Source organism: Dokdonella sp. (assembly GCF_044227025.1).
Lineage (GTDB): Bacteria > Pseudomonadota > Gammaproteobacteria > Xanthomonadales > Rhodanobacteraceae > Dokdonella_A.
In genome coordinates this window covers 1-56,602 of the sequence record NZ_JBGAFX010000005.1, presented here as the reverse complement: position 1 = coordinate 56,602, position 56,602 = coordinate 1, and the positions used below count along the sequence as shown (strand labels likewise).

Below are 56,602 nucleotides of genomic sequence, written 5' to 3'. Positions count from 1 at the left end.
GTGGTGCGCGGTCGCGCGACCTATCTCGAACGCATCCTGCTCGCGCCGGGTGCCACGCTTGACGTGCAGCTCATCGACGACGCCAGCGCCGATGCGTCCGGCGCGGCGACTGCGACGATCGCGAGCGCGCGCTGGAACGACCTGCAGGGACCGCCCTATGACTTCGCCCTGCCCTACGATGCGACGCATGTGGATGCAAAAAACCGCTACAGCCTGCGCGCGACCCTGCGCGATGCCGGCGGGCATCTGGAGTTCGCGACCGATCGGCGCGTCGAGGTCGTGCCCGGCGCAAGCAAGGTGGTCGAATTCCGGCTCGTCAAGGTGACGGACTGATCGATCCTTGTGACCAGTGTCGGATTCCCGCGGCTGCGGGAACCGCACAATCTGCAAATCCAGCCCCGAGTCGACACCATGACCACGCGCCATGCCATTGCATTCCTCGCGTTCGCCACGCTGCCGCTGCACGCGGCGACATATCAAGTCGGCCCGACGCGCGCGTACCACAGCCTTGACGCGCTCTTCGCCGCGGTCGACCTTGGCCCCGACGATCTCGTCGAGGTCGACGGCAACGCGACCTATACGGGGGGGCGTGGTGGTGCCGGAGCAAGCCTCCGGCAGCGCGGGGCATCCGGTAGTGATCCGCGGAATGCGCGTCGGCGGACATCGTCCGGTGATTTCGGGCAGCACGAACACGGTCGAGTTCCGCCAATCCGACCATCTCGTTTTCGAGGGCTTTGAAGTAACCGGCGGAACTTCACGCTGCATCCTGCAGGGCGCACATGACGTGACCGTGCGCGATTCGGTGATCCATGGCTGCACTGGGCATGGCATCCTCGGCACCGACCAGTTGTCCGGCTCGTTCACGCTCGAATACAGCGAGATCTACGACGCGGGCAACGGCACCTCGCAGCACCCGCTGTACATCCAGAGTGACGAGATCGCGCATCCGGGTTCGCTGTTCCGCATGCAGTACTGCTACGTGCACGATGGCAACGGCGGCAACCTGCTCAAGGATCGCCACGAGCGCAGCCAGATCTACTACAACTGGTTCGAGGGCGCGGCCTACCACGAGCTCGAGCTGATCGGCCCCGACGAGGCGACCCAGCAGAACGGCTGGAGCGTCGACCTCGTGCGCGAGGACCAGGACGTGGTCGGCAACGTGATCGTGCATTCCAACCCGGCGTTCGGCTCGGTGATCCGCGTCGGCGGCGACGGCTCCGGCCAGAGCAAGGGCCGCGCGCGCTTCGTCAACAACACGATCCTTGTCACGTCCGGACAGGACGCGACGGTGTTCCGCATCTTCGACGGGATCCAGGCAGTCGAAGCGCACAACAACGTGTTGTACGCGAGCGCGGGCGGATCGATCCGCGTCGAACGCACGGTCGAGGCGGTATGGGCGAGTGGCCGCCAGGTCGGCGGCAGCAACAACTGGATCCCGACCGGTGCGACGTTCGTCCCGGCGGAATGGACCGGTACACTGGTTGGAACGACGCCCGGATTCGCGAACGTCGCGGCGCTGGACCTCGCGCCCACGCTCGCGGGTGCCTTGCACGACGCCGGCGACGACGCTCCGCAGCCGATCCCCGGCTATGCGGTCGCCGGCGCGCTGTTCCAGCCGCAGTTCCAGCCCAGGCGTGCATTGTTGCCGGTCGGCGGCGCGATCGGCCGCGCGGCCGACGGATCGATCGACATCGGTGCGATCGAGCTTTCGGGCGACCTGATCTTCGCCGACGGGTTCGAGGGCTGAGCGCGTCCGGCCATCCATGAAAGGCCCCCGCTTGCGCGGGGGCCGGGACTCGCTGGGCGCATGCCGTCCGTGGCTGCCGTCCGTGGCCGGTTCCCTGGCCCCGCTTCCTGCGGGGCGATGTCCGGGACCTGATTGGAAAGGTCCGGTGCGTGGCGCTCACGCGCGACGCTCATTCGGGGCATTGTTTCGGCCCTGCCGACACACTCACGTGCGCCGGGCAGGTGATGCACATGTTCACGAATACTGATTCGGGGTTCCGTGCCACGGATTACGCACGCGGGGTCGATCGGTGCACACGCGCAATGTGAACCGGCGCACAGTCGACCCATCCGACCCACCCCGCCCGGGAAAGAAGATCCGTTCGCCCTGTGCGCAGCGCCGCAGGCGCGCGTCGAAGGGTCGCCGGGTAGGCACGCTCTTGCGCTGGCGGCCTCAGAAGCGGGCGAACGTGACCCGTTCGTGCCCGGCAAGATCGCGCGCGCTGGCAGCATCGCGCCCACCGTTGCGCACGAAGAGTTCGCGCACCTGCGGCGCCTGTTCCCAGCCGTGTTCGAGCAGCAGCCAGCCGCCGGGCAGCAGGTGCGATGGCGCGGTCGCAACGATCGTGCGGATCGCATCGAGTCCGTCCTCGCCCGAAGCAAGCGCGGACAGGGGTTCGTGGCGCAGGTCGCCGCGGGACAGATGCGGATCTTCGCTCGCGATGTAGGGCGGATTGGAAACGATCACCTCGAAGCGCATGCCGCCAAGCGCCTCGCACCAGTCGCCGCACGCAAACTCCACGTTGGCGAGGCCGAGGCGCTGCGCGTTCGCCTGTGCGACGGCGATCGCATCGGCACTGCGATCAGTCGCGCGCACCCGCGCGAGCGGGCGCTCGTGCGCCAGCGCGAGCGCGATCGCGCCTGAGCCGGTGCCGAGATCGGCAACCGTGCACGCGACATCGCGCGGCAGGCGTTCAAGCGCGAGTCCGACCAGCAACTCGGTCTCCGGGCGCGGGATCAGCACGGCCGGCGTCAGCGCGAGGTCGAACGACCAGAACGCGCGCCGACCGAGCAGGTAGGCGATCGGCTTGCCGCCCGCGCGCGCTTCCACGAGTCGCTCGAATGCTGCGGCCTGCGCCGCGTTCGGGACATGCTCCGGCCACGCGAACAGCCATGCACGCGTGCGCTCGAGCACGTGCGCGAGCAAAATTTCCGCCTCGCTGCGCGCGTCCTCGCCTGCGAGGCGCGCGCTTGCGACGGCAATCAGGGTGCGCAGGTCGTTCAGGGCGACACCGCCGGCGGTTCGTCACGCGGAACGTCCACGACCGGCTTGACCGGCTTGCGCCAGTAGCCACCTTGGGTCCACGCCGCGAACCCCTTGCGCAGCCAGCCAACCAGCGCGCTCGCGAGCCACAAGGCCCACGCGAGCATCGCGACCTTGTGCACCGACAGCGGCAGGCTGATCGCGCGTGCGATCGGCAACGCGTCGGCACTGCGGTCGGCGAACCAGCGCAACGCATGCGCATCGAAACCGTTGCCGGCGACGGCCATGTCCGGCGTTCCGAGCAGGCCTTCCTGCACGGCCGCGAGCAGGCACAGCAGGGCGAACAAGCTCAGCAGCGGCAGGCCGACCTGCACGAGGTTGAACGCAGTAACGCCCTGCGGCGCCTGCCGCGCGCGCGCGTCGAGCGCGAACAGCCACGCGACCACCACCAGCAGCGCGATCCACGAGAAGGTCGAGAAACCGAACACGAGCAACCACCATTGCCACGTCTTCAATGGCGAACGCCGGCTGCGACCGAGCGCGATCGCGAGCAGCAGCGCGAGCGCGAGTTCGCTCCAGTACAGCACCGCCGGACCCGCGGTCGGACCGGTGGTTGCGAGCAGCCAGCGATCCGCCGGCAGGTCGATGCCGAGGTCGATGTTCGCGGCGGGCAAGCCGAGCGCGAGCGCCGGCGTGCCGACGACGACGCCGGCGGCCTCGCCGTCGCGCCAGCGCAATTCGAACGCGTGCGCGCCCGGAATCAGCGGAAGGCTCAGCTTGCCGTCCTGCAGGCGCAGGTTGAGTGGTTGTCCGTCGCGCGTGCTGCCGACCAGTTCGGCGCCCTTCGGCAAGGTGATCGCCTGCTCGCCGCCCTGACTCGCACGCACCGTCAGCGACAGCGTCGTTTCCGACGCGCGTTGCCCCGGACTGCGCACGACGCCGACATGGTCGATCGCGCGCGATGCACCCTGCGCCGGCTCGGGCCGGGTCACGCGCAGCACGAGTTGCTCGCCGGGCAACGGATGGAATTCGAACCAGTGCTCGCCTTGCGCGTTCTCGGGCGCGACCGCGATCGCCGGCACGCCGGATGACTCCAGATGCCAGCTTGAGCCGACCCGCACGATCCAGACTTCAGCGCGCTCGCCGAGCGGCGGCGCGCTGAGCGTCAGGGTTTCCGCCTTGTCGAGCTTGCTGTCCCAACCGGCCTGCAGCATGCCGCCGCCGAGCGCGACCATCACGCGACCATTGTCGACCTTGAGTCCCGGCGTCGTGACATGTTCGCCCTCGATCAGCGGCAACGCGAGCGCGATGCCGCCCTCGCGCGGCGCGAGTCGCGACACCTGCGCGGCGATCGACCAGTCGAGGCCGAGGCGCAGCGTGCGCTCGACGACCACGTAAGGAGCAAACTGCTGCGTCGAACCGGTCGCCGCCTCGCCGCTTGCGCGTGCGCGCACCAGCGCCAGCGACTGCGTCAGCAGATGCGCGTCGTCGTCGAGTCCGCTCGCTTCCCAACCGCTGCCATCGAACGTTACGCGAGGCGGCGCCAGTGCGAAGCCCAGCGCGACCTTGTCCGACGCGGCGGTGAATGCGAGTTCGATCCGGTGCACGCCCGCCGGCACGTCGAGCCACAAGGTGTCCATGTCGCGCGCGATGCCTTCCTGCACGGCACCGTCGAGGCTGATCCGTCGCAAGTCGAGATTGCGCGGATCGGACGGCAGTGGCAGCGCAACCCGCTCGAGTGCGTGCGCTTCGAGCGTCACGCCGATTTCATCACCACGCGCGACGACGTGCGCATTGGAGAAGCCCGCGCAGGTCGGCGCGCATTTCGGCGCTTCGAGCAGACGCGCCTGCAGTTGCTCCAGCAAATCCTCGGGCGGATAGGCCTGTGCCTGCGCGGCGTGGCTGCCGACGCCGGCGGATGCCGCGAGCAGGCCGAACAAAGCCGTCGCGGAGGCGCGTGGCACGCGCCAGCCTTGCCAGACCGGCCGCAGCAGGCGCACGGCGAGCCACGCCAGCAGGCCGACCAACAGCACGCGCAGCAGCCGCACCAGCCACGGTGGCGCGATCAGCAGCCGCACGGTCTGCTCCGGCACCACGCGTCCGCTCCAGCCGAGCTGGTAACGCTGGCCGCGATCCCAGCTCGCCTCGCCCGCGCCCGTCTGCAACACTGTTGATTGCGCATAGCGTTCGATCTTGCTGTCGACGTCGACGCGACGGACGTTGGAGCCGCTGACGGTGATCTTATCGAGCGTGCCCGCAGGCGCGGCCTTCGACGCGCGCTGGCGGTACTTCGCTTCCTCGCGCGGTGGCGGCGGCGGTGCCGCCGGCGCGGGCGCCGCGGATGGCGTCGACATCTCGGCGACTACCTGCCCTTCGTCGGCGGCTGCGTCCTGCTGCACCGGCGCGGGCGCATTCATCGTATTGCTGGGAAAACGGAACGCATCGGCGAGCCCACGCCCGCCGCCCGCATGTTCGAGCTGCGGATGCAGCGCATTGCGCAATTGCAGCGCGGCAAACGGCAACGCGAACAGTACGAACAGGACGAGCGCGGCACGCCGCAGCCATTCGAACACGCTCGATAGTCTTCCTGATGGAAGCGCACGCAGCGCAAGCGCGAGGCCAAGTACCGCCAGCAGCGTCCAGCGTGGCGCGCCGGGTTCCTGGTAGCCGAGCACGAGATACGCGCAGGCCACCAGCACGCCGGGCACGCCGAGCAGGCGCCACGCGAGCAGCGCGAGCAACGCCGCGATGAAGACGTCGTACAGCGTCCACGCGGAAACCCAGCTGCCGTGCGCATAGTCGGCACCCGGTGCGCCGAGCAGACGGTAACCGTCGGGCAAATGCACGATCGCGGTCGCGCCATCGAAGTTCGTGTTCCAGCCGGCGACCGGCAACTCGGCGGACTTCGGCGTGATGCGCACGCCGGCCGTCAGGTTGACCTGCGGGTCGCGCCATTCCACGCCGCTGCTGCCGGCGCTCGCGCCGCGCGTGACCAGCAGCGCCTCGTTGCCGGCATCGGCACGTTCGAGCACGTAGGGCGTGGCGACATCGAAGCGCCAGTCGCGCAGCATGCGGCCGTTGATGTGGTCGCGCGCGAACCAGCCGCCGCCGTCGAAGTCGAGCCACATCTCGCGGCTGAGGTTGAGCTGGTTCTGCGCATCGGGATCGTGGCCACGCGAACGCTCCTCGATCGTCAGCGTGGCCGCATCGGCGAGCGCGAACGTCGGCAGTTGCGCCCACTCGCCCGGCACCTGCGCCTGTGCCGGATCGACCGGCAACGCACCGCTGGCGACAGTGACCCGCAGCGCCGGTGCCGCCGCATAACTCCAGATTTCCTGCTGCGGCCACGGTGCTGCCGCAACCCGCGCGGTCACGGCGGCGAGCGGCGCGGTCGCGCGCGAGTCGAGCACGAGACTGTTGCCGCCCGGCTGCACGCGCACGCGCAGTCGACCGTCGACGTCGAGGCGCGCCGGCCACGCGCTGTCGAGCGCAAGCGGGGCGAACCCGTCCGGCAAGGCGGGGCCGATGACCTCCTCGCGCGCCTGCCCCGACGCTGCGATCTCGATCCGCGTGGTCAGCACCGCCGGCACGCCGTCGGAAAGGCGGCGATACACGCGCACCTGCAGGCTGTCTGCCTCCGGGGCCGCGACGCCCTGACGGCCGAGCGTGAGTTCGTCGCCGTCACGCTGCACCGGCGCGACCGCCTTGTCGTCGACCCGCAGCGCAATCAGGCCGACCGTCGCCGGCACATGCAGGGTTTCCGGTCGTTCGCGCCAGGGGATGCGCGCGCGGATCTCGTGCGTGCCTGGCGCGAGCCGCAGGCTCGGCCCGCCATGCTCGACCACCGCGACCGGACGGCCATCTACCGTCACCTGCTGCGGCCAGTGCTGCGCATCGCCCGGCAGCGGCACCCAGCTTTCCGCATCGACCTGCCAGCGCTGCGCCAGGCTGGCGCCCGCGTCGTCGGCCGACAGCGCGAGCACGCCCGGCCATGCGCACAGGAAATCGGAGGCCTCCGCACCGGCCCGCCCGGCGATCAATGGGCAGGCGCGAAATTCCTGATCGTGCAGGACCCACGCGCGCCATGGTTCAAGCGGCGCGGGCACCTGCGGCGCAGCGTGCGCGACGACGGTGAAGGCGAGTCCGGCGAACAGGCGGGCGAGCAGATGCATCGGGGATTTCCTCGTTGGCGGTCGCGCATCCAACGCGCGCGTGGTCGATGCGGGGTTGGGCACGACCGCTCGCGTCCCCACGCCGCGAGCATCGGAAAACACCAAGGAACCTCTGCGTGCGCGTCATCCCGGCGAAAGCGAAAGCCGGGACCGAGTGCCCTTGTTCGAAAGGTTTGCAGTCGCCGGATCCCGGCTTTGGCCGTGATGACGGAAATCCCCTAATGCGTCAGCAGCTGCCAGCCCTGCAACACGCACGACAACACGAAACCGGTCAGGAACAGCAGGTAGCTGTAACGCAGGTAGCGGTACTTGTAGCGGCGCAGGTAGGTGCCGACCGAATAGATGTCGTTCGACCAGGTGTAGTACGGCGAGCCGTCCGGGGTCAGCGCGCGCGCCATCTCGGTCAGGTAGCGCTCGCGCGAAAGCTCGGAGAAGTGGCCGAAGAACAACAGGTTGAACCCGCTCGGCAGCTGCTCGCCGGTGACCTTGATCGACCGGTATTTCGGCAGCACGGCGAGGATCGCGAGCAGCAGCGCGGCGAGCGTGAAGCAGGCCAGCACCAGCATCGAGACGCGCAGCTGCGGATCGTTGAGGCGGCCGATCGAGATCGTCAGCACGATCGAGGAAACCGTGATGATGATGTTCGCCTTGGTGTCGGCCATGCTCGACAACGCGACATGATGCTGCTGCGCGGTGCGCAACAGGTTGTCGCCGGTGTTGCGTTCCGGGATGCGCGCGAACGCCGCCACCGCCGGTGTAGCCTGCTCGTCCATCGTCGCCTCGCTGCGGCAAACCGAGCGCATCTTAGCAACCTTGCCGGTCGCGGTTGCTGGCGCGTATGGTGGCCCCTCCCCTCCGCGACAGCCCGCCATGGATTTCACCCAGAGCGCGCCCGAACTCGGCAACCAGTACCGCGAGGATGCGCTGCTGCGGGACTACCTCGCGCGCACGCTGCCGCCAGCCGTGCAGGCTGCGATCGAGCCGGACCTCGACGCACTCGGCGAACATGCGGCGACGGCCTGGCGCGACGCGCGTTCGCACACGCCGGCGCAACCGTCACTGACCCAGTGGGATGCGTGGGGCCGGCGCATCGATCGCATCGAAACGACGCCGGCGTGGCGACTCGGCGCCGGCATCGCGACGCGCTACGGCCTCGTCGCGGCCGGCCATGCGGCGACGCACGCACCGCATGCGCGCGTCGACCAGTTCGCGCGCGTGTACCTCTACCACGTGGCGAGCGCGTTCTACACCTGCCCGCTGGCGATGAGCGACGGCGCCGCGACCGTGCTGAAGGCGTCCGGCGAACAAGCGCTGGTCGATCGCGCCGTACCACGCCTGCTCGCGCGCGATCCCGCGCAAATGTGGCTGTCCGGGCAGTGGATGACCGAAACCGCCGGTGGCTCGGATGTCGGCAACACGCACACCATCGCCCGCCTCGATGCCGACGGCCGCTGGCGCCTGCATGGGCGCAAGTGGTTCACCTCCGCAGTCGTCGGCGAGATGGCGTTGACGCTGGCGCGACCGGAAGGCGCCGGTGGCGGCGCCGACGCGCTCGCGCTGTTCCTGCTCGAAACGCGTGACGCGCAAGGCGCATGGAACGGCATCCGCATCGATCGGCTGAAGGACAAGCTCGGCACGCGCGAGCTGCCGACCGCGGAGATCCATCTCGATGGCGCGCTGGCGACGCCGGTCGGCGAACTTGCGCATGGCGTGCGCCGGATCGCGCCGATGCTCAACGTCACGCGCAGCTGGAACGCGGTCTGCGCGCTCGCGACGATGCGACGCTGCCTCGTGCTCGCGAATGACTACGCGACGCGGCGCACGGTGTTCGCGCGCGCGCTGGTCGAACAACCGCTGCATCGCGCGACGCTGGCCGGCCTGCAGGCGGAGTTCGAGGCGGCATTCCAGCTGGTGTTCTTCGTCGCCGAACACCTCGGACATGCCGAAGCATCCGACGCGAACACGCCGGAGCGCGCGCTGCTGCGCCTGCTGACGCCGCTGGCGAAGTTGTGGACCGGCAAGCTCGTGGTACGGATCGCCTCGGAAACCTGCGAAGCGTTCGGCGGCGCCGGCTACATCGAGGACAGCGGCATCCCGCAGCTGCTGCGCGACGCGCAGGTGTTCCCGATCTGGGAAGGCACCACCAACGTGCTCGCGCTGGACCTGCTGCGCGCGCTCGGTGCGGATGGCATGACCGTCGTGCAGCACGCCGTCGAGGCGTTGCTCGCCGAAGCCGGCGACGATCGCCACGGCATTGCCGCCATGCTGAGGCGCGCGCGCGACTGGCATGCGGCACGGCAGGCCGATCGCGATGCGCTCGAAGCCGGTGCACGCGGCTTCGCGCTCACGCTCGCGCGCGTGGTCGCCGCCGCCCTGCTCGCGCGACACGCGGCGTGGATGCGCCGCGGACGCGGCGACTCGCGCTGCGAGGACGTGCTCGCCCGCTTCGTCGGTCACGGGTTGTCGCGCCTCGGGTGATGGACGTTGCCGCGACGCTGACCGACAATTGCGCGCCTTCCACCGCCCGACCCCGCTTCCGCAGGAACCCGCACATGCAGCACCTGACCATCGTCACGACCGGCGGCACGATCGACAAGATCTACTTCGACGACAAGTCGACGTTCCAGATCGGCGAACCGCAGATCGGCGAGATCCTCGAAGCGCTGGGCGTCGCATTCACGTTCGAGGTGCTGCCGGTGTTGCGCAAGGACAGCCTGCACATGGACGCACATGATCGCGACGCGATCCGCACGGCCATCGAACGGCAACCGCACCGGCATGTGCTGGTCACGCACGGAACGGACACGATGGTCGAGACCGCGCAGGCGCTGGCCGGCCTTTCGGGCAAGGTGGTCGTGCTGACCGGCGCGCTGAACCCGGCGCTGTTCAAGGGCTCGGACGCGGTGTTCAACATCGGCTGCGCGGTCGGCGCGGTGCAGACCCTGCCCGACGGCATCTACATCGCGATGAACGGACGCATCTGGGATCCGTCGCGCGTGCGCAAGAACCGCGACGCGAACCGCTTCGAGGCGGAACTGCCGTAACTTCGCAGGGCTTTGACGCGGATTCCCGCGGAAGACGCAGATAACGTCGCGAACTCGAAGCGCCGTCGCAACATGGAGCACCCTTCGACTCCGGCCTGCGGCCTGCGCTCAGGGCGAACGGAGTTCCCATCCCTGGACATCAGAACGGCGACCGGTTTGCGCCGGCCGCCGTTCGTTCATCGCCTTCCGTGGCGCAAGGTTCCGTTACGTTACGGCGTGTAGCTCGGGGTCAGCGTGACGCCCGAGAACGTCGCATAGGCGCGGATGCTCACGTGGTACGTACCCGCGGTCGGCGCCGCGAACGTGCACGTTTCGCTGTTGCCGCTCAGGTACGGACGGCAGGTGTAGGTCGACGTCGTCGGAGCCGCACCGAGGCGCACGTACATGTCCGCATCGCCGGTGCCGCCGGAGATCACGAACTTCAGGTTGGTCGCGCCCGAGGGCACCACCAGCGTGTAGTCCGAAGTCCAGTTGCCGGTCGCCGCCGCGAGGCCCGTCACCGGCACGCCGTTCGACAGCGAGGTTCCGCCGCCGCCACCGCCGCCGGCGGTGAAGCTGCCGGTAAGGCTCATGCCGCTGAACGTCGAGTAGGCGTTGATCATCACGTAGTACGTGCCGGCCTGCGCCGTCGCGATGTTGCAGGTCTCGGCGTTGCCCGACACCCACGAACGGCAGTCGTAGCTCGAGGTCGTCGGTGCCGAACCGAACTTCACGTACAGGTCGCCGTCGCCCGAACCACCCGAGGTCACGAACTTCAGGTTGGTCGCGCCCGACGGCACCACCAGCGTGTACGCGAGCTGGTTGCCCGTCGTGGCTGCCAGGCCCGTCACCGCCACGCCGTTCGACAGCACCGTGCCGCCGCCACCGCCGCCGCCCGACACCGTGACCGAGCTGGTCTTGGTGTTGGTCGCCCCGCCGTTGTCGGTCACCGTCAGCGAAACGCTGTAGGTGCCTGCCGCGGCATAGGTGTGGCTCGGGTTGGTCGCGGTCGAGGTCGCACCGTCGCCGAAGGTCCACGAACGCGAGGCGATCGTGCCGTCGCTGTCGCTCGAGCTGTCGGTGAAGTTCGCCGTGAGCGTGCTCGTCGTGTAGCTGAAGTTCGCGACCGGGGCGACGTTGCCGCCGCCACCGCCACCGATGTGGTTGATCGCGCTGCTCAGGATCATGCTGCCGCGGCCACTGGCGAGGTCGTAACCAGGACCTGCCGAGATGCCGTTGCTGCCCGAGGTGACGTCATGGAAGTCACCGGCCGGAAGCTGGTAGATGATCGGGCCGGCGAAGCCGACCGCCGTGCCCTTCACCGCGATCACGCGCGACCACATCCCGGCGAAGATCGGCGCAGCTAGGCTGGTGCCGCCGATCTGCTGATTGGCGCCGCTGACGATGACCTTAGCGCCCGAGTTCGGATCGGCGTCGAACGCGACGTCGGCGACGCCACGCATCGAACCGCTCCACAGCGTCTGCCAGCTCGGCTTCGGTTCGATCGTGCTCTGGCTGCCGCCCGAGCCGCTCCACACGGTCTCGCTGCTCCAGGCAGAGGTCGACGCGTTCAGCGTGGTGCCGGCAACCGCGACGACGTACGGCGAATTCGCCGGGTTGCTCGCCTTGGTGCCGCCGTCACCGCACTCGTCCGCGCCGGAGTCGCCGGTCGAGATCGAGAACGTCTGGCCCTGGGCGACCGCGGTCGCGAAGAGCTGGTCGTCGGCAGCGTCCGAGCCATCGCTGTGCGCGTCGGTCTCGCACTCGCCGAGCGACATGTTGATGATCTTCGCAGCGTTGGCCGTGACCGCGGTATTGATGTTCGCGGTCAGCGCGGCGTTGGTCAGGTCCGGTTCGTTGTAGAAGATGATCTTGCCGACCGCACCACCGGCCATGCCGACGATGTCCTGGCTGTCGAGGTTCCACTCGCCGATGCCGCTGGTGTCGTTGCTGGTGCCGCCGGTATTGACGGTCTGCGTCGTCACCGTGGCGAAACCATGCGCCGAGGTGAACGAATTGAGGTCGGTGATCGTCTGCGTGATCTTGCCTTGCGTGATGATGCCGACCGTGACGCCCGCGCCCGTCGCCACGCCGGTGCCGCTGTAGATCGACGAGAACTCGTTCGGGAAGTGGCCGGTGACCGCCATCGGCTGCGGCTGCAGCAGCACCTTCGACATCACATGCGGACGATGCACGTCCTGCAGGCCGATGACCGACAGGACGGTGTCCTTGAGGGCGAGCGGAATATGCACCGCATCGGTGTTCGCATACGTGTCGCGTCCGTCCTTGGTCTGCACGCGCGCGAGCGAGGTCTGGAACGCAGCCTGCGCAATGTCCGCGGTGCCGTCGGCGGAAACCAGCATGCGATTCGGCGCGACGACGATGTTCTTGAACCCGGCCGAGGTGAGGAAGTCGACCACGCTCTGCGCCTGTTCCTGCGTCGGCGCATGGCGGGCCATGATGTCATCGGCCGACAGCATCGGGCGCGCGCCGGTCAGCTTCTGGGTGGCGCTGGCCGATTCGATGAACGCATCGAGTCCGGCGCGGTCGCGCATCTTCAATGCGACCTGGATGTGGATCGGCTGGGTGAACGACACCATGCCGTTGATCGCATCGCCCGACCGCAACGCGGTCGCCTGCCCCACTTCGGCGTAGCGCGCAACCGCGGAGCCGGCCTGCGTGGCCGCACCTGCCGCCGTTACCCCGCCGATCGCAATCACCACCGCCGCGGCCAGTGTCGCCGGACGCGTCATGTTTCTCGAATTACGCATTACTGACTCCCTCAATATGCTGGTTCGAAATATCGATTGGTTTTTCTTGCCGCGCGGTCGCACCACCGGTTCGCTCCCCGGCGCGCATCCAGCGGGCGGGATCGGGAACGAAAGCGGTTGGGTGCGTGTTGCTTGCTGCGTGACCCCGACATCAATCGCGTGCCATGGATCGGCGCGCTTCGATCATGCAACCGGGACCCCCTCTCTTGAGTCCCTGCTGCCACTCGGTGCCGTGCAGTCCGCATCAAGGAGATAACACTCGACGGCTGTCACGAAGCTGACAGGAAGCGACCGACAATCCGGAATGTCGACGTGGTCTTCAATGAAACCGTTTTCTGCCGCGACGCAGCAGTTGAATGACGGCGGTGGTCACGCCGAATGATGGCGGCGGGACTCGCGCTTCGCGCCCGACCCGCCCTACGAAGACGGGTTCGATCCGCCTTGCGATGGGACACACCCGCACGTAGGGCGGTACGCGCGAAGCGCGTGCCGCCGCGACCGGCCCGTCAGCGGCGACGCCCGAAGGTCGTGACCTTGCGCGGTCGCCGCCACCACAGGATCGCGGTCAGCACCAGCCACAGCGGCGGCATCCAGTACGCCGTCTTGAGCCACCTGTGCGCGGCGTTCCAGGTCGTGTTGAAGATGAGGTCGATCGCCACGGTGGAGTCCGCCTTGATGCGCGGGAAGCCCTCGCTGAGCGCCGCGGTCAAGCGCGCCTCGCCGAACGCCTGCAGCGGCGCGAGCGCGGCATCGATCGGATTGCCAAGCAGGATGTAGGTCGCCGCCAGCGGCGCCTCGCGGTTGGCCGACGCGACGATGTCCTCGCCGACCTCGGGAACGCGCGGAAGCGCGCCCCAGACGACGAGGTCGTACAACAGGCTCAGGATGAAAACGACCAGGGCAATCACATGCAGATGACGCTTCATCGGAGGGCACTCTCGGGGGTGCGCCATCCTAAAACGAATTGGCCGGTCCGGCGCAAGCCCGGGTGCGGGGCTCAGAGCATGCCCGTTTCCAGACGCGCCGCTTCGGACATCATCGACTGGTTCCACGGCGGATCGAACACCAGGTCGACGTCCGCCTCGGCGACGGTCGGGATCATCTCGATCTTGGTGCGCACGTCGTCGACGAGGATCTCGCCCATGCCGCAACCCGGCGCAGTCAGGGTCATGCGCACGTTGACCTTGCGCCGGCCGTCGTCCAGCCGCTCCAGGTCGCAGTCGTAGACCAGACCGAGTTCGACGATGTTGATCGGGATTTCCGGATCGAAGCAGGTGCGCAGCTGCTGCCACACGAGCTTCTCGACGTCGGCGTCGGCCGCGTCGTCGAGCAGCTCGAGCGGCTCCGGTGGCGACTTGCCGATCGCATCCGCGTCCGCGCCGCGGATTCGGAACAGGTTGCCGTCGACGTACACGGTGAAGCTGCCGCCGACCGCCTGCGTGATGTAGCCGACCTGCCCCGCAGGCAGGGTCACCTCGTCGCCCTGCGGCACCATCACGGCAGCGCAGTCGCGTTCGAGGCGGATCGGTTCGGAGGTCTGGCTGTAACCCATGGTGCGTGCAACGGTTTCGTGCGGGGAAAGCGGGACATTATGGCAGACCGCGACAACCCCGGCCTGCAGGTCACGTGGGGGCGACCGTGCGCCACCGCAATCCGCCCCACGCGATCAGCCGCGCAATCCGGTCTCCTGCAGGCACTTGCCGAGCAGTTTCATCGCCGCATCGATGTCCGCGGTCGGCAAGCCTGCATAGCCGAGCACGAGGCCGGGTCGCGGCGGTACCTTCAGGCAGTACGGCGCGATCGTGTAGAGGCCGAGTCCACGCTCGCGCGCATGCGCGACGAGGCGTTCGCAATCGCCATGGTTCGCGCGCGTCAGCCATGCGGTCAGGTGCATGCCTGCGTTGGAGTCGACCACCTCGACCGCATCGCCGGCATGGCGGCGCAGTCCGTTGAGCATGGCCGTGCGCCGCGCGCGCAACGCGACCGCGGCGCGGCGCAGGTGGCGCTCGAAGCCGCCATCGGCCATGAAATGCGCGAGCGCCCCCTGTTCCAGCGCATTGCAGCCGCGATCCTCCAGCCACTTCGCCGCGAAGAATGCCTCGCGCAGCGCGGCCGGCAGGACCATGTAGCCGAGGCGCAACGCGGGAAACAGTGCCTTGGAGAAACTGCCGATGTAGATCACGCGGCCGTCGCGGTCGAGCGACTTCAATGCCGCGAGGGGACGGCCGCCGTAGCGGAACTCGCCGTCGTAGTCGTCCTCGATCAGCCAGGCGCGACGCTCGACCGCCCAGTCCAGCAACTCGACGCGGCGACCGAGCGGCAGCAGCGCACCAGTCGGGAACTGGTGCGACGGAGTCACCACGGCGAGGCGCGCACTGTTCGGCAAGGCGGCCGGCACGAGGCCCTCGGCATCGACGCGGCAACCGCGCGCGTGCGCACCGTGCGTCGCGAAGACTTGGCGCGCGCCGCGGTAGTGCGGATCCTCCAGCACCACGGTGTCGCCGGGTTCGAGCAGCACGCGTGCCGCGAGCGCGAACGCCTGCTGCGTGCCTGACACGATCAGCACGTCTTCAGGTGCAGCCGGCACTCCGCGCCGGCGCGCAAGGTAGTCGCAGATCTGTTCGCGCAACGCGAGCAGGCCCTGCGCATCCGGATAGTCGAAGTCGACATGTTCGGCCGCACGGCTCACTTCGCGCCGCCACACGCTGCCGAGCAGAGGATTAGCCAGCGGCAGGCCGTATTGCAGGTTGTAGCGCAGGTCGTCGTGCTGGTGCCCGGGAATGCGCCGGCCATCGGTGTTGGATGCGGCGCGCCGCGCGAAACCGGACAAAGGCGCTACCAGTGCGTTCGGTGTGCGTTTCACCGGCGCGGCATTGCCGACGTTGGCGACGAAGCTGCCCGACCCGACCCGACCGAGCAGGAAACCTTCCGCCTGCAACTGCTCGTAGGCAGCGAGCACGGTGTTGCGCGACATGTCCAGCTCGCGCGCGAGCGAACGGCTCGCCGGCAGGCGCGCACCGGCGGCGACGCGCCCGTCGAGGATTGCGCCCTTCAAGGCGCGGATAAGCTGCGCATACCGCGCGCCTTGTCCATCCAGGTCGAGATACACGATTGGCCCTGTTGATATCTTCGCCTACGGCACTGGATGGTACCAATATCGGCGCGTAATGTTGAGTGCCGAAATTGCCGGAATGACGGAGAAGCCATCCATGGTTGCAACCGGGGAATCCATTGCGAAAGACGCGCGCCACCGCGTCGAGCGCAGCAAGGCGCGCGCGCGTTACGACCGTGCGACCGTGCACGCGATCCTCGACGCCGGCCTGCTCGCGCATGTCGCGTTCTGCGTCGGCGGGCAGCCGTTTGCGATCCCGATGCTGTATGCGCGCGACGGCGACACGATCCTGCTGCACGGCTCGGTCGCGAGTCGGCTCGCCGGGCAACTTGCCGAAGGGATCGCCGCATGCGTCAGCGTGACCCATCTGGACGGCCTCGTGCTTGCACGTTCGCACTTCGACCATTCGATGAACTATCGCTCGGTGGTCGCGTTCGGCAGCGCGGTGCTGATCGACGATGCAGCCGGCAAGGCGCAAGCGCTCGCGCGCTTCGTCGACGCGCTGATTCCCGGCCGTGCCGCGGAATCACGCGCGCCCGATCGCAACGAGCTCGCCGCGACGCATGTGCTGCGCTTCGTCATCGAGGATGCGAGCGCGAAGATCCGCAGCGGCGGCGTCAAGGACAATCCGGCCGACCTCGCGCTGCCGCACTGGGCCGGCGTGGTGCCGATGCGCACGCACTATGCGGCGCCGCTGCCCGAACCAGGCCTCGCCGACGCCAACCTGCCCGCCTCGGTGCGCCACCTGCTCGCCAGCAACGAGGGCGGCGCATGAGGATCACCTACCGCGACGACGTGCGCCCCGCGCTCGAACAGGCGCGCGAGCTGTATCGCGCCTCCACCCTCGGCGAGCGCCGCCCCATCGACGACGACGCGCGCTTCGCCGCGATGCTCGCGAATGCGAACCTCATCGTCACCGCGTGGGACGGCGACGTACTCGTCGGCATCTCGCGCTGCGTGACCGACTTCGTCTGGACCACCTATCTCGCCGACCTCGCCGTGCGCGTTTCCCATCAGCGTCACGGCATCGGCAAGGAACTCATGCGACGCACGCAGGCTGCGGCGCCGCAGGCGAAACTGCTGCTGCTTGCCGCGCCCGCAGCCGAACGCTACTACCCGCACGTCGGCTTCAGCCATTTCCCGCAGGCATGGATGCTGCGCGAGACCGAGACGATCCCGTAGGCGGTACGTGCAATGGTGCGCCACCGATCGCGTCCGCCAATTCGGTACATGGCGATGGCGATGACTACGGCGGGACTCGTCGCGTTGCGGCTCGATCCGCCCCCAGGAGTGCCGCCCATCCAGATCGACGGAAACCGCGATGCGTTCTTCAGGTCGAAGCGCTTCCAGGGCGCGGGACGAAGAATATCCGCGCCTTCCGCCGCACAAACCGCTCGCCTCTTCCGAAACCGCAACCGCTGCCGGTAGCGTGGAGCGGTTATCATCGCGCCTCGCGCGTCGGCTCGACGCGAACGGAAGCCGCGATGTCGATCACGAACCACAACACGCGCCCGCGCAGGATCGGCATCGCCACCGCCGCGATGTGTGCACTCGCCGGCGGCGCGATCTGGTGCCTGCTCGCGCTGTACAGCCGTGGCGACCTCGCGTGGTTTGCGTTCGTCGTCGCCGCCGTCGTGGTCTGGACCCTGCGTGCGCACGGCTACGCCGGACGCTGGTCGGGTGCCGTCGTTGCCGTGACCTGCGTCGCGCTCGCCAGCGTCTACTCGCTCTATCTGCAGGCCGTGGCGCGCATGGCCTCGATGTTCGGCATGCCGATGCGCACGGTGCTGGTGCGCATGGATCCGTCGATGGCGCTCGATCTCGCACGCACCGATCTCGATACGGTGGGCATGGTCGTGCTCGCCGCCGCGGTCGTGCTTTCCGGCGCGCTCATGCTGCGCCGACGCGCCTGAGGTCGCTTCAGCTCGAGCGCGCGCCGCTGAGCTGGCGCAGCACCTGCTCGAACAGCTCGACCGGCTGGCCGCCGGACACCAGCTGGGTTTCGTTGAAGATCACCGCGGGCACCGCCTGGATGCCGCGCTCGGTGTAGTAGCGCTCCTGCGCGCGCACCTCTTCGGAATATTCTCCGGAGTCGAGCACCGCGCGCGCACGCTTCGCGTCGAGGCCAACCGAACCCGCGATGCGCGCGAGCACATCGTGCATGCCGACGTCTTCGCCTTCGCTGTGGTAGGCGCGCAGCAGGGCGTGCTTGAGCGCGCGCTGCAGGTCGGCACCCTCGATGCCGGCCCAATGCAGCAGGCGATGCGCGTCGAACGTGTTGTGGATGCGCCGGCGCTGGCCGAACACGAAACCGAGTGGCGCACCGCGCGCGCGGATCATTTCCCGGTTGCGCTCGAGTTGCTGCGGCGTCAGGCCGTACTTGCGCACGAGATGCTCCGTCGCATCCTCGCCGTCCGGCGCCATCTGCGGATTCAGCTCGAAGGGCTGGAAATGGATTTCGACATCCGCCCCGCTGGTGCGGATCGCCTGCTCCAGCGCATTCAGGCCGATCGCGCACCACGGGCAGGACACGTCGGACACGAAATCGATGCGGATCGGTGCGGGCATGGCGATGTTCCGGAATTGGCGACGCGTCAAACTGGGGGCAGCGGCGAGAACCTTCAAGCGGCGATCGTGCGATCGACGAGATCCTGCGCCTCGCGCAGGATCTCGTCGAGGTGATCGCGACTGCGAAAACTTTCGGCGTAGATCTTGTAGATGTCCTCGGTGCCGGACGGCCGTGCCGCGAACCAGCCGTTCGCGGCGACGACCTTGATGCCACCGATGGCCGCGCCATTGCCGGGAGCGCGATCGAGGACCTGCTCGATGCGCTCGCCCGCAAGCATGTCGGTGCGGATCCGCGCTGGCGACAGCTTCGACAGGCGCGCCTTCTGCTCGCGCGTCGCCGGCGCGTCGACGCGATTCGCATGCGACTCGCCGAACTCCTCGCAGAACTGCGCGTAGCGCTCACCCGGGTCGCGCCCACCGCGCGCCGTGATCTCGGCCGCAAGCAGGCACGGGGCGATGCCGTCCTTGTCTGTACTCCACGCGCCACCGTCACGGCGCAGGAACGAGGCGCCTGCGCTCTCCTCGCCGCCGAAGCCGAGCGAGCCGTCGCACAGCCCGTCGACGAACCATTTGAACCCGACCGGCACCTCGTGCACGCGCCGGCCGAGGCGCGCGGCGACGCGGTCGATCATCGCGCTGCTGACCACGGTCTTGCCGATCGCCGCGTCGGCGCGCCATTGCGTGCGCCCGGCGAACAGATAGTCGATCATGACCGCGAGATAGTGATTCGCCGGCATCAGGCCGACGCTGCGCGCGACGATGCCGTGGCGATCATGGTCGGTGTCGCAGGCGAACGCGACGTCATAGCGTTCGCGCAATGCAATCAGGCGCTGCATCGCGGGCGCCGACGACGGGTCCATGCGCACGCGCCCGTCCCAGTCGAGGCTCATGAACGAGAACGTCGGATCGACCTGCTCGCTGACGATGTCGAGCGCGAGGTTCCAGCGCTCCGCGATGCGGGGCCAGTAGGCGACCCCGGCGCCGCCGAGCGGGTCGACCGCGAGGCGCAGATCCGCGCCGCGAATCGCGTCGAAATCGATCAGTGCACCGAGATCGTCGACGTAGCGGCCGAGGAAATCGAACTCGCGCGTCGTCGATGCCGCGAGCGCTTCACGCAGGCCGATCCGTCGCACCTCGCCGAGACCATGCTCGAGCAGCTCGTTCGCACGTTGCTGGATCGCGCCGGTGATCGCGGTGTCGGCCGGACCGCCGTTCGGCGGGTTGTACTTGAAGCCGCCATCCTCGGGCGGATTGTGCGACGGCGTGACCACGATGCCGTCGGCGAACCCGTGCGTGCGGCCGCGGTTCCAGCCGAGGATCGCGTGCGACAGCGCCGGCGTCGGCGTGTATTCCCCGCCCGCGGCGATGCGCGCCTCGACGCCGTTCGCGGCCAGCACTTCGAGTGCGCTGTCCATCGCCGGCTTCGACAGTGCGTGCGTGTCGATGCCGAGGAACAGCGGACCGTCGATGCCGGCCGCGGCGCGGTGTTCGCAGATCGCCTGCGTGATCGCCAGCACGTGCGCGGCATTGAAGCTGCGCGCCAGCGACGAACCGCGATGGCCGGACGTGCCGAACGACACGCGCTGCGCCGGATCGGACGGATCGGGCGCTTGCTCGTGATAGGCCGCGACCAGGCGATCGATGTCGACCGGCGGAATCGAGGTCGCCGGCTTTCCCGCGAGTGGACTCGCACCGCTCATGGCGCGCTCCCGCGCAGCTTGCGGTAGCGACGGATCAGCGCATTGGTCGAACTGTCGTGAGCGAGGCGTGGCATCTTCGTCGCCGCAAGCTCGGCGCCGATGCGCTTCGCGAGCACCTTGCCCAGTTCGACGCCCCACTGGTCGAACGAATCGATGTCCCAGACCACGCCCTGCACGAACACGCTGTGCTCATACATCGCAACGAGGGCACCAAGCGTGCGCGGGTCGAGCCGCGCCGCGAGGATCGTGGTGCTCGGGCGATTGCCTTCGAAGGCCTTGTGCGGAACCAGCGCGGCCGGCACGCCTTCCGCGCGCAGTTCCGCCGCGGTCTTGCCGAACGCGAGCGCCTCGCCCTGCGCGAACAGATTGGCCATGAGCAGGTCGTGCTGGTCACCGACGGGATTCACGGTTTCGCAGAAGCCGATGAAATCGCAGGCGATCATGCGCGTGCCCTGGTGGATCAGCTGGTAGAACGAATGCTGCCCGTTCGTACCCGGCTCGCCCCAGACGATCGGGCTGGTGTCGACGCCGATGCGCTTGCCGGAGCGTGTGACATGCTTGCCGTTGCTCTCCATCACGAGTTGTTGCAGGTAGGCAGGAAAGCGCTTGAGGTACTGCTCGTACGGCAGGACCGCGACACTCTCGACGCCGAGGAAGTTCGTGTTCCAGATGCCGAGCAATGCGTGCAGCACCGGCAGGTTGCGCTCGAACGGGGCTTTACGGAAATGCTCGTCCATCGCGCGAAAGCCGGCGAGCAGGTCGCGGAAATTGTCCGCCCCGATGGCCAGCATCGTCGACAGGCCGATCGCCGAATCCATCGAATAGCGGCCGCCGACCCAGTCCCAGAAACCGAACATGTTGGCGGTGTCGATGCCGAACTTCGCGACCTCGGCCGCGTTCGTCGACACGGCGACGAAGTGCTTCGCCACCGCCGACTCGTCCCGCAGCGCGGCGCGACACCATCGCCGCGCCGCGTGCGCGTTGGCGAGCGTCTCCTGCGTCGTGAACGTCTTGGAGCAGACCACGAACAGCGTGCGCGCCGGATCCAGATCGCGCGTCGCCTCGGCGAAATCGGTGCCGTCGACATTGGAGACGAAGCGCACGTCGAGCGAACGGTCCGCGTACGCGCGCAGCGCCTCGTACGCCATCACCGGCCCGAGGTCGGAGCCGCCGATGCCGATGTTGACGACGTGCCGGATGCGATCGCCGCGATGGCCCTTCCAGCCGCCGGCGCGCACGCGTTCGCAGAACGCGGCCATGCGATCGAGCACCGCATGCACGTCGGCGACGACGTTGCGCCCGTCGACCACGATGCGCTCGCGCCTCGACGCGCGCAACGCGACGTGCAGCACCGCGCGGTCCTCGGTCGGGTTGATGCGTTCACCGCGGAACATCGCCTCGGTGCGCTCGCGCACGCCGCAGGCGTCGGCGAGGCGCAGCAGCAGCTTGATCGTCTGCGCATCGATGCGCTGCTTGGCGAAGTCGAGGTACAGGCCCGCCGCGTCGAGCGCGAAGCGCCCGCCTCGATCCGAGTCGGCGGCAAACAGTTCGCGCAGGTGGCGCTTGCGCATCACCGTCGCATGGCGCTGCAGCGCCTTCCATTCGACGCGGCCAGTGAGGCCGCGAACGCCGGGTGTGCTTCGTGTGCCCCTGGTGGCCTTCATCGGCAGGTCCTTGCGGTTCGCATTGGCATCGATCGTGTGCTGTCGCCTACAGGCACATCGTGCACGGGTCATGCACGCCCGGTTCGATCAAGCGCGCCGCCGTAATGATGATCTCGGTACTGCCGATCGCAAGGCCCGCGCGGACGGCGGGATCGACCGGTACGACGGAAGCGTTTTTCCCCGGCGTGGTCGCGTCGGTGGATTCGAGACATTCGCGCGTCGCCACGAGTGGATAGGCCGGCAGTTCGACGGGCGGTGGCAGGTGCCGCGCCGCTTCGAACGCCGTGCGCCAGTAGTCCGCGAGCAAAGTCACCGGGCTCCAGAACGAGTGCATGCTGCCCGAACCGCCGTCTTCGCGTTCGATGCGTGCCGGTACCCGTGCCGGTCGGCTGCTCATCAGTCGCAGCGCCCAGCCATCGCGCTCGGCGGCATCGACGCTGATGCGGGGTGCCGCTGGCGGACCGTCCATGTGACCCCCGTAGAGCGACGGGAACGCGCTGCGTCGGGTGAAGTCATGGAGCTGGCCGAGCGTGTCCGCATCGCCAGGATCCTTTTCGAACCGGACCTTCGCTGCTGCGTAGGCTGCGTTCGTATCGGCGACCCTCTGCGCGGGGGTGAAGCATGCCCGTTCAAGGTCGGCCGACGAAGAGAGCGTGCAGTCGGCATCGAGTTCGTCGATCACCGTCGGCAACATGGAGGCAATGGCCGGCGACGATGGCGTCGTATCGTGGAGTGCTCGGCGCAACACGGAGAGTTCTTCCGGCGTCAGCGACAGGTAGCCTCTCAGGCAGCCGAGCGCGCCACCGCTCGGGTCCGCGCTGGCAGCGGCCGCCATTCGCCGCAGCAAGGCAGTGACCTGCGCGTGATCGCCGCGTTTGCGCGCGGGATCCAGCATCCAGTTTTCAATGCAATCGCCAGGTTGCTGCATGGCGAGGGCAACAGCAAATCCTGCGTTCGCGCGTGACGTCACGCCGAGTTGCGCATAGCGATTCGCCCGCTCGGCCAGCGCGTGCGCCTGCGTGCCCTCGTGCCAGCGCATCGCCGCGCCGGCATCTCCGGCAGCCGCAGCAGCGTCGGCAAGAATGGCATCGAGCACGCCACGCCACGGAAAATAGAGCCTCTCGGCACGCGCGATCGCCGCCAGTCGTCCAGCGCGGACCGTATCGCCTGCACCTGACGCAGCCAACGCGGCGCTCGCGAATCGCATCCCGCGATCAGGCCCTCCGTCGCGCAGGATTGCGTCGGCGGCGGCTATTCCGACCATTTGCCCGAACAGGCGCGCGGCTTCGGGTGTGCCGTTGTAGCCGGGCAGAACCTGCAACAGGAGCTTCGACGCACGCTCGGCTTCGCCCGCAGCAGCAAGCGATCGTGCGATGGCGACGGCAGGATGCGATTCGCCGCCGATTGCCAGAGCCGCCGCGTCCTCGGCTTGCCAAAGCGGATAGCGGTCTGCCAGGAGGCGTGCGTCGTCGTTCCTGCCGGCGTCCGCATACAACACCATCAGCAATCGCGCCGCCCCATCGGTATCCGCGCCGGAATAGCGGCTGGCGAAGCGTTCACGGCAACCGTCGATACCGACCGCGCGGCAGGTGGCGCCGATTGCCGCGAGTTCCTCGAGCAGCAAGTGTTCCGCATCGGCGGATCGCCCGGCCTCTCGCAGCAGCCGAACGGCGGCTTCGAGTGCGCTGTTGCGCGTGAAGTCGCCGTGATATCCGTCCTTGCCATAGGCCGCAGCGCGCGTTTCGGCGAGGATCTGCTCGATCGCGACCAGCCCTTGCCGCGACCACTCCCGTCGTTCCTCCAGCACGCCGAGTTCGGACAGTTGCTCCGCGGCTTCGGCGCGCGCCAGTCGCGGGTCGTCGTGGAATGATTCGGACCGCTCCCCGGCCACGGGCAATCCAAGGCGTTGCTGCAATCGCTGCGCCGTCGCGACAACATCGTTGCCCGTTGTGGGTTCCCATACGATCGAGCGACTCAGCAACATGCGTGATTCTTCGAGATCCGGCGTAGTCGAAGGCGCGCGGGCAAGCAAGTCGTAGGCCTGGGCGGCGAGGCGCTGGTCGGTCGCGTATGCGAAAGCATTGAGGCTGGACCAATACGGTGACGACGGGTTTCGCGTGAGCAGGAATCGCGCGAAATCCAGTGCACGTTGGCCGCTGCCCGCGTCGATCATGTGCTGCAGGTCTTGCGCAAGGCTGAAGACGACAAAGGAGCTGTCGGACGCTTCGAGCAACAAGCGTTCGGCATGCTCGTCCTCTCCAGCCTCGATCAGCGGCCGCAGCAGGCGACCGCGCACGAAGCGCGGCGCGAGTTTCAGCGCCTGGTCGAAATCCGGCGGCATTTGCGAACAGGCGCGCCCGCGACAATCCGCAAGCGCCGCCATCGCGTAGAAGAATTCGAGCGCGCGTGCGCCGCCGACGAGTCCCCACTGGACACGAGCCAGCCGGTCCGGCCGCTCTTTTGCCAGGTCTTGCGCGAGCGTCAGCACGCTTTCGGACGGATCGAACCCCAGTGCGACGCGTCGCTCGAACAGCGCGTTCGCAAGAAATGACCTGACACGCGCTTGATCCACATCGACAAGCAGGGAGTCGACATAGGTGCAGCACTCGGCGTCGGGCTTCACCGTGTCGAGCTGCCGCGTGGCCTCGGCGATCGGGTCGTAGGTCCCGGCTTCGCGCAGCAGCCGCTCGCGCCATTCGGCGATGATCGGCCCGGACTGCTCGCGTCGCTCCTTCGATGCGACTTTCGCAACGGCACCCAGCATGCCCAACGCCTTTCCCTGGCCGACGGTATCGTTCAGCAGTGCGTCGAACATGAGACCCAGTGCCATCGCCGACATTCTTTCGTCGTTGGTGCGCCCATCCCGCGGCGATCGCTTCGCGATCCGCTTCGCGGTGTCGCGCATCGCAGGCCAATGCGCCGGCTCGGGCAATACCGCAACGAGGCTCAATACGCTCAATCGAGCGCCGGTACGCCGATCCTCGACCGCCTGCGTACCCTGGGCCGGCAGCGCGTGATAGGCGGCGTACAGCGCAAACCATTCCTTCTCCGCATCGGCGCCGATGCGTCCTTCGCTCGCATAGAGGTCGATGCGCCGCATCACCTCGCGAGCAGGTTCTTGATCCAACGCAGCAGTCGCGTCCGGCGCGCATCCCGGCAACGACGGCTGCGGAGGCTTGCGTTGCGGAAACCCGCCGAATGCTTCAAGCGCTCGCGCCGCACCGAGCAGCGGCGCACCGGGCAGCCGCGCGGGTTGCTGCACGCAGCCACACATACCCGCAGCGACGAAGACGAACGCGAAACGATTCAGCATCGCCCGGACTCAGTGACCGCCACCACCCTCGACCGCCTTCAGCTCGGTGATCAGCTGGTTCGCCGCTTCCTTGCCGTCGGCGTAGAGCATGCGCGTATTGTCGGCGTAGAACAGTGCGTTCTCGATGCCGGCGAAGCCGGTGCCCTTGCCGCGCTTGATCACGATCGTCTGGCGAGACTCGACCACGTCGAGGATCGGCATGCCGAAGATCGGCGAGGACTTGTCGGTCTTCGCGGCCGGGTTCACCACGTCGTTCGCGCCGATCACGATTGCGACGTCGCAGGTCTTGAACTCGGGATTGATGTCGTCCATGTCGGCGATCAGGTCGTACGGCACGCCGGCCTCGGCGAGCAGCACGTTCATGTGGCCGGGCATGCGGCCCGCGACCGGATGGATCGCGAATTTCACGTCCTTGCCGGCCTTGATCAGCGCCTGCGACAGTTCCCAGATCTTGTGCTGTGCCTGGGCGACGGCCATGCCGTAACCGGGCACGATGATGACCTTCTCGGCCATGTACAGCAGCGATGCGGCGTCGCTCGCCTCGATCGCCTTCTGCGATCCGGCGATCGCTTCGCCGCTGCCGCCTCCGCCGAAGTTCGAGAACAGCACGCCGCTGATCGGCCGGTTCATCGCCTTCGCCATCAACTGCGTGAGGAAGGTACCGGCGGCACCGACCACCATGCCGGCGACGATCAGCGCCTCGATGCCCATCGCATAGCCTTCGAACGCGACGGCGAGGCCGGTGAATGCGTTGTACAGCGAGATCACGACCGGCATGTCGGCGCCGCCGATCGGCAGCGTCATCAATACGCCGAATGCGAGGGAGAGCAGGAAGAACACGACGACAAGGCTCGCATCAACCTTCCACGCGACCAGCGCAAGTCCCGCGAGCACCGCGGCGGCGAGCACCGCGAAGTTCACGACCTGCTGTCCGCCGAACGTGAAGCGCCGGTCCATGCGCCCGTCGAGCTTGGCCCAGGCGATGATCGAGCCGGTCATCGAGATCGAACCGATCAGCGCGCCTATGATCGCGAGCGTGAGCATCGCCAGCGGCGGCGTGGCCGCGCCGGGCTGCGTGAATTTGAGCAATTCGCCGGCACCGATCGCCGCCGCGGAACCGCCGCCCATGCCGTTGAACAGCGCGACCATCTGCGGCATGTCGGTCATCGCGACCTTCTTGCCCCAGAGCCACGTCGGGATCACGCCAAGCGCGATCGCCGCGATGATCAGCCCGAGGTTGTGGCCGCGCGTGATCGCGAACGTCGCGAGCGTGGCGATGACCATGCCGATGCCGGCCTGCACGATGCCCTTGCGCGCGGTGACCGGCGAGGACATGCGCTTGATGCCGAGGATGAACAGCGCCGCGGCGAGCAGGTAGGACGCCTTGGCGAAATAGACCAGCAGTGTCTGTGTGTCCATCAATGCTTCCCGGACGTGCGTCGGAACAGGGATCGGAATATGGGAGCGGCGGAAGCCGCGATGCCTCTTCTTCTTGCGGAGCCCCGCATCGCGGCTTCCGCCGCTCCCACAAAGAGCGATATCACTTCTTGTCCTTGCTCGACTTGAACATCTCGAGCATGCGCTCGGTCACGACGTAGCCGCCGGCCGCATTGCCCGCACCGAGCACGACACCGATGAAGCCGATCGCGATCGCGAGTGGAGACTCGGCGTGCGCCAGCGCGATCATCGCGCCGACCAGCACGATGCCGTGCACGAAGTTCGAACCCGACATAAGCGGCGTGTGCAGGATCACCGGCACGCGACCGATGATTTCCTTGCCGGTGAATGCGGCGAGCATGAAGATGTACAGCGCAAGAAATCCATCGATCATCGTCGACTCCATCAGCGACAAAAAGCCTGAAAAACGAAGCACGTAGAGCGCACGCGGCCGACCACGAAAATCCGCAAACCCGGATTATGAACCGGCTCCACTTTTTCGATTACCACTCGAAACCGTACCTGAAAATCACGTCTGCACCACAATGCAACGACCCGGTACCGCAGCTGCAGGATCGTTTGTCGGTATGCCGACTAAAGGCATTTCGATGATGTCTTTGATACCGTCGCGGTCCGAGTAGCGGAAGTCCCTTCGAACCGTGCGCAATGGCTGAGCATGACTCCCTCCCCAATTTTTCGTCGCTGAAAAGCGGCGAATGGCAGCGCAAAGCTGGCTGCGCTATACATCGCCCGGCTATGCCGTGTCCCCAAACCTCAACCTCGATCCCGCAGCAGCCACCAGCAAGAACGCGAGTGCCGCCATGCCAAAACCACTGGATGTCGGCAATGGCTTGGGATCACTACCCACTGGGGCGGCAATCGTAAGCGGCAATACACCTAATGCTATATGTACGAATCCAAACCCATCGTAGTACCGCCAGTCCACACTCACCATGTAAGAACCCGGTGGAAAGGCACCGATATTGACTCCCTCAATTCGCGATCCACCCACGCACCACTCCGGGTCAGTTATATGTTCTCCCGAAAGTTGTACCGCGACCTTATCGTCGACAAGCGTAACGATGGGAACCTCAAAGGGATGCTGTAGAAGGTCACACGGTCCCGAATGGACATTGAAGACAATCGACTCCCCTGCGGTCGGATGTTCGGGGGTCAGGAAAGGATTCTCTGGATAGGCCATAGCTGGGCCGCAGGCCAGCGCTGCAATCAGGGTCAGCAGCCTCGCGACTCGATGCGTTGACGTGCGGACTTCCTCCAAAAGTATCTCCGTGGAGACTAGCCCAGAACGACAATGACAGTCCACGTTCCGTGCTTGACACCGCAATGGCTTGAGGCGAGTTCGAATCGGATTGCGCGAGCGCCGGAGCGCGGGCAGGGCGGCGATGAAATCCGACGATCGCGAGCGGCCCCTGATTTCGGATTTGGCTGCAACCTTGGGTACTAAGTTGCTAGGTGCCATCAACCAACGCTCTCGTCGGCCCATGCTTGATTTCACCGGCGTGTGTGACGCAGGTCTTCGCGATCAGCTCGTCGTCCCAGTCCAGGGCCAGCACGCCGTCCTTGAGCGAGAGCTCGAGGAAGTTGTACAGGTTGCGCGCATACATCTCGCTCGCATGCACGGGCGCGCTAGCAGGCAGGTTGACCGTGCCGATGATGCTGACGCCGTTCGCGCTGACGACGGTGCGGCCGGCTTCGGTACCTTCCACGTTGCCACCCGTTTCGGCGGCGATGTCGACGATGACCGCGCCGGACTTCATGCCGGCGACCATCGACGCCGAAATGATGCGCGGCGCCTTTCGACCCGGCACCGCCGCCGTGGTCACGACCACGTCGAACGCCTTGAGCTGCTCGGCCAGCGCGCGCTGCTGCTGCTCGCGCTCCTCCGCGGTGAGTTCGCGCGCGTAGCCGCCGCTGCCGGCGGCACTGACGCCGAGGTCGAGGAACTTCGCGCCGAGCGATTCGATCTGTTCCTTCGTTTCGGGCCGCACATCGAAGCCCTCCACCTGTGCGCCGAGGCGGCGCGCGGTGGCTATCGCCTGCAGGCCGGCGACGCCGGCGCCGACGATCAGCACCTTGCTCGGCCGGATCGTGCCGGCCGCGGTGGTCAGCATCGGGAAGAACTTCGGTGCGGCCTCGGCCGCGATCAGCACTGCCTTGTAGCCGGCGACCGCGGCCTGCGAGGACAGCACGTCCATCGCCTGCGCGCGCGTCGTGCGCGGCAGCAGTTCCATCGCGAATGCGGTGATCCTGTGATCGCGCAACGCCTTGGTGCGCTCCGGGGCCAGATGCGGCTGCAGGTGCGCGATGACGACCGCGCCTTCCTTCATTGCGGCGATCTCCTCGAGCGACGGCGGCTGCACCTTGAGCAGCACGTCGGCGCGCGCGAGCGCCGCGGCGGCGCTGCCGAGCACTTCGACCCCGGCATAGGCGGCGTCGGCGAAGTACGCGCTCTGCCCGGCGCCCTGCTCGATCACGAGATCGGCGCCGCGCGCCTTGAGCTTCTTCGCGACCTCGGGGGTCAGCGCGACGCGGCGCTCGCCCGGAACGGTCTCGCGCACCGCGATTACGGTTGTCGCCATGCCATCTCACCCTTCCGATCGGAACGGCGATCCTAGCCCAGATCGCGCGAGGCTGGCGAGCCGGTGGCCCGCCATCCGCACGATCGAAGCCCATGCCGGCTATCCTTCGCATTCCCCCGCCGTGAAGACGCCTCCTTGGAACCGCTCGATTTCCTCAACCAGCGCCGCTCGGTGCCGTCGCGCCAGCTTGGCGAACCCGGGCCGAATCCCGCGCAGCTCGAACTACTGCTGCAAGCCGCGATCCGCGTGCCCGACCACGGCAAGCTCGTGCCATGGCGCCTGCTCGCGATCCGTGGCGACGCGCGCGCGCGGCTCGGGCGCGCGATCGTCGAAATCCACGCGCGCAAGGAACCCGATGTCGCGCCGGCCGCACTCGACAAGGATCGCGAACGTTTCAACCACGCGCCGCTGATCCTCGCGGTGATCGCGCGCATCGAGCAGGACCACCCGAAGATCCCGCCGCAGGAACAGCTCCTGTCCGCGGGCTGTGTCGCCTACAACCTCCTGCTCGGCGCGCAGGCGCTCGGCTTCGGCGCGCAATGGCTGACCGGCTGGGCTGCCTACGACGACGAGGTCGCGCGCGTGCTCGGCCTCGCCGCGAACGAACGCGTCATCGGCTTCATGCACATCGGCAGCGCGAAGGAAACCGCGCCCGAACGCACGCGCCCGATGCTCGCCGACGTATTTTCGGAGTGGGCGTGAGCGCTACCGTCCACCTCGTCGATGGCAGCCTGTACGTTTGCCGCGCCTGGTTCGCGCAGGTGCCGGATGCACACGACGCCGACGGCGAACCGGTGCACGCGGTGCATGGCTTCACGCGCTTCCTGCTGGACCTGCTCGAACGCGCGAAGCCGACGCACGTCGCGGTCGCGTTCGACGAATCGCTGAACACCTCGTTCCGCAACACGCTCTACCCGGCGTACAAGGCGAACCGGCCGGCGGCGCCGCCCGATCTGCTGCGCCAGTTCGCCGGCTGCAAGGACGTCGCACGCGCGCTCGGCATGACCGTTCTCGTCGACGACCAGTACGAAGCCGACGATCTCATCGGCAGCGCGCATACCACCATGCGTACCCATGGTTTCCGCAGCGTGATCATTTCGGCCGACAAGGATTTCGGCCAGTTGATCGGCGCAGCGGACGAACAGTGGGATCCGCCGCGCAACCAGCGCTGGGACGGTGCCGGGGTCAAGTCGCGCCTCGGCGTGCATCCGCACCAGGTCGCGGACTATCTCGCATTGACAGGCGATGCGGTCGACAACATCCCGGGCGTGCCGGGGATCGGCCCGAAGACCGCGGCGATCCTGCTGCACCACTACGGCACGCTCGATGCGCTGCTCGAACGCGCCGACGAAGTCGCGTTCCTGCGCACGCGCGGCGCGGCAGCCGCGGCGATGCGCCTGCGCGAACACGCCGCGCTCGCGCGCCTGTCACGCACATTGACCGGGATCGCGCTGGATGCCCCGGTGCCAGCCGATGCGGACGCCTACCGCCAGCGCCCGTTCGATCCGGCGATCGGCGACCTGTTCGAGCGCTTGCGCCTCGGGCCGCTCACGCGGGCGCGCGTGCGTGCGATCTCGACAGGTGCCTCAACGCAGTGATTGCGCGGCATCGGCGCGCGCGGGTGCGCCCTGCAGTTTCACGCTCGGCCATCCAGGGCCCGCACGGGATGGGTCGATTGCGTGATCTGGATCCCGTGTCATCGGCCATCCATGGCCCGCACGGGATGAGTCCATCCGGGAATCAGTTGCCGGTGACGGACTGGGAGCCGCCGTCGACATTGGAGAACACGCCGCTGCCGGGCTTCGAGTCGCTGATGACAGCCGGCGGTTTGCCTGGCGCGCGCGCAGCCTTGAATGCGCCCGAGCCCCAGGCGAAGCGAAGGTCGCTCTTGAACACGTTTGGCGCCGCCAGCTTGTGCTCGTCCTTCGGCGCACCGTAACCGTCGTAGGCGTTTCGCTGGCTGTTCGAGACGAAGTACAGCGCGTCGCCGGCAACGGTACCGTAGGTCGGCAATTCGAACGCCGCGTTGCCCGCATCAAGCGGCATCGCGCCGGTCACGCTGCGTCCGTCGGTATCGAGCGCGATGCGCATGACGCGATGTGGCGTCATGCCGTTCTGGATCGCGACGAGGTTGTGGTCGTACCAGTACAAACCGTCAATGCCGCCCAACGTGATGCGCTCCGGATCGTACAGCAGGTCGAATGCCTTGCCCGCGACGAGGTCGACGCCGAACACGCCGAGGGCGTAATCGGCGAAATAGAGGGTCTTCGCGTCACCGCTGAGCGCCATGCCGCGCAGGCTCGTCAGGCGCGGATTCACCACCATCGGCTTCAGCGCACCTCCATCGAGCCGGTAAATCACATTGCGCAGGCCGTCGGCGGCGAACACGAGACCCTTGCCGCCGGCCGCGATGCTCGACAACGTGCTCGGTTGATCGGAAGCGGGCACGATGTACTTGGCGAGGAATTTTCCGTCGGACAGGCGGAACTTGAACACGCCGGCCTTGCCGTAGTTGTCCTTGTCGAAACCCTTGAAGTAGAGCGAGGCGGTACTGGCGACGTACAGCGCGTCGTCATCGGCGTCGACTGCCATCGCGTAGACGCTCCACAACCCGTTGTCCTTGTCGGGCGCGATGAAGCTGGAGAGCTTGCCGTCCGCGTCCGCGCGCATGACCGTGCCGTCGCGCACGCTGCCGACGAGCAGCTGCTTGCGCAGTGGATCCCATGCGAGCGCCTCGTAGAGGTGGTCGCCAGCGGGCAGCGAGAACGCGATCTTGCCTTCACCAAACGGCTTCAGGTTCGCCTTGAGATTGTCGACGACATAGGTCCAGACCCTCGTGTCGGCGACCTTGTCGAAGCTGTGGTTGCCACCGAGTTCGTAGCCGTAGCCGACCCGCTGCATGGCGAGCAGGAGGTCGTAGGTCTTGGTCTTCTCGCCTTGCGCCGCATAGGCTCCCGCGAGCGCGAGCTTGAGGTCGCCGATGTTCGGCTGCAGTGCGACGAGGCGCTCAAGCGTCCAGGTCAGCCGCTCGGCATCGCCAGCTTCCTTGTACATTGCCGCTGCACGCAGCAGGGCGCTCGGAACCAGCATCTGGTCGATCTGCGCCTTCGACAGCTTCGAAGGGTCGACTCCGCCTCCCGCTGGCGCCGCGGTCGCCGCGGTGGTCGCGAGCGCGAGCGCGAAAGTGCATAGAATGCGGCGGATCGACATCGAAAATACCTCGCTGGCGGGAAATCGGCCCGATGTGGACCGCCAAGCCGCTGAAAAAGTTCAGGAAAGCCGCTAACAATGACTGAAACCGAGACCCTTTGCAACGGCAAGTGGCTGCGCCTCAAGCGCCGCGGCCGCTGGGAGTATGCCGAGCGCACCAATCCGGGCGGCGGCGTCATGATCATCGCGGTGACGCCGGAAGACCGCATCCTGTTCGTCGAGCAGTACCGGCCGGCGATCGAGTGCATGACGATCGAGATGCCGGCCGGCCTGGTCGGCGACGTCGCCAGCAGCGCCGACGAGAGCGCGGTCGACGCCGCGCATCGCGAGCTGGTCGAGGAAACCGGTTATCGCGCGGCCGCGATCGACTTCCTGATGTCCGGGCCGACCTCGGCCGGCATGAGCAACGAGATCCTCGCGTTCGTGCGCGCACGCGGGCTCGAACGCGTGGAGGAAGGCGGCGGCGACGAGACCGAGGACATCACCCTGCACGAAGTGCCGCGCAGCGAGGCCGCCGCCTGGCTGGTCGAGAAGATCCATGCCGGCTACTCGATCGACCCGAAGATGTTCGCCGGCCTGTTCATGCTCGAGAACGCGGCGCTGTTCGCGCGCTGATCGAGGGCGCGCAGGAAGGCCGCTGCGCCGCTCAGTGGATCGAAACGGCGACCAGCCACTGCCACAGCAGCAGCACGGCCATCACCATCATCACGCCCCAGGTCAGCAGCGTGCCGGTGAAGCGGCCGAACTGGCCACCGCTGCGCACCGACATGCCGAGCGCATGCAGCAGGCGTCCGGCGATCAACACGCAGCCGCACACATGCAGCAGCAACGGCTGCGACTGGTTGAGTTCGAGCAACAGCAGCAGCAGCAGCGCGAGCGGCAGGTTCTCGACCGCGTTCGCGTGCGCGCGGATGCGCCGGAGCACTCCCTCGTCGCCGCCATCGCCGAGATGGATTCGCTTGCCGTGACGGACAGCGGACACGCGCAGGGCGAGAGCCAGCACGAGCAAGGTGCCGAGTGCCGCGTAGATGCCGGTGATGTGCATGCGAAATTCCTGTTGGAGGTGGTATCAGTGCATCGCCTGCAGGCGGTCCCCGTGCTGGATGCCTTCGAGGGTGCGGCGGCCGGCGGCTGCGATGCGATATTCGACGCGCAGATCGCCTGCGGCAGGTTTCGCGGGGTCGCCTGAGCAGAGCGCGCCGTCGCAATCGCGGAAGGTCGCGGCGAGATTCGGCGGCAAGCGCGCAACCGTCACCGCATGGCGCTCGAGCGCGACACCGGCGGCCGCGAGTGTCGGGTCGACCGTGTAGGCGCCAAGGCGCAATTCGCCCGCGCTGAAGCGCTGGCTGGAAAACGGGAACGGCATGCCGTTGCGGTGCGCCTGGGCGTCGCGGAACGCATGCGAATCGACCGGATGATCCGACCAGGCCAGCGCGTAGTTGCATTCGTTGCCCGCGCAATGTTCCTGCCATTGCAGCATGCGGACTTCGCGCGCGAGCAGGACCGCATCGACAGCAACGCCGAGGTCGGTATCGCGCGCCGGGCGCACGACCTGCAGCGTACCGCTCACCGAGACGGTACGACCCTCGTTGCGCGGATCGACTCGATCCGCATTCGCCGCCACGGGCGCCACGGCGGGAGCCGCCCCGGTCGGCAACATCGGATGACGAGAGCGCCAGTACCACGCGCCCGCTGCCAATGCGAGCACGGCCAGCGCGAGCAGCAGCGGTCGGACGCTGCCGCGACGATGCGCGCGGCGTGCCATCAGGCAGCCTCGCCCGCGAGTTCGACGCGCTCGGCGGTGGTGCCGAAGCGGCCCTTCGCATCGCGCGTCACCTGCGCGCTGGCGCAGCCGGAGTCGTGGGTGAAGAACAGGCGCACCTCGCGCGCGAGCTTGTCCTCGAGGAACGCGCGCTTCTCGTCGATCAGCAGTTCCGGATAGCGGTCGTAGCCCATCGTGATCGGCAGATGCACCCACGGTCGCCCGGGGATCAGGTCGGCGCAGAACACGATGCCGCCACCAACGCCGGTCGCGATTTCGGCGAGCATCAGGCCCGGGGTGTGGCCGTTCGAATAGCTGAAGCGCACCTGCATGCCGAGGGTGAGCGAATGCGTGCCCTGCACGCGTTCGAGCCGCCCCGATGCTTCCAGCAGCGGTTGCAGTTCGGCGATGAATGAAGCACGGTCGCGCGGATGTGGATGGGTCGCGCGCTGCCAGCATTCCTCGCCGACGACATAAGTCGCATTGGGGAAGAGGAGGCTCGGCGCCTTGCCCTCCTCCCACGCGGCGAGCAGGCCGCCGGCGTGGTCGAAGTGCAGGTGCGAGATCACGACCGCGTCGATGTCCTCGTGCGAGAAGCCCGCCGCGCGCAATGAATCAAGCAGCACATGGCGCTCCTCGACCACACCGAAACGCTCGCGCATCTTCGGCTCGAAGAACGCGCCGATACCGGTTTCGAACAGCACGGTCTTGCCGTTCAGGCCTTCGACGAGAAGCGCGCGGCAGGCGAGCGGGATGCGGTTGTCGGCGTCGGGCGCGATCCATTGCTCCCACATCGCCTTGGGGACATTGCCGAACATCGCGCCGCCGTCGAGGCGCTGCGAATTGCCGAGGATGGACCAGAGTTTCACGTCGAATGCCCGTTCGTTTGCGAGCGGCGGCCTGCTCTTCCGCCGCTCCACAAGAAAAGAAATTTCCGCCCTTGCGCCTGCCCGGAATGTAGCCGATCGCGGCTTCGGCCGCTCCCGTCATTTGACGATGCCGCTACCCGAATCGCCGCGCGGGTCGCTGCCCGCGTGCATCTCTCCGGTGTGGCGGTTCCAGCTGACGACGTTCATGAAACCGAACGGCCAGGTGCCGGCGGCGACGTTCAGCGCGTGGCCCATCGCTTCGAGCGCCTTCTGCTCCGCTGGCGTGAACGCGCCGTTCTCCGCCTCGATCACGTCGGGCTGGTACTGGTGATGGTAGCGGCGCAGCGCGACGATCTTCTCGGGCGTCTCGCCATCGACGAACGCGAGGATGCCTTCGAGCACCATCGTGATGATGTAGCTGCCGCCGGGCGTGCCGATCACGCCGATGCGGTCCTTGCCGACGATGAAGCTCGGCGTCATCGACGACAGCGGACGGCTGCCCGGCTTGGGTGCGTTGTTGTCGTTGCCGACCAGGCCGTACGCGTTCGGCTTGCCGGCGACGAGTGCGAAGTCGTCCATCTCGTTGTTGAGCACGAAGCCGGTGCCGGCGACGACGAACTTCGAGCCGAGCGTGGTGTTGACCGTCTGCGTGCCGGAGACGAGGTTGCCATCGCGGTCGATGATCGAGAAATGCGAGGTGTGCATGCTTTCGGGCGGCGCCATGTAGCCCGGCAGCATGTCGCTCGGCGTCGCCTTGTCCGGAAGGATCGAGGCGCGCAGTCCGGCCGCATACAAGGGATGGGTCAGCTCGGCAACCGGCATCTGCACGAAGTCGGGATCGCCGAGGTATTCGGCGCGGTCGCGATAGGCGCGGCGCATCGACTCCACGATCAGGTGCGTGCGATGCGCCTTGTCGAGCCGGTCGAGGTCGTAGCCGGACAGGATGTTCAGCATCTCGGCCAGCGCGATGCCCCCCGACGACGGCGGTGGCGCGGTCACGATGTGCCAGTCCCGGTATTCGAACGCGATCGGCTTGCGTTCCTTCACTTCGTACTTCGCAAGATCATCGAGGGTCCAGCGCCCTCCCGCCGCGCGCACGCCGTCGACCAGGCGCCTGGCCGTTTCGCCGCGGTAGAAACCGTCGTTGCCATCGCGCGCGATCGATTCCAGCACGTTCGCGAGATCGGGCAGGCGCAGGGTCCAGCCCTGCTTCGGTACGCCGCCCTTATCGAGATAGAGCGCCGCCGACGCGGGCCAGCGCAGCAGCGTGTCGCGCTGGCGCGCGATCGCGCGGATCGCGCGCGGATCGGGCTGGAAGCCCTTGCGCGCGAGGCGGATCGCCGGTGCCAGCGACTTCGACAGGGGCAGCTTGCCGTAATCGCGCGCAAGCGCGACGAACATCGCCGGCTCGCCGGGAATGGCCGCCGACAGCGGCCCATTCAAGGCGTGGTCGCGATCGGGTTGTCCGTTCGCGTCGAGGTAATCCTTCGGATCGACCGCGGCCGGAGCGGTCTCGCGCGCATCCAGCATGACCTCCTTGCCATCGCTCGCCCGACGCAGCAGGAACAGGCCGCCGCCGCCGACGCCGGAACTTTGCGGCTCGACCACCGACAGCGTCGCCGCGACCGCGACCGCCGCATCGAACGCGTTGCCGCCCATGGCGAGCGCCTCGAAACCTGCCGCCGTCGCCAACGTGTGCGCGCTCGCAATTGCGGCACGCCCCGGAGCGGCGGCGCCGAACGCATTGCCCGCAAGCGCGACGCCAAGCGCAAGCAGCAGCGTGCGCAGAAAAGTCCGGGATGCATTCATGGTTTTTCCTCGACGGTCAGGCGCTCGTACTTCGCCCGCAACTGCTCTCGCGATTCCGCATGCAGCGGATCAGCGATGATGCATTCGACCGGGCAGACGACGACGCACTGCGGCTCGTCGTGGTGGCCGACGCACTCGGTGCACAGGCCGGGAGCGATCTCGTAATACTCGGCTCCGAGCGAGATCGCCTGGTTCGGGCATACCGGTTCGCACACGTCGCAGTTGACGCACTGGTCGGTGATCTTCAGCGACATGACTTCAAGCCGGGATTGGAGATTCGGGATTGGAGATTCGCGGCGCACGCGCATCACGCGCGCCCGAGCGGACCTCCGGCAAGATGGACCCGGGATCGGAGATTGCAAGAAATTCGCGCAGCCGTGCCGCAACGAATCCCCAATCTCCGATCCCGCACCCCGGCTGTACCGCCTACTTCGCCTGCGCGAAGCGCACGTCGGCGCCGGTCGGGTCGAGCGCGAGCTTGACCGCGGCGCCCTCGGCGGTCGCGCCGATGAACAGCACGACCACGTCCTTGAACGAACCCGGCTGCGCATCCTTGAATGCGTTGATGATCAATTCCGATGTCATCTTCGAATCGGGACCGCCAAACGCCATCATGTTGCCCGGCAGAACGCCGCGCAGCACCGTGTTGTGGACGTTCTCGTACTGGTTGTTGCGGTCGGCCACGGCAGCCTCGTCCTCACCGCCCGGCACGAAATACATGTAGGGGTGGGCGCTCTTCACGCCCTGCATGTTCGCGGTAACGACGCTGACGAGGTATTTCTTCCAGCCCGCCTTGTCGGCTGGATCGGTCGGCATCGGCACCACTTCGGGCTTCTGTTCGGCGACGACCTGTTGCGGCGTCGGAGCCTGGTTGCACGCGCTCAGCGACAGGGTCGCTACGCAGGCGAGTGCCACGAACGAAAGGATCTTGCGCATGGTGTTACCTCTTGGTTGAAGTCTGGTAGCGCGTCCGCAGCGCCTGTTGCACGGCCGGATGCACGAATCCGGAAACGTCGCCGCCGAGGCGCGCGATCTCGCGCACCAGCGAGGACGAGATGAAACTGTATTGCTCCGCGGGCGTCAGGAACAGGGTCTCGGCGGCAGGGATGAGATGGCGATTCATGCTGGCGAGCTGGAACTCGTATTCGAAGTCCGACACCGCGCGCAATCCGCGCAGGATCACGCCCGCACCGATCTCCTCGACGAAGTGCGCGAGCAGCGACGAAAAGCCGCGCACCTCGACATTCGGGAACGCCGCAAGCGCGGTGCGCGCGAGTGCGATGCGCGCATCGAGGTCGAATGCCGGGCCCTTGCTGGAACTGTCCGCGACCGCGACGATCACGCGGTCGAACAACGGCGATGCGCGACCGGCCAGGTCGACGTGGCCGTTTGTGATCGGATCGAACGTACCCGGATACACCGCAATGCGCGCGCGCTGCTGCGAAGTCACCATGCGAACCATCGTCCCCGGGAAGTCGCGCTACTTTAGCAGGCTGTCGAGAAACAGCGTGATGGCGCGATCCAACGATGGATCACATGCGAATCGACGACGCAAGTCGTTGATTCGCGGAAGCGAGCCCGGACATGCGCCGGACTCGCTACCCTGTCGACCCGTCCCCGCCGGAGCGGCGATACAACGCGAATCGCACCGCACCGGCATGCCCCACTCGGTGCGCCTGCCAGTTGGGCGGCAGCTCGAAATGCGCGTCGCGAGGCGCCTCGACGTAGGCGAGGGCGCCATCGACGAGCCAGCCACCACGCTCCAGCGCCTGCGCCGCGTCCGTCCACAGTCCAGCATCGAACGGTGGGTCGACGAAGACGATGCCGAAGGGTCGCGCCGGCCCAGCCAGCCAGGCTGCCGCATCCGCATGGACGACCTCGGCCGCATCGACGTGCAGGCGTGCGAGATTGGCCGACAGCGCCGCGCACAGGTCGCGATCGCGCTCGATGAACGTGCACGCGCCGGCGCCGCGCGACAACGCCTCGATGCCGAGCGCACCGGTACCAGCGTAGAGGTCGAGGCAGTGTGCGCCGCCCAGATACGGCATCAGCCAGTTGAACAGGGTCTCGCGCACGCGATCCGGGGTGGGTCGAAGGCCGGCGCGATCGGGCACCGCGATGCGCGAACCGCGCAACTTTCCGGCGACGATGCGCAGCGTGCCGGCGGAGGCTTTCGGGGAACCGTTGCGCATCGTTCGAGCCGGGCCGGGTGTTAGCATTGCGGGCCCGCATTCTCGCCCAATTCATCCTCGATGCTGAAGTTCTGGAAGAAGAAGTCGCCGGACGCCGGCACGACCGACGCGGCGCATGGTGCCGACGAAGCCGTGCGCGCCGATCTGCCGGCGGTGGACGCGACCGAAGTCGCAGCGGACGTCGCCGCCGACGGTGCGGAGGACATCAGCGGGGCAGCCGCCGCACCGGCGAAGCGCTCGTGGCGCGAACGCCTGTCCGGCAGCGGCTTCGCGCGCGGCCTGGCCGCGATCTTCAAGCGCAACCCGGTTCTCGACGATGCGTTCCTCGACGAGCTGGAGACCTGCCTCATCACGGCCGACGTCGGAATCGCGACCGCGAACGAAATCGTCGAGGACCTTCGCCGCCGCGTCGGCAAGCGCGAATTCGCCGACGCCGGCGCGTTGCTCGCGACGTTGCGCGCGGATCTCGTCGCGCGCCTCGCGAAGGTCGAGCAGCCGCTCGCCGTCGATGGCCGCAAGCCGTTCGTGCTGCTGATGGTCGGCGTCAACGGCGTCGGCAAGACCACCACCATCGGCAAGCTCGCGCATCGCTACAAGGGCGAGGGCCGCAACGTCGTGCTGGCCGCCGGCGACACCTTCCGTGCGGCCGCGGTCGAGCAGTTGCAGACCTGGGGCGAGCGCAACGGCGTGCCGGTGATCGCACAGGGATCGGGCGCGGATTCGGCCAGCGTCATCTTCGATGCATTGCAGACTGCGCGCTCGCGCGGCAGCGACGTGCTGATCGCCGACACCGCCGGGCGCCTGCATACGCAATCAGGCCTGATGGACGAGCTGTCGAAGATCCGCCGGGTGCTCGCCAAGCTCGATCCCGAGGCGCCGCACGAGGCCCTGCTGGTCATCGACGGCACCACCGGACAGAACGCGATCAACCAGGTGCGCCAGTTCCAGCAGGCGATCGGCGTCAGCGGGCTCGTCGTGACCAAGCTCGACGGTACTGCCAAGGGCGGCGTGGTGTTCGCGCTCGCGCGGGAGTTCGGCCTGCCGATCCGCTATGTCGGCCTCGGCGAGCGCGCGCAGGACCTGCGCGTGTTCGATGCGGCCGCGTTCGTCGACGGCCTGCTGCCGGCCACGCTCGGCGGCAATGACTGAGCAGAAGCCGCAACGGCCCCGACGGTGGCGCTGGCCGCGCGTGCTGCTCGCGCTGCTGCTGCTCGGCGCGATCGGCGCCTTCGTCGTGCATCACTACACGCGACCGAAGCGCCTGACGACGTTGCTCGTCGACCAGGTTCGCGAGCAGCTGGGTGCCGAGCTCACGCTCGGCGGCGATGCGGGCTACGCGCTCGTGCCCGGCCTGCGCGCCGAATTGCCGCAACCCGTGCTCAAGGCGCAGGACAGCGTGCTGCTGCGCGCGGATGCGCTGCGCGCGGCGGTGCCGTGGCACACGCTCTGGGGCGACACCGTCGAGATCGAGCGCATCGAACTCGTGCGCCCCGTGTTCGACCTCGATGCGCTGCGCGCATGGCTCGCCGCGCGTCCGAAATCGACGAGCGCGCCGCCGGATGTGCGCTTCGCGGTCCGCGTCGAACACGGCAGCGTGATCGCGGCGGGCAAGCCGATCGCCGAGGACGTCACGCTCGATCTCGCCAACAGCGCCGATCTCGCCGCGTGGCTCGCGCACTTCGATCCGCAGTCGCTGCAAGGCCTGTTGCCTCCGGCAACGGGCACGTTCGATGCGAAGGCGATCCAGATCGGCGAGACGCGCCTCGAAGGCGTGCACGCCGAAATACGCGACGACTCCACGCCACGGCAGTGAACGATGCACGCTGCAACCACTGACGACTTCGCCCGCCGCCTGCTCGCCTGGTACGACGCGCACGGCCGCAAGGACCTGCCATGGCAGCACGAACGCACGCCCTACCGCGTCTGTCTCAGCGAGATCATGCTGCAGCAGACCCAGGTGCGCACGGTGATTCCCTACTTCGAGCGCTTCGTCGCGGCGCTGCCGACCCTGGCCGATCTCGCCACCGCCGACGAAGACACGGTGCTCGCATTGTGGTCCGGCCTGGGCTACTACAGCCGCGCGCGCAACCTGCTGCGCACGGCGCGCACCTGCGTCGCGCAACACGCTGGCGAACTGCCGCGCGACATCGAAGCGCTTGCCGCACTGCCCGGCATTGGCCGCTCCACCGCCGCGGCGATCCTCGCCCAGTCGCATGGCGCGCGCCACGCGATCCTCGACGGCAACGTCAAGCGCGTGCTCGCACGCTGGCATGGTGTCTCCGGCTGGCCCGGCGCGAGCGCAACGCAGCGCGAGCTATGGACGCACGCCGAGTCGCACACGCCGGCCACGCGCGTCGCCGACTACACGCAGGCGATCATGGATCTCGGCGCGACCGTCTGCACGCGCAGCCGACCGCGTTGCGGCGAATGCCCGGTCGCCGACGGCTGCATCGCACGTCGCGACAATCTCACCGCGGTGCTGCCGCAACCGAAGCCTCGGCGCGACGTGCCGACGCGTCGCACGACCATGCTCGTCGTGCGCGATACGCACGGTCGCGTGCTGCTCGAACGCCGTCCGCCGACCGGCGTGTGGGCGCGCCTGTGGAGCCTGCCCGAGGTCGAACACGAATCGCTCGCGCAGGCGAGCCTGCTGCAACGCCACGGCATCCGCGCCGCGAACATTCGACCGCTCGCGCCGTTCCTGCACACGTTCAGCCACTATCATCTCGACGTCACGCCGCTGCTGCTCGACGACGCGCTGGCCGATCCACGCGTCGCCGACGATCCCGATGCGGATTGGCGCGCACCGACCGAACTCGCCTCGCTCGGCCTGCCAGCGCCGGTGCGCAAACTGCTGCAATCCCTGGAGAACCCGGAATGACCCGCACCGTGCATTGCGTGAAACTCGACCGCGAAGGCGAAGGCCTCGCGTTCGCACCGTGGCCCGGCGAACTCGGCAAGCGCATCTACGAACAGGTGTCGAAGGAAGCATGGACCGCATGGCTCGCCCACCAGACCATGCTGATCAACGAGAACCGCCTCAATCCGCTCGACGCGAAGACGCGCACGTTCATCGCCGCGGAGATGGAAAAATATTTCTTCGGCGAGGGCTCCGCTCCGCCAGCGGGTTATGTAGACCCGGCCAGCAGCTGAAAACCCGATCGCGCAACACCGGCCGACGGCATGCTCGTGTCCACGCACGGACTGCGCCCGTCCAACCCGCCCGTGCCCGCCTGCACGAAAACGTTGCAGCAGTGCACCGAATCGATGGAAACGTCCGCGGCCCGCTTGCAGCCGTGCACCGGCGATGTCGGAGCGTCGCCCGCATCGCGCGAAACGGCGAAGGTGACTCTTGCGACGCTGCACGCCGACCCTTGAAGCATTCAACGCCGGGCTTGAAGCGCCAGCGAAAAACATGGACTGCTGCACCAGATGAGTGCACACACGCACGCCAGGCATGGACCCGCGCACGAAATACTTTCGGCCCCCGACCCGTCGGACGGCAAACCCCGAACCAAAACCTTGCGACGCCGCAAGTCCAGCATGCACGCGTCGAGCCCGGCGATGCACGCCCGCAAGTTTTTCCTCCGTGGTTCCATCCCCCGCGTGCAACAGTCCAACCATCGGGTTGAAACCTTCCATGCCTGGACTTGCACGCACCAAAGTATTTGATGCGACGTTCCAAGCCACCCGTTCGGCCTTCCATCCATTTCGTGCAAGCACGCACCCATTTGGTGCAACGTCGCAGGCGAGTTGATGGAAGAGTCGAAGTTTTTCGTTCGCGGGTCGAAGTTTTTCGTTCGCGGGTCGAAGTTTTTCGTTCGCGGGTCGAAGTTTTTCGTCGAGAGCCGGAGCTGCGCTTTCCATGCTTCGCGAAGCCGTCAGGCCCTGCGTATGGATCAAAAGCGAAAATGGTGGCCGGGGACGGAATCGAACCGCCGACACGGGGATTTTCAAAAGAATGACCCGCGAACACCGCCGTGAGACGTAGGAGAAGCCTGCTGTTGAATCAGCGATTTAGCGTCATTTCACGTCGCACAGAGGCGCGGTAAACCGCAGACAACCGCAGCCTTTGGGGAGCCACAAGGGAGCCATAAATTGAGGTAGTCTCCCGCCCGGCGCGTTGGCTGGGAGGCCATCCATGTCCACGTCGGTGCACCTCGAACTCACGCCTCGCCTGCTCACTTCCCTCCGTTTCGACACGATGTTGGATGGAGCAGGAAAGCCATTGGGACCCACGCCGCCCAGCATGCGGGAATGGGTGGTCCGCGACCTCGGGGTGCGGGGGCTGCTGCTGCGCCTCACCCCGCGCACGACCACTTGGTACGTGCAGCGGAAGGTTGCCGGCGCACCGATGCGCCGCGCCCTCGGTCATTGGTGGAGCGCGGACGAAGGCTTTCGGCGTTTGACGCTCACCGATGCACGCAAGCGGGCGAAGGTGTGGCTCGGCCTGATGGAACAGGGCATCGACCCCCTCGTGGAAAAGAAGAAGCGGATGCGCGCTGCTCAGGCCGAGCGTGCCCGCGATGGCCTGACCTTGGCTGTGGCGTTCGACGAGTACAACGAGGTGCGATCCCGCAGGGCGAAAGCGAGCACCACGAAAGACCGTGCCAAGGTGCCCAAATGGATGAAGGGGGCGCCGCTGTGGTCCCTGCCGTTGGCGGACATCAACGAGGCCGCCGTGGAAGCGACCTTTGGTCCGATGCTGCGTGCGACCCTCCACCGGACCAAGCCGCCGGCGTGGGGACCGCGTTCGTTGAGCCACGGCACGTTGTCGAAGCTGTATGCGTACTGCTCCGCCGCGTACGCGCGCGCTGCACCCAAGGTGGGGCTGCCTTCGGGCCGTGGGGTGGGTCCGTTTGCAGCGTGGCGGGCAGACCAGCCGTGGCCCATGCCAGTCCGGCGCAGCACGTACTTGCCGACCACCTCGGACAGTGGAAGGAACTGGCTGCGGCACCTGGTCGAACTCCGAGCGCGAGCGCACGATCCCCAAATCCTCGACGAACGCCCGGACCCGCGTGGGGACGAGCTGAAGCCGCACGTGAGCGCTCTGGCGGATTTTTTCCTTTGCGTGCTGCTCTGGGGTTCGCGCAAAGAAGAAACGGCACGGCTCCAGTGGACGAACGTGGACGTCGAACGCGGTTTGGTCGTGTTCCCGGCGGCGATCACCAAATCAGGCAAGGACGGCGTCGCCCCGCTGACTCCCTGGGCGCGCGAGATTCTGGAGGCACGCCGCGCTGCCAACGATCGTTGGCGCCCCGAGGACGTCGGTCAATGGATCTTCCCATCCCGCCAGCACGGCAAGCCATTGGCGAATCCGCGGTCCATCTTGGTGACGCTCAAGGAACACACCGGACTGTGGATTACCGCGCACGACCTGCGGCGAACGTTGGCCACCGATCTCGGGCGTTTGCGGGTACCGGTCGAGGAACTGGGACGCTTGCTGCTCGTCGGCGCCGCGTTGAATCACTCGCGAGGAGCTACGGGGGCGGTTCCCAGTGGGGCGACGGAGGGATACATCCAAGAACAGGCGGAGCTGCTGCGCCCGCACTATCAGGCCAGGGAAAATCGGCTGCGGCAGCTGGCCGGATTGCCCTCCTTGCGATCGAATACCGCTGAAGCGGCAGGCAACCGAAAGAACGGAGGGCTCGATGTTGACTCCGTGCTCCGTCTCATCGAGACAGACGACAATGCCGCACAGCGGGTGCTTGAGGCGTTGATTCGAAAGACGACGGGCAACGCAGCCGCCCGCAATGACTGACCCGACGTGATGCGCCAGTAGGACTCAAACAATGCCAATCGATCTGTTTGCCAATCTCGGCCGTCCGGATGCTGACCTTCATCCACAGTTTTTGAACCTCCGCGATAGTCCCGGTTATGCGCCGGCTCGCGATGTCTTGCGAAGCCTCCAAGACGAGATAGACGACCCCGATGGCAACTTCATCGAGCAGTTCCAAACCACTGGTTTCGACGCACGTACGTTCGAGCTTTTCCTTAGCGCGTTCTTCCTGGCCGAAGGCTACAGCGTCGATCGCTCGCATCGGCGACCAGATTTCATCTTGACCAAGGACGGCGTCACTATCGCTGTTGAAGCCACCACCGCAAATCCTGCATCGGATTCCGGCATCAACGCTTACGATCCCGACATCGAGCAACAATCACCCGAAGAACGGGAGGCGTACCTCCGTGATGCCGTGCCTATTCGCCTCGGAAGTCCGCTGTTTAGCAAACTCAAGAAGGAATACTGGAACCTCCCTCATGTCTTTGGCCGCCCATTTGTCTTGGCGATTGAGGACTTCCACGGCCCGGGTTCGCTGGCGAGCTCAGCAACACCGCTGATGCGCTACCTCTATGGGACCGAACAGCATTGGTACCACGCTGATGACGGTCGCCTCATCATCTCGGAAACACCTATCGATCAGCATCGGTTTGGCGAAAAAAAGATTCCCTCCGGGTTCTTCCTGCAGCCTGGGGCCGAACATGTTTCAGCGGTATTGTTCGCGAACACCGGTACCATCGCCAAGTTCAATCGAATGGCGCACCAGGAAAACCCCACGCATCCTCTTCGGATTGTCCGAATGGGGACGTGTTACCGCGACGATCCCGACGCGGTGGTTCCATTGGAGTTCGCGTACGAAGTGGGGCGATCCGAACACGGTCCCGAAACCTGGAGCGAAGGCACTGTGCTCGTGCACAACCCACGCGCACTAAACCCTCTGCCGCGAAGCTGGTTCGGCGCAGCCGTCGAGCAGTACGCCGAAGGCGATGGAAGCGTGATGACCATCAATCATCAAATCTTCACACCTTACGCATCTCTAACGGCCATCTTTCCGGGGGCCATGCCAGACGCAGCGGTCGCAGCGCATTTGGCGGACTTCAAGGCCGGGTTCGCTGACGTGCTTCTGAAAGCAGACGCTGCTATGCGAGAGAAGGTTCGGCGGGTCGATTGAGTCGAATGGCTGATCTGATGTTGCCCGTTCGGTCGACGGGCCAAGGATTTTCGCACCGTTCAACGGCTAGGATTCTTGCGCGCGCCTGATTGTTTTGCGGCTGCTTGCGGCGGCTTGGCTTTCTGATCTCGCCGCGGGCGGCGCGGCGGTCGGTATGCGGCGCCGGCGATGCGGTCGTCGAGCATCAGCGCGAACTTGGCCATCGACAACCCATACAGCTCGACGAACTCGCGCACCTGCAAGTAATCCAGCCCACGCCGTCCAATCTCAACGGCGGAAACCTTGGTCTGCGGAAGGTTCAGGGCTTCGCCCACTTGAAGCTGGGACAGCCCCGCTTCCAGTCGAAGGTCGCGCAGCAGCCCAACCATCACGCGGTGCTCGGGCGAATAGATTGAGGAACGTTTCATCGGGCGGCCCATACGAAGGCCGTCCACGCTAGTACCCGCCCACCGTATAGACTTAATTCATCTTAATAGTCGTTTAAGGTCTATCATCGCCCCGGTGGTTCCGACGACGCGAGGTCGAAATGGGTTTGGGGAGCGGAGGCTGGATGCTGACCGTGGTGGCTCGCCTGGCGTTGGCGGCCAATGCTTCAGACGGTCTTTTCATTCCCACATCGGACATGTCCTTTCCACGGTACGCGAGCACCGCCGCCGTTTTGAGCGATGGCTCTGTGCTGGCGTACGGGCCGTCCCATGACGGGGACGCGTACGACCCGGCTGCAGGCACCTGGAGCGCCACGGCGCCCATTCCGGGGGCTCGCTTCAACGGCCACCTCTTCGCTTTGCCGGACGGCGGCGCGTTGCTGGTCGGCGGCGACCCGACGGACGCGCGCACTGTGTGCTACCGGCCCGCAACCAAGACGTGGGCATGGGGGTCGGCCCTTCACGCATCCCGCCGGTTCGAGCAGGCCGCTGCGATGGCGGACGGCCGCATCCTGGTGGCGGGTGGCTTCGGCGCCGATGCGGCGCCGACGACGAGCGCAGAGGTCTACGACCCTGCGACCGGCGCGTTCACGGCGACCGGTTCGCTGCCGCGACCGCGGGCCGGCGGCATCGCGGAGCGCCTGTCGGATGGCCGGGTCCTCATCGCTGGGGGCGTCGATGCATCAGGAAACGGCGATCCCTGCGCCGTCTTGTATTCGCCCACGACCGGCTCGTTCTCTGGCGGTGGGTGCTTCGCCGCGGCGACGCATGGCCGGTTCATGCCGGCGGCGGCGCGGCTCCACGATGGGCGTGTGATCGTTCTGGGCGGTCAGACCTACTACCAAGGCAGCACCCGGCTCGCGCCCGACGCGGAGGTCTACAACCCTGCGACGAACGGCTGGACCGCGCGCACGGCGTCGACGCGTTTCGAGCACACGCTCACCGCGCTGGATGACGGGCGCGCGCTCGCGATCGGCGGCGTCGGCGACTGGAACCAACCGCTCGCGCAGACCGAAGTCTTCGACCCCAACCTCGACGCGTTTCGCCCGGGCCCCTCGCTCGTGGTGGCGCGTTACGGGCACACAGCCACGGTGCTGCCCGGCGGGCGCGTCCTGGTCGCGGGCGGGCGCATATCCGCGAACGAGTGGACGACGAGCGCTGAGGTGTTCCTCGGGGATGCCCTTTTTTCTGCTGGCTTTGAATGAATCGGAGGACGAAATGAACGGTCCGGCAATCATGGTGTTCGTGTCGTTGGTGTTTCTCGCCTGGTGCATGGTCGTGTTTGCGCGCCGCGGCGGCGGGAAGGGCGCGTTGGCGCCCGAATGGAACGCGGCGTGGGGCGCGAAGGGCACGCCGGAGCGGCCGTTTGAGCCAACAGTGAGCGGCCCGGGCATCGCGCTCGACGCCACCCATAACTGGTTATGGGTGGCCACGGACGAACACGGACACCGGCTCATCGACAAGGCCGACATCCGCGGCTGGAAGCACGAATGGAAGGAGGTGAACCAGGGCCATACAAAGCTGGAGTTCTGGAACAACGCCATCGTCATCCGTCTGGCGGATCTGGCGGTTCCCGTTGTGCGGGTGTCGTTCGGCCGCGATCGGGAGCTGGCCAGCCAATGGCAAGCGCGCTTGACGACGTGGCTCAACGGGTAGCGCGGCACAGGCCGCTTATAACGCGCCGTCGGTCGGCCCGATGAACGGCGGCCGCAGTCGGCCCAACGTGCGCACGCCAGGTTGCGCCTCACTCCAACAAGGAGAGCCGTATGTTCAAGAAGAGCCTGATGGTCGGCTCGCTCCTGTTCGTCGCGGGCTGTACGGCGACACAGGGCACGCGCATCGATGCTGACCAGACCACCGATTTCACGAGGGGCCGCACGACGAAGGCAGAAGTCATAGCCAAGCTCGGCGCACCGTACTCCGACAGCAGCGCACCGAGCGGCAGCGTGCTGCTCTATGTCTTCAGCAAGCGAACGGCGCAGGCGTCGAACTTCGTCCCTGTGCTCAACTGGTTCAAAGGGCGAACGGACAGCGAGAGCCAGACGTGCCGGTTCCTATTCGATACGAAGGGCACGTATCAGAGCCACGACTGCACGGGCGCGAGCGCGACGCAGCGCGCTGCACTGGAAGAGAACCGCTTGACGCCGGCGCACTGAGACGCGCGCGCTGCCGCGCTTGACGCACGCACGGCGCATTGGCGCAGTGCGCCTTGCACGGCGCGCTCGGTTGTCCTAAAACGGCAGCGTCCGCAGGCGAGCGCCGCGGACGTTGTGCCCATACCGCTTAGCTGATGGGTGCCACGGGATGAGCTTGAAGCCATCCCGGGCTCTCCCTTTTCTATCAGCTAAGAGGTAGCGTCATGACGCATTCGATCAAGACGGCCCGGGCGCGGGCCTTCCACCGCCAGAACGGACGCTGCTGCTATTGCGGCCGACCCGTTTGGCTTGACGACCCGGTTGCGTTCGCTCGAACCCACGGCCTGACCGCTGCCCAGGCAGCGGAGCAGCGCGCCACCGCGGAACACCTTCGTGCGCGATGCGACGGGGGACGCGGCGGCGACAACATCGCTGCGGCGTGTTGGCTCTGCAACCGCCGCCGCCACCAGCGACGCGAAGGCGCGTTGTCACCGGAACGCTATCGCCAGCACGTGGTGAACCGCGCCAACAACGGGCGCTGGCACCCGTTTCCACTGGCGTCGGCGTTGAGCTCGCGACAGCCCGAGCAGTGAGCTCATCTCAAATCTGCCGCTTCGGTGCTAACGAGGCTGTGCCGGTCGCTCCACTCTTCGCGGTCACCTCAACGCACGAAGCATCGCCTTCCTGGGAGCACCTTCGCTCGGACTGCGGCTGCCGCAACGGCTTCGCCGTCGTCCACTACGTTTCCGTCCTTCGGATGCACCACCCGCTCGTCGTCCAAGCGGCGGCGTCCTCACGGCGCCACCCCGCGCGCCGGCAGGAGACCGAGATGGTGCGCGACGAAAACGGCCGGTACAGCTTCCGAGGCAAGCAGAGCGAAGCGGACATCCTCGGCATTGCGGAAGACATCCTTCAACGCCGACTCGAACGCTTGGGCACGATGACCAGCCCGGACCAGAGCGCACAGTTCTTGCGGATGCGCCTCGCAGGACTCGACCACGAGGAGTTCCACGCCGTATGGCTCGATAATCGGCATCGGGTGCTCGCCGTCGAGTCGCTTGCTCGCGGAACCATCGACGGAGCAACCATTCACACGCGAGAAGTCGTTAAAGCAGCGCTGCGCTGGAACGCCGCCGCCGTCGTGTTTGCGCACAACCACCCGTCGGGTGACGCGGAACCCAGTGCCGCAGACCGCGCCATTACCGCGCGCTTGCGCGACGCGCTGAACCTGGTGGAAGTCCGCCTTCTCGACCACCTGGTGGTCGCCAGCGGAGGGACGGTGTCCTTGGCGCAGCGGGGGTGGTGCTGACCACCCCTCAGCCGCCGCTCGCGGCGGCGTATGATGCCCTGGCCACTACTTCAAGGAGGCGGCCATGGCGGGCAAGTTTGTGTTGAAGAAGACAACCAACGGGCAGTACCACTTCCATCTCCAGGCGGGCAATGGCGAGCCCATCCTGAGCAGCCAGCGCTATGACACTAAGAGCGGTGCTGAGAACGGCATTCAATCTGTTCGGACGAATGCCCCGCACGACGAACGGTACGATCGTAAGAAGGCATCCAACGGCGAGTTCATGTTCAACTTGGTGGCGGCGAACGGCCAAGTGATCGGAACGAGTGAGACGTACAAGTCCGAGTCGGGCCGCGAGAACGGCATTCGTTCCGTGAAAGACAACGCACCGGGCGCAGCGCTCGACGACAAGACGTAAACGACGGCAGATGGGGCGCTGACAGCGAGGCGGCGATTCCACCGCCTCGCTTATTGAGGGGAAGCATCATGATGAGGTGGGGGAGGCACTCTCCACCCACTCTTGCCCTTTCTTGCGAATCGCCAATCGCATGGTGGGCGACACCCCGACGCGCTCCTTTCCGTCCAGTAGCAAGCCCACGATTTCAATCGGTGAGAAGTCGGTGCACTGGGCGATGAACACGGCGCCTCCAAACTGAAGGCGCTGCCGCCGCTCATCCCGTCGGGCACGCAGCTTCGCCAGATGCGCGTTGCGCATTTCCCGCATGAGCTGCCGCGCTTTCAATGCGGCCAGGCGTTGAGTAGCCGACGCCACCCGTTCGCTCAACTTGTCTGAGCTCGAACTCATCGCGGCCGCCTCCGGCAGCGCACCGTGGGCTGCTCTTCAAAATCACCTTGTGGCGTGTCGCTTGGGACGTCAGCTTGCGCCACATCTTCGGGATCCGACGATGCCGGTGGGGCATTGCCAGCGATCCTCCCGGCTTCTTCCGCCCGCGCGCGGCGTCGTGCCTCGATTGCCGCTCGCAGGCGTTGTCCGCTGTCCATGGAAGGCTTGTATTGCGGCCGCGGTCCACGGCGCTGGTTGTCGCCATCGAGAACGGTGCGGACGAGGGATGCCGTGCGGTTGGCGAAATCGTGGAGGCAGATGTCGTCCGCAGTCATTGCGAAGTGCGGGCGGCGATCGAGTTCGGATCGGTAGCACCAAACAAGGTGGTCCAAGGCAAAGCCAACCTCAAGCAGAGCGGCTCGGTGAATGGGTTCGTACGAAGTGGTCATGGCGAGGTCTCGTGGTTGGATGTACCTCTTTGGGATACACGCCGAACTCAAGAACGCAAGGACATGAAATATGCGATTTGTGGATTCGCATATTGAATGCCCGTGACCATGTGACGGCCGTCACGTTGCGAGCATCTGCTCGAAGCGAAGACCGAGAGGTGAATGCGAGCGAGCATGCCGCCGGAGCGGCACCCGTGGGCAACGCGCTCGTCAAGCCAATGAGGAGCGCTGGTCAAGACGAGGCAAGAGCGCAAGGACGCAAACTCCCTGCGGGGTTTGCCGGCCCTTGCTGGGCCGTTGCGCCGGAGCTGCGCCCCGGACCCCGATGCGATGCATCGACGCGATGCTGCACTAAGGTCGCAGAGGAAGGGCTTGCGCCGCGCGCCATCTGTGTTAGATCAGAAGAAACCTCGGCCGCAGGAGCCTTGAAATGTTCTCCGTAGGAGAGTTCATTCGTCACGTGTACAACACGCAGAGCGAGCACAAAATCCTGCTTGCACGCATTGCCCTAAACGCTTTGCACGATCCAGCCATGTACCCGGTGGACATATCCGAGCTGCAGCCACTGTCTCCTGCCGAGAGAGTCATGGTGGCTGAGCTTCAAAGCTGCTTGGCTGAGAATCCAGGCTATCCCTCGAAGCGTTGGACAGCCACTCAAGTTCAGCACTTGATCAACATGGAGAAGGACAATCGCACACCTAGCGATTACCGGAAGGTTTCGCGGCATTGTCGTTCAGGGAAGAATGCAGTTCGGCTTGTCGCTCTATATGGGTGTCGCGTAAAACCTTCTTGATCTGAGCTTCGTCTTTGCCGTGCAGATCACGATGCAGTTTCCTCTGCCATGGCTCTGTTGCGCCATAGATTCCCGCGCTATGGCAAACGGCGTCAAAGTCGGCATCGATCTCACGGTCTAGGGAAATCGATTCAAAAATGTCGAAGCTTGGGATTCCTGCCGCGCATGCGCCGATTGCATAGAAGCGCTCGTCATCGTTCATGCGCGGCGTGCCGTATTTTGCGTTGAGCTTTTTAATCACGTCCTCTAAGCAGGCGCTTTCATTTGCTGCGTTCATTCTCTTGTCCTTCTAGTCGGTGACGTGAACGGCAGATCATACAATCCGGCGATCGCCTCTTCAAAAGAGGGCGCTTTCCGTTGGTAGGCAGCACGGAAGTTTGCCGATTTCAGCATGGCCATCTACTACTCCCGCCTCTCCCTCGTCTCTCGTTCACGCGGACACAGCGTGGTCGCCGCGGCGGCCTACCGCGCTGGCACGCGCTTGCACGATGAGCGGACGGACCAGGCGCACGACTACTCGAAACGCAAGGGCGTCCTGTCGGCCGCAATGCAGGCTCCGGCAGGCGCCTCCTGGGCCTTGGACCTCGCTTCCGTGTGGAGCCGCGCAGAGCGAGCCGAGGTTCGCCGCAACGCACGAACGGCGCGCGAACTTGTCGTCGCCTTACCCGCGGAACTGACCGAGGTACAGAACGAACGGCTTGCCCAGGACATCGCCCAGTACCTCGTCGACCGTTACGGTGTCGCGGTGCTCGTGGCTATCCACCAACCCGACGCGCATGGCGATGATCGCAACATCCATTGTCACCTTCTGATGAGCACCCGGGTCGCCGGCCCAGATGGGTTCGGCGCGAAGGTGCGCGTGCTTGATGATCGGACGACAGGACCCATTGAGGCCGAGGCGATGCGTTTACGCGTCGCCGAACGCATCAACACCGCCTTGGCTGCCGCGGGACATGCCGAACAGGTCGATCCCCGACCGCTGAAGAAGCAGGCCCAGGATGCGGCGGAGCGGGGCGACTTCGCTGGCGTTGTCGCACTCACGCGCACGCCGACCCGCCACCAAGGTCGGGCCGCCTCGGCAATGGCGCGGCGCGGCGGCGCATCCGAAATCGTCGTCGACAACGCGGCCGTGCGGCGCGATAACGTCGCGGTGAGTGCTTGGGGTGCGGGGCGCGCGCAGGTGCTGCGCCGGGTTACTCAGACACGGGCCGCGCGCAGCGTTCGCGCGTCGAGCTTGAACCGTGGCGATCGGCTTCGTCCGCGCAATGGATTGGGTCCGCTCAATGCCTTCACGCGGGCAACGGGAGCAGACGCCGAACTACTGAACGCCCAAGCACAAGCGGCCCATGAAACCGCGCGCGTGGAACGCGACGCGTCGGAGCAGCTCCTCGATCTCATGGCCCGTGCCGCGAATCAACACGCATCAGCCATTCAGGCCTACTTGGAGCTCTTGAACAGGTCGGGCGCGAGCGCCGCCACCGCACCTTCGGCCTCCTCTTCGGCAATGTATTCCTGGGAAGTGCCGAGCCGTCGGAGCGAGAAGGGATTCTCGGGCGCACGAGCGGCGCGGACCTCCCTCCAACACGCGCGGTCGCGCGAGGAGCCAACTCGTGGGCGCTTTGCTCGTGCGGTGCGCCGAGCGGACCGCGGCCCAGAGGAGCTCGTCCACCCCGAAAGCTTGCGCCCACCCAAGTGGAAACCGCTCACGCGTCGGCAGTGGGCCGAGTACCGCCGTAGCCAGCGCGCCGCGCTCCGCGGCGCTGATGCGAACGACGCGCAGACTCGGCAAGTCGAGGTGCGCGAGGCGGATAGCGGGGCACGCGCGGCGCACGAAACCGTGCAGGCGGCGCAGCGCGCGCCGGTCGACGCAATGCACACATCCGAAACAGCGCATGCGCGAACCGCGCCGAACGCGCTGATGCCAACCGCCTCACTGTTCACGCAGTTGGATGACGTCCAGGCGGACCTGGCCCGGGCGATGGATGCTCTGGTCCGCGGGATGTCGTCTCCTTCATACCGGCCCTCGATGCGTCGACGCCCGGCGCCTTCGTGATGGCAGCCGGCTGCGCCACCTTCGGTTGAAGTTGAGGGGCTTGACGCGTCGCACAACCTGCATACGTTGGACGAAACGTCTCGCGTCGAGGAGCCAGGTGTGGACCGCATACAACCGATCGTCGCGTTGCTCGTCGAGCGACCTCAGTGGTCCAGCGCCCGCATCGCGCGTCACGTCGAGTGCGATCCTCGCAGGGTGCGGCGATACAGAAGGTTGCTTGCGGAAACCGACGTCGAACCGGCTGCTTTCCTGGACTGTAACGTTGCGACCCTCGATTTGTTCTTCAACGGCCGCCGCGGAGCACCGCCGCGCCGCCGCGTGCCCAGCTTCGCTGAGCTCGAACGCGAGCATCCCGGAGCGTCGGGGCGTTCGCTGTGGCGCGCCTACGCCGCCAAGGCATCGAAGAAGGGGGAGCTTCCGATGAGCTACTCGCAGTTTCTGCGTCGATGGAAGGCCGAGCATGAGCGCCAGTGACGCGCAACTCGGCCTCCACCCCGCCTCAGTCGCGGGCCGTGGGTCTCCGACCGACGAGCGAGCTGATGACGCCCACGTGTGCGCATTGACGACGGTTGCGGCTGCCAGTCGTCGAAACGAGCGATTCTACGTCCTGTACCGCCACTCAGCTCATGACGACGCATCCGAAGCGGTTGCGCCCTTCGTTCCCTTGCTCCAGTTCTTCATCGACCGAGGGATGGCGAATCGTTTGCAGCGGCAGCGTACGCATGCGCGCAGCTTGGCCCTGCTCCTCGATTACTTGGCCGCGCGGGGCGACTCGGTGGCAACCGCGCCAGCCGACGCGCTTCAGCATTTCGTCGATGACCTGGTCGCCGGAACGACGAATGATTTCGGGCGGGATCCGACCGGTTTGCGTTGGCCGCCTCGCTCAACCGCGGTGGTGGAGGCGCACCTCGCGCGCATCACCGCCTTCGCAGATTGGCTCTCTGAGCGCGTCGGTGGCCGCTCGCTCAACCCGTGGCGAACTGCACGCCCGGAGGAACGCATCCTGCAACTCCGACGTTTCGACCGCCGCGCCGCCGGTGCGCTCTTGGCTCATGCGTCGTACCGCGCGCACGAACGCGGTGCGGTGGAGCGCATGCGGAGCGTTCTCGCCCCTCGCCGCGACCATCGAGCGTTCGAAGAGTTGAGGGCGTTCGACGAGAAGGCGTTTGAGCGGCTCATCGAGCACGGTTGGTCGCGGCGCGTACCGGATGGCGCGTCATTGGCACAGCGTTTCCGGTTGCGAGACCTCATGCTTAGCGTTCTCATGCACGGCGGCGGCTTGCGGGTCAGCGAGGCGTTCCACCTGTTCGTGGGTGATGTCATCGAAGATCCGGACCAGCCTGGCACAGCGCTCGTGCACCTCTTTCATCCCGAATGCGGTCAAGCTCCGGACGACCGGGGCGGCCCGTGGCGGGACCGTGCGCACTACCTGCGCGATCGGTGGGGCCTGCGCCCTCGAACGTTGGAGGCGGGCGCGCTCCAAGCCGGCTGGAAAAACCTGGCATTGACCGACACACGGCGCAAGGCATCGCGCGTCTACTTTTTCCCGACGCACTGGGCCGAGCTCTTCTGGACGCTCTACCGAGCGTATGTTCGCCATCGCCCCGACGCGGACCATCCTTGGCTGTTTGTGAGCGAGCGCTCGATTGAGCGCGGCCGGCCCTACACGATTGCCGCGTTCGAGCAGGCCCATGCGCGAGCAGTCCAGCGCGCAGGACTTTCTCACGGCAAGCGTCACGGCACGTCGCCGCACGGACATCGGCACGCCTACGGACTTCGCCTCGCCAACGCCGGGATAGACCGACGTGTGGTGCAACGCGCGCTGCACCACCGAAGTCCCTGGTCGCAGGACGTGTACACGGCAGCTCAGGCTAGAGAAGTGGCCGCCATTCTCGATGCCGCTTCGCAACGCATGACTGACCCAGCGGCCTTCCGCATCGCGGAGTCGCTATGAAGCATTCCGCCGTGGCCGCTCGCCCGTTTCCGAAGCGGTCGGATCCCCGCTTCACCTGGGCAGCAAGCCACCCACAACTAGACGCGTGGCGCAACGCATTGGCCGAATGGGTAGGCCAACGATCAAGTCGTCGCGCAGCAGTCGAAGTGGGCAATGCCTTGCTCGACTTCGCGCGTGAAGCGCCCACGCTCCGAACGTCGCCGGAGGTTGTCTGCCGCCGTCAAGCACCTCACGGCGCGTCGTTCAACGATTGGTTATCGGGGACGCCGAAGAATCGACCGGCGTTCGTCAACCTCGCTCACGAGTTCTTCGCGTGGTACCTCGACAAGCACCTCAGCGCGGCCGATGACTACGGCCAGCCGGTGCGCAGCCCCAATCACTTCAATCCCGTTCCGCGGCGGATTCGAAACAACCACTCAACGGAAACGAGTAGGGATCCCCTGCCCACCCGCTACGTGCGCGAGCTCCGGCGATTGCTGATGGCCGATGACTGGGCATGGGCCAAGAAGCAGCGCCGCGACTGGGTGGCCGCCGTCGACACGCAAACGGGCGAACGTGTGCAGACATGGTGTCCGGTGCG

General features: G+C 66.8%; 53 protein-coding genes (1 of these 53 cut by a window edge). 27 read left to right on the top strand and 26 right to left on the bottom strand.

Annotated features, from left to right (window positions below; all coding sequences use genetic code 11):
• A protein-coding gene (locus ACILRJ_RS12755) for a YbaY family lipoprotein (protein ID WP_395683576.1) crosses the window boundary here: on the top strand, nt 1–333 show its 3' portion. It extends 108 nt beyond the left edge of the window; 333 of the gene's 441 nt are visible here — the last part of the coding sequence; its start codon lies off the left edge, out of view; the stop codon is at nt 331–333.
• A 313-nt stretch (nt 334–646) separates the two neighbouring features.
• Nucleotides 647–1,747, top strand: coding sequence for a hypothetical protein (locus ACILRJ_RS12750; RefSeq protein ID WP_395683575.1), 1,101 nt, complete (start codon nt 647–649; stop codon nt 1,745–1,747).
• A gap of 432 nt (nt 1,748–2,179) precedes the next feature.
• Here the strand turns inward: ACILRJ_RS12750 and prmC are convergent, their stop codons facing one another.
• From prmC to ACILRJ_RS12735, 3 genes are all read right to left on the bottom strand, one after another.
• The gene (gene prmC, locus ACILRJ_RS12745) at nt 2,180–3,010 is read right to left on the bottom strand and encodes a peptide chain release factor N(5)-glutamine methyltransferase (protein ID WP_395683858.1); all 831 of its coding nucleotides are present in this window, start codon (nt 3,008–3,010) and stop codon (nt 2,180–2,182) included.
• Entirely contained in the window at nt 3,007–7,161 is a 4,155-nt protein-coding gene (locus tag ACILRJ_RS12740; RefSeq protein ID WP_395683574.1) for a hypothetical protein, read from the bottom strand. The genes prmC and ACILRJ_RS12740 overlap by 4 nt, the downstream gene beginning before the upstream one ends.
• Before the next feature lie 218 nt (nt 7,162–7,379).
• Nucleotides 7,380–7,964 carry a Pycsar system effector family protein gene (locus ACILRJ_RS12735; RefSeq protein WP_395683573.1) on the bottom strand — a complete coding sequence of 195 codons (585 nt, stop codon included), beginning with the start codon at nt 7,962–7,964 and terminating at the stop codon, nt 7,380–7,382.
• Between the two features lie 67 nt (nt 7,965–8,031).
• Between ACILRJ_RS12735 and ACILRJ_RS12730 the strand changes: the two genes are divergently transcribed.
• Complete coding sequence (locus ACILRJ_RS12730; RefSeq protein ID WP_395683572.1) at nt 8,032–9,639, top strand: acyl-CoA dehydrogenase family protein; 1,608 nt, start codon at nt 8,032–8,034, stop codon at nt 9,637–9,639.
• 74 nt (nt 9,640–9,713) lie between these two features.
• Entirely contained in the window at nt 9,714–10,205 is a 492-nt protein-coding gene (locus tag ACILRJ_RS12725) for an asparaginase domain-containing protein (protein ID WP_395683571.1), read from the top strand.
• Between the two features lie 209 nt (nt 10,206–10,414).
• Here ACILRJ_RS12725 and ACILRJ_RS12720 read toward each other — a convergent pair whose 3' ends face one another.
• The 4 genes from ACILRJ_RS12720 to ACILRJ_RS12705 all read right to left on the bottom strand — a co-directional run bounded on the left by ACILRJ_RS12720 (nt 10,415) and on the right by ACILRJ_RS12705 (nt 16,064).
• On the bottom strand, nt 10,415–12,955 hold the full coding sequence (locus tag ACILRJ_RS12720; RefSeq protein WP_395683570.1) for a pre-peptidase C-terminal domain-containing protein: 2,541 nt from the start codon (nt 12,953–12,955) through the stop codon (nt 10,415–10,417).
• 506 nt (nt 12,956–13,461) lie between these two features.
• Complete coding sequence (locus tag ACILRJ_RS12715; protein ID WP_395683569.1) at nt 13,462–13,881, bottom strand: hypothetical protein; 420 nt, start codon at nt 13,879–13,881, stop codon at nt 13,462–13,464.
• A gap of 71 nt (nt 13,882–13,952) precedes the next feature.
• Entirely contained in the window at nt 13,953–14,507 is a 555-nt protein-coding gene (sufT, locus tag ACILRJ_RS12710) for a putative Fe-S cluster assembly protein SufT (protein ID WP_395683568.1), read from the bottom strand.
• 114 nt (nt 14,508–14,621) lie between these two features.
• Nucleotides 14,622–16,064: a PLP-dependent aminotransferase family protein gene (locus ACILRJ_RS12705; protein ID WP_395683567.1), complete on the bottom strand. Its 1,443-nt coding sequence runs from the start codon at nt 16,062–16,064 to the stop codon at nt 14,622–14,624.
• Nucleotides 16,065–16,164: 100 nt separating this feature from the next.
• Here ACILRJ_RS12705 and ACILRJ_RS12700 point away from each other — a divergent pair, with 100 nt between their 5' ends.
• The 3 genes from ACILRJ_RS12700 (at nt 16,165) to ACILRJ_RS12690 (ending at nt 17,980) form a co-directional block, all read left to right on the top strand.
• Nucleotides 16,165–16,842: a pyridoxamine 5'-phosphate oxidase family protein gene (locus ACILRJ_RS12700; protein WP_395683566.1), complete on the top strand. Its 678-nt coding sequence runs from the start codon at nt 16,165–16,167 to the stop codon at nt 16,840–16,842.
• The gene (locus ACILRJ_RS12695) at nt 16,839–17,249 is read left to right on the top strand and encodes a GNAT family N-acetyltransferase (RefSeq protein ID WP_395683565.1); all 411 of its coding nucleotides are present in this window, start codon (nt 16,839–16,841) and stop codon (nt 17,247–17,249) included. Before ACILRJ_RS12700 ends, ACILRJ_RS12695 begins: the two co-directional genes overlap by 4 nt.
• A 302-nt stretch (nt 17,250–17,551) precedes the next feature.
• Nucleotides 17,552–17,980 (top strand): hypothetical protein, encoded by a 429-nt coding sequence (locus ACILRJ_RS12690; protein WP_395683564.1) that lies wholly within the window; start codon nt 17,552–17,554, stop codon nt 17,978–17,980.
• A 7-nt stretch (nt 17,981–17,987) separates the two neighbouring features.
• On the opposite strand, the gene ACILRJ_RS12685 is transcribed toward ACILRJ_RS12690, so the two are convergent.
• The 7 genes from ACILRJ_RS12685 to ACILRJ_RS12655 form a co-directional block, all read right to left on the bottom strand.
• On the bottom strand, nt 17,988–18,641 hold the full coding sequence (locus ACILRJ_RS12685) for a DsbA family oxidoreductase (RefSeq protein ID WP_395683857.1): 654 nt from the start codon (nt 18,639–18,641) through the stop codon (nt 17,988–17,990).
• A gap of 47 nt (nt 18,642–18,688) precedes the next feature.
• Entirely contained in the window at nt 18,689–20,335 is a 1,647-nt protein-coding gene (gene pgm / locus ACILRJ_RS12680) for a phosphoglucomutase (alpha-D-glucose-1,6-bisphosphate-dependent) (protein WP_395683563.1), read from the bottom strand.
• On the bottom strand, nt 20,332–21,999 hold the full coding sequence (gene pgi / locus ACILRJ_RS12675; protein WP_395683562.1) for a glucose-6-phosphate isomerase: 1,668 nt from the start codon (nt 21,997–21,999) through the stop codon (nt 20,332–20,334). Before pgi ends, pgm begins: the two co-directional genes overlap by 4 nt.
• 46 nt (nt 22,000–22,045) lie before the next feature.
• Entirely contained in the window at nt 22,046–25,312 is a 3,267-nt protein-coding gene (locus ACILRJ_RS12670; protein ID WP_395683561.1) for a hypothetical protein, read from the bottom strand.
• Nucleotides 25,313–25,321: 9 nt separating this feature from the next.
• A complete protein-coding gene (locus tag ACILRJ_RS12665) occupies nt 25,322–26,731 on the bottom strand; it encodes an NAD(P)(+) transhydrogenase (Re/Si-specific) subunit beta (RefSeq protein ID WP_395683560.1) in 1,410 nt (469 codons plus the stop codon).
• Nucleotides 26,732–26,852: 121 nt separating this feature from the next.
• On the bottom strand, nt 26,853–27,143 hold the full coding sequence (locus tag ACILRJ_RS12660; protein ID WP_131994205.1) for an NAD(P) transhydrogenase subunit alpha: 291 nt from the start codon (nt 27,141–27,143) through the stop codon (nt 26,853–26,855).
• Nucleotides 27,144–28,218: 1,075 nt separating this feature from the next.
• Nucleotides 28,219–29,349, bottom strand: coding sequence for a Re/Si-specific NAD(P)(+) transhydrogenase subunit alpha (locus tag ACILRJ_RS12655; RefSeq protein WP_395683559.1), 1,131 nt, complete (start codon nt 29,347–29,349; stop codon nt 28,219–28,221).
• Nucleotides 29,350–29,484: 135 nt separating this feature from the next.
• Between ACILRJ_RS12655 and ACILRJ_RS12650 the strand changes: the two genes are divergently transcribed.
• On the top strand, nt 29,485–30,051 hold the full coding sequence (locus tag ACILRJ_RS12650; protein WP_395683558.1) for a nitroreductase: 567 nt from the start codon (nt 29,485–29,487) through the stop codon (nt 30,049–30,051).
• Nucleotides 30,048–30,947 (top strand): 5'-3' exonuclease H3TH domain-containing protein, encoded by a 900-nt coding sequence (locus ACILRJ_RS12645; protein ID WP_395683557.1) that lies wholly within the window; start codon nt 30,048–30,050, stop codon nt 30,945–30,947. The genes ACILRJ_RS12650 and ACILRJ_RS12645 overlap by 4 nt, the downstream gene beginning before the upstream one ends.
• A 142-nt stretch (nt 30,948–31,089) precedes the next feature.
• On the opposite strand, the gene ACILRJ_RS12640 is transcribed toward ACILRJ_RS12645, so the two are convergent.
• Nucleotides 31,090–32,559 (bottom strand): hypothetical protein, encoded by a 1,470-nt coding sequence (locus ACILRJ_RS12640; protein ID WP_395683556.1) that lies wholly within the window; start codon nt 32,557–32,559, stop codon nt 31,090–31,092.
• Between the two features lie 78 nt (nt 32,560–32,637).
• On the opposite strand from ACILRJ_RS12640, the gene ACILRJ_RS12635 reads away from it, so the two are divergent.
• Nucleotides 32,638–33,174, top strand: coding sequence for an NUDIX hydrolase (locus ACILRJ_RS12635; RefSeq protein WP_395683555.1), 537 nt, complete (start codon nt 32,638–32,640; stop codon nt 33,172–33,174).
• Nucleotides 33,175–33,205: 31 nt separating this feature from the next.
• Here ACILRJ_RS12635 and ACILRJ_RS12630 read toward each other — a convergent pair whose 3' ends face one another.
• The 8 genes from ACILRJ_RS12630 to rsmD form a co-directional block, all read right to left on the bottom strand.
• The gene (locus ACILRJ_RS12630; protein ID WP_395683554.1) at nt 33,206–33,604 is read right to left on the bottom strand and encodes an MAPEG family protein; all 399 of its coding nucleotides are present in this window, start codon (nt 33,602–33,604) and stop codon (nt 33,206–33,208) included.
• 24 nt (nt 33,605–33,628) lie between these two features.
• Nucleotides 33,629–34,324, bottom strand: a complete 696-nt coding sequence (locus tag ACILRJ_RS12625) for a TMEM43 family protein (RefSeq protein ID WP_395683553.1) — start codon at nt 34,322–34,324, stop codon at nt 33,629–33,631.
• Entirely contained in the window at nt 34,324–35,190 is an 867-nt protein-coding gene (locus ACILRJ_RS12620) for an MBL fold metallo-hydrolase (RefSeq protein WP_395683552.1), read from the bottom strand. Before ACILRJ_RS12620 ends, ACILRJ_RS12625 begins: the two co-directional genes overlap by 1 nt.
• A 117-nt stretch (nt 35,191–35,307) precedes the next feature.
• Nucleotides 35,308–36,999, bottom strand: coding sequence for a gamma-glutamyltransferase (gene ggt / locus ACILRJ_RS12615; protein ID WP_395683551.1), 1,692 nt, complete (start codon nt 36,997–36,999; stop codon nt 35,308–35,310).
• Nucleotides 36,996–37,253 carry a YfhL family 4Fe-4S dicluster ferredoxin gene (locus ACILRJ_RS12610; protein WP_395683550.1) on the bottom strand — a complete coding sequence of 86 codons (258 nt, stop codon included), beginning with the start codon at nt 37,251–37,253 and terminating at the stop codon, nt 36,996–36,998. The genes ggt and ACILRJ_RS12610 overlap by 4 nt, the downstream gene beginning before the upstream one ends.
• 172 nt (nt 37,254–37,425) lie before the next feature.
• Nucleotides 37,426–37,935: a hypothetical protein gene (locus tag ACILRJ_RS12605; RefSeq protein WP_395683549.1), complete on the bottom strand. Its 510-nt coding sequence runs from the start codon at nt 37,933–37,935 to the stop codon at nt 37,426–37,428.
• Nucleotides 37,936–37,939: 4 nt separating this feature from the next.
• Entirely contained in the window at nt 37,940–38,452 is a 513-nt protein-coding gene (coaD, locus tag ACILRJ_RS12600) for a pantetheine-phosphate adenylyltransferase (protein ID WP_395683548.1), read from the bottom strand.
• Nucleotides 38,453–38,597: 145 nt separating this feature from the next.
• Nucleotides 38,598–39,191: a 16S rRNA (guanine(966)-N(2))-methyltransferase RsmD gene (gene rsmD / locus ACILRJ_RS12595; RefSeq protein ID WP_395683547.1), complete on the bottom strand. Its 594-nt coding sequence runs from the start codon at nt 39,189–39,191 to the stop codon at nt 38,598–38,600.
• Nucleotides 39,192–39,251: 60 nt separating this feature from the next.
• On the opposite strand from rsmD, the gene ftsY reads away from it, so the two are divergent.
• The 6 genes from ftsY (at nt 39,252) to ACILRJ_RS12565 (ending at nt 46,141) form a co-directional block, all read left to right on the top strand.
• Nucleotides 39,252–40,340: a signal recognition particle-docking protein FtsY gene (ftsY, locus tag ACILRJ_RS12590; RefSeq protein WP_395683546.1), complete on the top strand. Its 1,089-nt coding sequence runs from the start codon at nt 39,252–39,254 to the stop codon at nt 40,338–40,340.
• Nucleotides 40,333–41,004 (top strand): hypothetical protein, encoded by a 672-nt coding sequence (locus tag ACILRJ_RS12585; RefSeq protein WP_395683545.1) that lies wholly within the window; start codon nt 40,333–40,335, stop codon nt 41,002–41,004. Before ftsY ends, ACILRJ_RS12585 begins: the two co-directional genes overlap by 8 nt.
• 3 nt (nt 41,005–41,007) lie before the next feature.
• Complete coding sequence (gene mutY / locus ACILRJ_RS12580; protein WP_395683544.1) at nt 41,008–42,072, top strand: A/G-specific adenine glycosylase; 1,065 nt, start codon at nt 41,008–41,010, stop codon at nt 42,070–42,072.
• Nucleotides 42,069–42,344 (top strand): oxidative damage protection protein, encoded by a 276-nt coding sequence (locus ACILRJ_RS12575; protein ID WP_395683543.1) that lies wholly within the window; start codon nt 42,069–42,071, stop codon nt 42,342–42,344. The genes mutY and ACILRJ_RS12575 overlap by 4 nt, the downstream gene beginning before the upstream one ends.
• A 988-nt stretch (nt 42,345–43,332) precedes the next feature.
• Complete coding sequence (locus ACILRJ_RS12570; protein ID WP_395683542.1) at nt 43,333–44,952, top strand: tyrosine-type recombinase/integrase; 1,620 nt, start codon at nt 43,333–43,335, stop codon at nt 44,950–44,952.
• Nucleotides 44,953–44,983: 31 nt separating this feature from the next.
• Nucleotides 44,984–46,141, top strand: a complete 1,158-nt coding sequence (locus ACILRJ_RS12565) for a hypothetical protein (protein ID WP_395683541.1) — start codon at nt 44,984–44,986, stop codon at nt 46,139–46,141.
• A gap of 59 nt (nt 46,142–46,200) precedes the next feature.
• Here ACILRJ_RS12565 and ACILRJ_RS12560 read toward each other — a convergent pair whose 3' ends face one another.
• Nucleotides 46,201–46,548 (bottom strand): helix-turn-helix domain-containing protein, encoded by a 348-nt coding sequence (locus tag ACILRJ_RS12560; protein WP_395683540.1) that lies wholly within the window; start codon nt 46,546–46,548, stop codon nt 46,201–46,203.
• A 143-nt stretch (nt 46,549–46,691) separates the two neighbouring features.
• Here ACILRJ_RS12560 and ACILRJ_RS12555 point away from each other — a divergent pair, with 143 nt between their 5' ends.
• The 6 genes from ACILRJ_RS12555 to ACILRJ_RS12530 all read left to right on the top strand — a co-directional run bounded on the left by ACILRJ_RS12555 (nt 46,692) and on the right by ACILRJ_RS12530 (nt 50,407).
• Nucleotides 46,692–47,771: a Kelch repeat-containing protein gene (locus tag ACILRJ_RS12555; RefSeq protein ID WP_395683539.1), complete on the top strand. Its 1,080-nt coding sequence runs from the start codon at nt 46,692–46,694 to the stop codon at nt 47,769–47,771.
• Nucleotides 47,772–47,784: 13 nt separating this feature from the next.
• Nucleotides 47,785–48,222: a hypothetical protein gene (locus tag ACILRJ_RS12550; RefSeq protein ID WP_395683538.1), complete on the top strand. Its 438-nt coding sequence runs from the start codon at nt 47,785–47,787 to the stop codon at nt 48,220–48,222.
• A 110-nt stretch (nt 48,223–48,332) separates the two neighbouring features.
• Nucleotides 48,333–48,722, top strand: a complete 390-nt coding sequence (locus ACILRJ_RS12545; RefSeq protein WP_395683537.1) for a hypothetical protein — start codon at nt 48,333–48,335, stop codon at nt 48,720–48,722.
• Nucleotides 48,723–48,925: 203 nt separating this feature from the next.
• A complete protein-coding gene (locus tag ACILRJ_RS12540) occupies nt 48,926–49,294 on the top strand; it encodes an HNH endonuclease (protein WP_395683536.1) in 369 nt (122 codons plus the stop codon).
• A gap of 236 nt (nt 49,295–49,530) precedes the next feature.
• Nucleotides 49,531–50,010, top strand: a complete 480-nt coding sequence (locus ACILRJ_RS12535; RefSeq protein WP_395683535.1) for a RadC family protein — start codon at nt 49,531–49,533, stop codon at nt 50,008–50,010.
• A gap of 64 nt (nt 50,011–50,074) precedes the next feature.
• On the top strand, nt 50,075–50,407 hold the full coding sequence (locus ACILRJ_RS12530) for a YegP family protein (RefSeq protein WP_395683534.1): 333 nt from the start codon (nt 50,075–50,077) through the stop codon (nt 50,405–50,407).
• 66 nt (nt 50,408–50,473) lie between these two features.
• Here the strand turns inward: ACILRJ_RS12530 and ACILRJ_RS12525 are convergent, their stop codons facing one another.
• Nucleotides 50,474–50,794 (bottom strand): hypothetical protein, encoded by a 321-nt coding sequence (locus ACILRJ_RS12525; RefSeq protein ID WP_395683533.1) that lies wholly within the window; start codon nt 50,792–50,794, stop codon nt 50,474–50,476.
• 74 nt (nt 50,795–50,868) lie between these two features.
• Between ACILRJ_RS12525 and ACILRJ_RS12520 the strand changes: the two genes are divergently transcribed.
• A complete protein-coding gene (locus ACILRJ_RS12520; protein WP_395683532.1) occupies nt 50,869–51,318 on the top strand; it encodes a hypothetical protein in 450 nt (149 codons plus the stop codon).
• A 602-nt stretch (nt 51,319–51,920) separates the two neighbouring features.
• Here the strand turns inward: ACILRJ_RS12520 and ACILRJ_RS12515 are convergent.
• Nucleotides 51,921–52,292 (bottom strand): hypothetical protein, encoded by a 372-nt coding sequence (locus ACILRJ_RS12515; protein WP_395683531.1) that lies wholly within the window; start codon nt 52,290–52,292, stop codon nt 51,921–51,923.
• A 114-nt stretch (nt 52,293–52,406) separates the two neighbouring features.
• Between ACILRJ_RS12515 and ACILRJ_RS12510 the strand changes: the two genes are divergently transcribed.
• The 4 genes from ACILRJ_RS12510 to ACILRJ_RS12495 all read left to right on the top strand — a co-directional run.
• On the top strand, nt 52,407–54,068 hold the full coding sequence (locus ACILRJ_RS12510) for a MobA/MobL family protein (protein WP_395683530.1): 1,662 nt from the start codon (nt 52,407–52,409) through the stop codon (nt 54,066–54,068).
• Nucleotides 54,069–54,167: 99 nt separating this feature from the next.
• Nucleotides 54,168–54,542, top strand: coding sequence for a hypothetical protein (locus ACILRJ_RS12505; RefSeq protein ID WP_395683529.1), 375 nt, complete (start codon nt 54,168–54,170; stop codon nt 54,540–54,542).
• Entirely contained in the window at nt 54,529–56,022 is a 1,494-nt protein-coding gene (gmtY, locus tag ACILRJ_RS12500) for a gamma-mobile-trio recombinase GmtY (protein WP_395683528.1), read from the top strand. The genes ACILRJ_RS12505 and gmtY overlap by 14 nt, the downstream gene beginning before the upstream one ends.
• Nucleotides 56,019–56,602 (top strand): VPA1269 family protein (locus tag ACILRJ_RS12495; RefSeq protein ID WP_395683527.1); only part of this gene is annotated, 584 nt, incomplete at its 3' end. The genes gmtY and ACILRJ_RS12495, both read left to right, overlap by 4 nt.

Bases quoted from the DNA above. Each gene is read 5' to 3' on its own strand.
- ACILRJ_RS12740 (WP_395683574.1), bottom strand. From the start codon at position 7,161: ATGCATCTGCTCGCCCGCCTGTTCGCCGGACTCGCCTTCACCGTCGTC.
- ACILRJ_RS12640 (WP_395683556.1), bottom strand. From the start codon at position 32,559: ATGTCGATCCGCCGCATTCTATGCACTTTCGCGCTCGCGCTCGCGACC.
- ACILRJ_RS12670 (WP_395683561.1), bottom strand. From the start codon at position 25,312: ATGCTGAATCGTTTCGCGTTCGTCTTCGTCGCTGCGGGTATGTGTGGC.
- ACILRJ_RS12515 (WP_395683531.1), bottom strand. From the start codon at position 52,292: ATGAACGCAGCAAATGAAAGCGCCTGCTTAGAGGACGTGATTAAAAAG.
- ACILRJ_RS12570 (WP_395683542.1), top strand. From the start codon at position 43,333: ATGTCCACGTCGGTGCACCTCGAACTCACGCCTCGCCTGCTCACTTCC.
- ftsY (WP_395683546.1), top strand. From the start codon at position 39,252: ATGCTGAAGTTCTGGAAGAAGAAGTCGCCGGACGCCGGCACGACCGAC.
- mutY (WP_395683544.1), top strand. From the start codon at position 41,008: ATGCACGCTGCAACCACTGACGACTTCGCCCGCCGCCTGCTCGCCTGG.
- pgm (WP_395683563.1), bottom strand. From the start codon at position 20,335: ATGAGCGGTGCGAGTCCACTCGCGGGAAAGCCGGCGACCTCGATTCCG.
- gmtY (WP_395683528.1), top strand. From the start codon at position 54,529: ATGAGCGCCAGTGACGCGCAACTCGGCCTCCACCCCGCCTCAGTCGCG.
- ACILRJ_RS12725 (WP_395683571.1), top strand. From the start codon at position 9,714: ATGCAGCACCTGACCATCGTCACGACCGGCGGCACGATCGACAAGATC.
- ACILRJ_RS12715 (WP_395683569.1), bottom strand. From the start codon at position 13,881: ATGAAGCGTCATCTGCATGTGATTGCCCTGGTCGTTTTCATCCTGAGC.
- ACILRJ_RS12735 (WP_395683573.1), bottom strand. From the start codon at position 7,964: ATGCGCTCGGTTTGCCGCAGCGAGGCGACGATGGACGAGCAGGCTACA.
- rsmD (WP_395683547.1), bottom strand. From the start codon at position 39,191: ATGCGCAACGGTTCCCCGAAAGCCTCCGCCGGCACGCTGCGCATCGTC.
- ACILRJ_RS12730 (WP_395683572.1), top strand. From the start codon at position 8,032: ATGGATTTCACCCAGAGCGCGCCCGAACTCGGCAACCAGTACCGCGAG.
- coaD (WP_395683548.1), bottom strand. From the start codon at position 38,452: ATGGTGACTTCGCAGCAGCGCGCGCGCATTGCGGTGTATCCGGGTACG.
- ACILRJ_RS12625 (WP_395683553.1), bottom strand. From the start codon at position 34,324: ATGGCACGCCGCGCGCATCGTCGCGGCAGCGTCCGACCGCTGCTGCTC.
- ACILRJ_RS12605 (WP_395683549.1), bottom strand. From the start codon at position 37,935: ATGCGCAAGATCCTTTCGTTCGTGGCACTCGCCTGCGTAGCGACCCTG.
- ACILRJ_RS12575 (WP_395683543.1), top strand. From the start codon at position 42,069: ATGACCCGCACCGTGCATTGCGTGAAACTCGACCGCGAAGGCGAAGGC.
- ACILRJ_RS12560 (WP_395683540.1), bottom strand. From the start codon at position 46,548: ATGAAACGTTCCTCAATCTATTCGCCCGAGCACCGCGTGATGGTTGGG.
- ggt (WP_395683551.1), bottom strand. From the start codon at position 36,999: ATGAATGCATCCCGGACTTTTCTGCGCACGCTGCTGCTTGCGCTTGGC.
- ACILRJ_RS12635 (WP_395683555.1), top strand. From the start codon at position 32,638: ATGACTGAAACCGAGACCCTTTGCAACGGCAAGTGGCTGCGCCTCAAG.
- ACILRJ_RS12720 (WP_395683570.1), bottom strand. From the start codon at position 12,955: ATGCGTAATTCGAGAAACATGACGCGTCCGGCGACACTGGCCGCGGCG.
- ACILRJ_RS12585 (WP_395683545.1), top strand. From the start codon at position 40,333: ATGACTGAGCAGAAGCCGCAACGGCCCCGACGGTGGCGCTGGCCGCGC.
- ACILRJ_RS12630 (WP_395683554.1), bottom strand. From the start codon at position 33,604: ATGCACATCACCGGCATCTACGCGGCACTCGGCACCTTGCTCGTGCTG.
- ACILRJ_RS12550 (WP_395683538.1), top strand. From the start codon at position 47,785: ATGAACGGTCCGGCAATCATGGTGTTCGTGTCGTTGGTGTTTCTCGCC.
- ACILRJ_RS12750 (WP_395683575.1), top strand. From the start codon at position 647: ATGCGCGTCGGCGGACATCGTCCGGTGATTTCGGGCAGCACGAACACG.
- ACILRJ_RS12655 (WP_395683559.1), bottom strand. From the start codon at position 29,349: ATGGCGACAACCGTAATCGCGGTGCGCGAGACCGTTCCGGGCGAGCGC.
- ACILRJ_RS12665 (WP_395683560.1), bottom strand. From the start codon at position 26,731: ATGGACACACAGACACTGCTGGTCTATTTCGCCAAGGCGTCCTACCTG.
- ACILRJ_RS12660 (WP_131994205.1), bottom strand. From the start codon at position 27,143: ATGATCGATGGATTTCTTGCGCTGTACATCTTCATGCTCGCCGCATTC.
- ACILRJ_RS12535 (WP_395683535.1), top strand. From the start codon at position 49,531: ATGGTGCGCGACGAAAACGGCCGGTACAGCTTCCGAGGCAAGCAGAGC.
- pgi (WP_395683562.1), bottom strand. From the start codon at position 21,999: ATGAAGGCCACCAGGGGCACACGAAGCACACCCGGCGTTCGCGGCCTC.
- ACILRJ_RS12555 (WP_395683539.1), top strand. From the start codon at position 46,692: ATGCTGACCGTGGTGGCTCGCCTGGCGTTGGCGGCCAATGCTTCAGAC.
- ACILRJ_RS12525 (WP_395683533.1), bottom strand. From the start codon at position 50,794: ATGAGTTCGAGCTCAGACAAGTTGAGCGAACGGGTGGCGTCGGCTACT.
- ACILRJ_RS12610 (WP_395683550.1), bottom strand. From the start codon at position 37,253: ATGTCGCTGAAGATCACCGACCAGTGCGTCAACTGCGACGTGTGCGAA.
- ACILRJ_RS12510 (WP_395683530.1), top strand. From the start codon at position 52,407: ATGGCCATCTACTACTCCCGCCTCTCCCTCGTCTCTCGTTCACGCGGA.
- ACILRJ_RS12690 (WP_395683564.1), top strand. From the start codon at position 17,552: ATGTCGATCACGAACCACAACACGCGCCCGCGCAGGATCGGCATCGCC.
- ACILRJ_RS12545 (WP_395683537.1), top strand. From the start codon at position 48,333: ATGTTCAAGAAGAGCCTGATGGTCGGCTCGCTCCTGTTCGTCGCGGGC.
- ACILRJ_RS12695 (WP_395683565.1), top strand. From the start codon at position 16,839: ATGAGGATCACCTACCGCGACGACGTGCGCCCCGCGCTCGAACAGGCG.
- ACILRJ_RS12565 (WP_395683541.1), top strand. From the start codon at position 44,984: ATGCCAATCGATCTGTTTGCCAATCTCGGCCGTCCGGATGCTGACCTT.
- ACILRJ_RS12540 (WP_395683536.1), top strand. From the start codon at position 48,926: ATGACGCATTCGATCAAGACGGCCCGGGCGCGGGCCTTCCACCGCCAG.
- ACILRJ_RS12700 (WP_395683566.1), top strand. From the start codon at position 16,165: ATGGTTGCAACCGGGGAATCCATTGCGAAAGACGCGCGCCACCGCGTC.
- sufT (WP_395683568.1), bottom strand. From the start codon at position 14,507: ATGGGTTACAGCCAGACCTCCGAACCGATCCGCCTCGAACGCGACTGC.
- ACILRJ_RS12530 (WP_395683534.1), top strand. From the start codon at position 50,075: ATGGCGGGCAAGTTTGTGTTGAAGAAGACAACCAACGGGCAGTACCAC.